41 protein-coding genes are annotated in these 40665 nt (G+C 68.3%); all 41 read left to right on the forward strand.

Going from position 1 to position 40665, the window contains the following annotated elements; all coding sequences use genetic code 11:
* A partial coding sequence (locus tag AC5P7A_RS20815; RefSeq protein ID WP_279923195.1) for a flagellin occupies positions 1-138 on the forward strand: 138 nt, incomplete at its 5' end.
* Positions 139-579: 441 nt separating this feature from the next.
* Positions 580-1995: a flagellar filament capping protein FliD gene (fliD, locus tag AC5P7A_RS20820; RefSeq protein WP_014647054.1), complete on the forward strand. Its 1416-nt coding sequence runs from the start codon at positions 580-582 to the stop codon at positions 1993-1995.
* A gap of 128 nt (positions 1996-2123) precedes the next feature.
* Positions 2124-2540 carry a flagellar export chaperone FliS gene (gene fliS / locus AC5P7A_RS20825; protein ID WP_005416447.1) on the forward strand — a complete coding sequence of 139 codons (417 nt, stop codon included), beginning with the start codon at positions 2124-2126 and terminating at the stop codon, positions 2538-2540.
* A complete protein-coding gene (locus AC5P7A_RS20830) occupies positions 2537-2830 on the forward strand; it encodes a hypothetical protein (RefSeq protein WP_495220565.1) in 294 nt (97 codons plus the stop codon). The genes fliS and AC5P7A_RS20830 overlap by 4 nt, the downstream gene beginning before the upstream one ends.
* Positions 2827-3405 carry a PilZ domain-containing protein gene (locus tag AC5P7A_RS20835; RefSeq protein ID WP_049466167.1) on the forward strand — a complete coding sequence of 193 codons (579 nt, stop codon included), beginning with the start codon at positions 2827-2829 and terminating at the stop codon, positions 3403-3405. The genes AC5P7A_RS20830 and AC5P7A_RS20835 overlap by 4 nt, the downstream gene beginning before the upstream one ends.
* A gap of 92 nt (positions 3406-3497) precedes the next feature.
* Complete coding sequence (locus tag AC5P7A_RS20840; RefSeq protein WP_032959406.1) at positions 3498-4130, forward strand: response regulator; 633 nt, start codon at positions 3498-3500, stop codon at positions 4128-4130.
* Between the two features lie 321 nt (positions 4131-4451).
* Positions 4452-5861, forward strand: coding sequence for an RNA polymerase factor sigma-54 (rpoN, locus tag AC5P7A_RS20845; protein WP_481452418.1), 1410 nt, complete (start codon positions 4452-4454; stop codon positions 5859-5861).
* 14 nt (positions 5862-5875) lie between these two features.
* Entirely contained in the window at positions 5876-6253 is a 378-nt protein-coding gene (locus AC5P7A_RS20850; RefSeq protein WP_005409556.1) for a response regulator, read from the forward strand.
* On the forward strand, positions 6250-7755 hold the full coding sequence (locus tag AC5P7A_RS20855; RefSeq protein WP_495220566.1) for a sigma-54 dependent transcriptional regulator: 1506 nt from the start codon (positions 6250-6252) through the stop codon (positions 7753-7755). Before AC5P7A_RS20850 ends, AC5P7A_RS20855 begins: the two co-directional genes overlap by 4 nt.
* 196 nt (positions 7756-7951) lie before the next feature.
* On the forward strand, positions 7952-8368 hold the full coding sequence (locus AC5P7A_RS20860; protein ID WP_495220567.1) for a hypothetical protein: 417 nt from the start codon (positions 7952-7954) through the stop codon (positions 8366-8368).
* A gap of 337 nt (positions 8369-8705) precedes the next feature.
* A complete protein-coding gene (gene fliE, locus AC5P7A_RS20865) occupies positions 8706-9071 on the forward strand; it encodes a flagellar hook-basal body complex protein FliE (protein ID WP_014037113.1) in 366 nt (121 codons plus the stop codon).
* 13 nt (positions 9072-9084) lie between these two features.
* Positions 9085-10731 carry a flagellar basal-body MS-ring/collar protein FliF gene (gene fliF / locus AC5P7A_RS20870; protein WP_014647047.1) on the forward strand — a complete coding sequence of 549 codons (1647 nt, stop codon included), beginning with the start codon at positions 9085-9087 and terminating at the stop codon, positions 10729-10731.
* A gap of 7 nt (positions 10732-10738) precedes the next feature.
* Complete coding sequence (fliG, locus tag AC5P7A_RS20875) at positions 10739-11725, forward strand: flagellar motor switch protein FliG (RefSeq protein WP_024958226.1); 987 nt, start codon at positions 10739-10741, stop codon at positions 11723-11725.
* On the forward strand, positions 11722-12363 hold the full coding sequence (locus tag AC5P7A_RS20880; protein WP_014647045.1) for a FliH/SctL family protein: 642 nt from the start codon (positions 11722-11724) through the stop codon (positions 12361-12363). Before fliG ends, AC5P7A_RS20880 begins: the two co-directional genes overlap by 4 nt.
* Positions 12360-13745: a FliI/YscN family ATPase gene (locus tag AC5P7A_RS20885; RefSeq protein WP_014647044.1), complete on the forward strand. Its 1386-nt coding sequence runs from the start codon at positions 12360-12362 to the stop codon at positions 13743-13745. Before AC5P7A_RS20880 ends, AC5P7A_RS20885 begins: the two co-directional genes overlap by 4 nt.
* Before the next feature lie 3 nt (positions 13746-13748).
* Positions 13749-14216 (forward strand): flagellar export protein FliJ, encoded by a 468-nt coding sequence (gene fliJ / locus AC5P7A_RS20890; RefSeq protein WP_049441916.1) that lies wholly within the window; start codon positions 13749-13751, stop codon positions 14214-14216.
* Positions 14216-15385, forward strand: a complete 1170-nt coding sequence (locus tag AC5P7A_RS20895) for a flagellar hook-length control protein FliK (RefSeq protein WP_126412101.1) — start codon at positions 14216-14218, stop codon at positions 15383-15385. The genes fliJ and AC5P7A_RS20895 overlap by 1 nt, the downstream gene beginning before the upstream one ends.
* A gap of 192 nt (positions 15386-15577) precedes the next feature.
* A complete protein-coding gene (locus AC5P7A_RS20900) occupies positions 15578-16093 on the forward strand; it encodes a flagellar basal body-associated FliL family protein (RefSeq protein WP_049441913.1) in 516 nt (171 codons plus the stop codon).
* A 10-nt stretch (positions 16094-16103) separates the two neighbouring features.
* Positions 16104-17108 (forward strand): flagellar motor switch protein FliM, encoded by a 1005-nt coding sequence (gene fliM, locus AC5P7A_RS20905; RefSeq protein WP_014647040.1) that lies wholly within the window; start codon positions 16104-16106, stop codon positions 17106-17108.
* Complete coding sequence (gene fliN / locus AC5P7A_RS20910) at positions 17105-17440, forward strand: flagellar motor switch protein FliN (protein ID WP_005409543.1); 336 nt, start codon at positions 17105-17107, stop codon at positions 17438-17440. The genes fliM and fliN overlap by 4 nt, the downstream gene beginning before the upstream one ends.
* On the forward strand, positions 17437-17856 hold the full coding sequence (gene fliO, locus AC5P7A_RS20915; protein ID WP_014037105.1) for a flagellar biosynthetic protein FliO: 420 nt from the start codon (positions 17437-17439) through the stop codon (positions 17854-17856). The genes fliN and fliO overlap by 4 nt, the downstream gene beginning before the upstream one ends.
* Position 17857: 1 nt before the next feature.
* Entirely contained in the window at positions 17858-18637 is a 780-nt protein-coding gene (fliP, locus tag AC5P7A_RS20920) for a flagellar type III secretion system pore protein FliP (protein WP_014647039.1), read from the forward strand.
* 66 nt (positions 18638-18703) lie between these two features.
* Complete coding sequence (locus tag AC5P7A_RS20925; protein WP_005413254.1) at positions 18704-18973, forward strand: flagellar biosynthetic protein FliQ; 270 nt, start codon at positions 18704-18706, stop codon at positions 18971-18973.
* Positions 18974-18986: 13 nt separating this feature from the next.
* Positions 18987-19778: a flagellar biosynthetic protein FliR gene (fliR, locus tag AC5P7A_RS20930; protein ID WP_046430450.1), complete on the forward strand. Its 792-nt coding sequence runs from the start codon at positions 18987-18989 to the stop codon at positions 19776-19778.
* Between the two features lie 275 nt (positions 19779-20053).
* The gene (locus AC5P7A_RS20935) at positions 20054-22186 is read left to right on the forward strand and encodes a putative bifunctional diguanylate cyclase/phosphodiesterase (protein WP_075076495.1); all 2133 of its coding nucleotides are present in this window, start codon (positions 20054-20056) and stop codon (positions 22184-22186) included.
* Between the two features lie 206 nt (positions 22187-22392).
* On the forward strand, positions 22393-23523 hold the full coding sequence (gene flhB / locus AC5P7A_RS20940) for a flagellar biosynthesis protein FlhB (protein WP_014037101.1): 1131 nt from the start codon (positions 22393-22395) through the stop codon (positions 23521-23523).
* A 44-nt stretch (positions 23524-23567) separates the two neighbouring features.
* Complete coding sequence (gene flhA / locus AC5P7A_RS20945; RefSeq protein WP_153643679.1) at positions 23568-25628, forward strand: flagellar biosynthesis protein FlhA; 2061 nt, start codon at positions 23568-23570, stop codon at positions 25626-25628.
* Between the two features lie 145 nt (positions 25629-25773).
* Positions 25774-27390, forward strand: a complete 1617-nt coding sequence (flhF, locus tag AC5P7A_RS20950) for a flagellar biosynthesis GTPase FlhF (RefSeq protein ID WP_346601573.1) — start codon at positions 25774-25776, stop codon at positions 27388-27390.
* The gene (locus AC5P7A_RS20955; protein ID WP_005416424.1) at positions 27377-28264 is read left to right on the forward strand and encodes a MinD/ParA family ATP-binding protein; all 888 of its coding nucleotides are present in this window, start codon (positions 27377-27379) and stop codon (positions 28262-28264) included. The genes flhF and AC5P7A_RS20955 overlap by 14 nt, the downstream gene beginning before the upstream one ends.
* Complete coding sequence (locus AC5P7A_RS20960; RefSeq protein ID WP_014647032.1) at positions 28261-29007, forward strand: RNA polymerase sigma factor FliA; 747 nt, start codon at positions 28261-28263, stop codon at positions 29005-29007. Before AC5P7A_RS20955 ends, AC5P7A_RS20960 begins: the two co-directional genes overlap by 4 nt.
* Positions 29008-29064: 57 nt before the next feature.
* Positions 29065-29457, forward strand: coding sequence for a chemotaxis response regulator CheY (cheY, locus tag AC5P7A_RS20965; protein WP_005413247.1), 393 nt, complete (start codon positions 29065-29067; stop codon positions 29455-29457).
* A complete protein-coding gene (locus AC5P7A_RS20970) occupies positions 29457-30062 on the forward strand; it encodes a protein phosphatase CheZ (RefSeq protein WP_049441909.1) in 606 nt (201 codons plus the stop codon). The genes cheY and AC5P7A_RS20970 overlap by 1 nt, the downstream gene beginning before the upstream one ends.
* Positions 30063-30064: 2 nt before the next feature.
* Positions 30065-31909 carry a chemotaxis protein CheA gene (locus AC5P7A_RS20975; RefSeq protein ID WP_069116912.1) on the forward strand — a complete coding sequence of 615 codons (1845 nt, stop codon included), beginning with the start codon at positions 30065-30067 and terminating at the stop codon, positions 31907-31909.
* Between the two features lie 90 nt (positions 31910-31999).
* Complete coding sequence (locus AC5P7A_RS20980) at positions 32000-32740, forward strand: flagellar motor protein (protein ID WP_005409527.1); 741 nt, start codon at positions 32000-32002, stop codon at positions 32738-32740.
* Position 32741: 1 nt separating this feature from the next.
* Positions 32742-33758 (forward strand): flagellar motor protein MotD, encoded by a 1017-nt coding sequence (motD, locus tag AC5P7A_RS20985; RefSeq protein WP_014647029.1) that lies wholly within the window; start codon positions 32742-32744, stop codon positions 33756-33758.
* 4 nt (positions 33759-33762) lie between these two features.
* Entirely contained in the window at positions 33763-34545 is a 783-nt protein-coding gene (locus AC5P7A_RS20990; RefSeq protein ID WP_014647028.1) for a ParA family protein, read from the forward strand.
* A complete protein-coding gene (locus tag AC5P7A_RS20995) occupies positions 34542-35807 on the forward strand; it encodes a chemotaxis protein CheW (RefSeq protein WP_495220568.1) in 1266 nt (421 codons plus the stop codon). Before AC5P7A_RS20990 ends, AC5P7A_RS20995 begins: the two co-directional genes overlap by 4 nt.
* Before the next feature lie 285 nt (positions 35808-36092).
* Positions 36093-36401, forward strand: a complete 309-nt coding sequence (locus AC5P7A_RS21000) for an STAS domain-containing protein (RefSeq protein ID WP_014647026.1) — start codon at positions 36093-36095, stop codon at positions 36399-36401.
* Positions 36398-36763 (forward strand): response regulator, encoded by a 366-nt coding sequence (locus AC5P7A_RS21005; RefSeq protein WP_005409521.1) that lies wholly within the window; start codon positions 36398-36400, stop codon positions 36761-36763. Before AC5P7A_RS21000 ends, AC5P7A_RS21005 begins: the two co-directional genes overlap by 4 nt.
* A gap of 45 nt (positions 36764-36808) precedes the next feature.
* Positions 36809-38797: a chemotaxis protein CheA gene (locus AC5P7A_RS21010; RefSeq protein WP_495220569.1), complete on the forward strand. Its 1989-nt coding sequence runs from the start codon at positions 36809-36811 to the stop codon at positions 38795-38797.
* A gap of 371 nt (positions 38798-39168) precedes the next feature.
* Positions 39169-40665 (forward strand): HAMP domain-containing methyl-accepting chemotaxis protein (locus AC5P7A_RS21015; RefSeq protein WP_495220570.1); only part of this gene is annotated, 1497 nt, incomplete at its 3' end.

Genomic DNA, 40665 nt, shown 5'->3' on the forward strand with positions numbered 1-40665 from the left:
CGCAGCCGCATCAAGGACACCGACTTCGCCAAGGAAACCGCCGAACTGACCCGCACCCAGATCCTGCAGCAGGCCGGTACGGCCATGCTGGCCCAGGCCAACCAGGTGCCGCAGGGCGTGCTCAGCCTGCTGCGCTGATCCACGGCAAGAAGGCGCCGCTACCGTCGGATCGAACCGACGGTAGCGGCAACCGGGAAGCCACGATGCACGAAGGCGCGGGCCATGCCCGGCCCGGGATCACTCCCGAACCGGCTTGGCATCGCCCGCTCCTGCGGACCTCTCTTTCAGCGCTGTACCTTTGACTGTACGTACCGGGCGGCTTCGTCTCCCCCCGATTGTCAGTAGCCTGATCCCTCCCCTGCATTGGGGGAGGGCTTTTTGCAGACTCCCGGCAGCCCGCGGTGAACCTACCCGCACCCTGCCCCAGCCCTCCTGCAACCCGCGTGCCAGAACCCGCGCCAGGCGATTGGCACGGCACGTGCATCGACGAAGTCCTCAAGACCCAGCGGCGCAGGCCGCTATTTTCGTTGACGACGGGCCACCGCACGACGGCCGGGCCCGGATACCAGGAGAAACGACGTGGCAGACTTTGGATACGGTGGCATTGGCTCGGGACTGGATATTTCCAGCATCGTCAACCAGCTGGTCGCAGCTGACCGCAAGCCCGCCGACAATGCGCTGAACCTGCAGCAGTCCAAGGCCAAGATGCAGTTGTCGTCGATCGGCACCATCACCTCTGCCTTCGACAAGCTGAAGACGGCGCTGACCGCACTGAAGGCCACCACGGCGTTCGACACGCGCACGGTGACCGCCAGCAAGGGCGGCGACAAGGGCACCGACGAGATCCTGACGGCGTCGGTCGCGCTGTATGACGTTGGCACCACCAAGGCTGCGGCCTCCAACGGCACGCACGTGGTCAATGTCACCTCGCTGGCGACAGCGCACAAACTGATCGCCGATACCTCGGTACCCAAGACCGACACGTTTGCTGCCGGAACCTTGACGCTGACCGTTGGCGTGGGCGACAAGGCCAAGACCATGAACGTGGAGGTGGAGGACGGCGACACGCTGACCACCATCCGCAACAAGATCGATGCGGCCGGCCGCAAGGAAGGCGTGCAGGCCACCCTGATCAGCTCCGGCGACAACCAGTACCTGTCGATCGCCCAGGAGAAGACCGGTGCCGCCAACGCGATCAAGCTCGAATACGCCGGCAGCGACGCCAAACTGGGCGGCCTGGTCAACAGCCTCAAGCAGAACACCGCCGCCGCCGACGCCGAGCTGACCATCGATGGTGTGAAGGTCGTCAGCGCCAGCAACACCGTGGCCGATGCGGTTCCGGGCCTGACCCTGAACCTGAAGATGCCGGGCACCAGCACGGTGACCATCAGCACGGACACTGCGGCAGCCACCAAGGTGATGCAGGAGTTCGTCACCGCCTACAACGCTGCACTGGCGGCGATCAACACCGAAACCAAGTACGACGCCAAGACCAAGGAAGCCTCCACGCTGACCGGCGATGCGCAGATGCGCGGTGCCACCAGCCAGCTGCGCTCGGTGATGTCGAGCGTGCTCAAGGACCTGGCCGGTGACAAGCTCGATGCCAAGGCGATCGGCCTGGATACCCGTGGCTATCCCAATGCCGACGGCACGCTGATCCTGGACACCACCAAGTTCGCCGCCGCACTGGCCAGCCAGCCGGAGAAGATGCGCCAGGCGATCACCGGTGATACCGGCGGTGCCGGCAAGCTGTACACGCTGGTCGACGGCTATGTCAGCACCACGGTCGGCAAGGAAGGCGCCTTCGTTGCCCGCACCAAGGGCCTGAACACCACGCTGGACAACATCGACAAGCGCCGCAAGGACCTCGACACGCGCATGAAGAGCGTGGAAGAACGCTACAAGAAGCAGTTCCTGGCGCTGGACAGCCTGATGGGCAAGCTGCAGCAGAGCAACACCGCGCTGCAGCAGCAGCTGGCCCAGTTGAACCGCTGACGGAACATGCACGGCACTCAAGTTTGCCGCGCAATGCACCGATAACGGACGCAACAGCAATCATCGCCGCGCCGTCGGCACCGGTCCCCGCGATCACCCGACGGCACCCCGCGCAAGGAGAATCACGAATGTACGGTTCCAGCCGTCAATATGCCGAGCAGTACCGCCAGGTGGGGGTGACCAGTGCGGTCGCCGATGCCGATCCACACAAGCTGGTGGCGATGCTGCTGGCCGGCGCGCTGGAGCGCGTGCGCCGCGCCCTGGCCAGCCTTGAACGCGGTGACCAGGCCGGCAAGGGCAAGGCGATCGGCGAAGTCTGCGCGATCGTCGGCCACCTCAACGGCTCGCTGGACCATGAGGCCGGTGGCGAGATCGCCGGAAATCTGTCTGCGCTGTACGACTACGTGCTGCAGCGCCTGACCGAGGCCAACCTGCACAACGATCGCGCCGCGCTGGATGAATCGCTGCAGCTGCTGGGCGAGATCGACAGCGCCTGGAACGCGATCCCGCACGAACAGCGCCGCCCCGCCGCGGTGGCACCATGAGCCTGCACGCGCTGCATGCGCAGCTGGATGCCTTCGAGAAGGCGCTGGGCGATGATGCGCTCGACCGGGCCGACAGCCTGCTCGACGGCCACGACAGCACCCTGCACGCCCTGCTCAGCCAGCCGCTGACCGCGGCCGACCACGCGTCGCTGAGCGCCCTGTTCGAGCGCCAGCAGAGCCTGCTGGGCCTGCTGCGCCAGCGCCGCGACGCCGTAGCCGCGCAGATGAACGATGGCCAGCGCTCCCTTCGCGCCGCGCATGCCTACCTGCAGGCAGAATCGCTGGCATGACCCAGTTGCCGACCACGTCGCTGCACCATCCGGCCGAAAGCGAGCTGTTCGACGAAACGCTCAGCTGCGAACTGGCGCTGCCGGCCGAGTTCCAGGCAGGCAGCGCAGCCGGCCGCACCAGCAGTGCCGAAGGCCTGCTGCGCAGCCTGGCACTGGTCGAGGACAGCCGCGTCGACGAGCACGACGAACGCAACGAAGCCAGCCTGCAGTTGCAGCGGCTGGAAGCCAAGCTGGACCTGGCGATGGTGCTGCTTGGCCGGCTGGTACGCCAGCAGGGCCAGGAACTGACGCTGCGCCCGGTGCGCTGGTCGCGGCGCGGCATCCGCCTGCAGCTGGGTCCGCGCAGCGGTGCCAGCCCTGGCCAGGCCGGGGTGGTGCGCCTGCAGCCCAGCGACTGGCTGCCCGACCACATCGACCTGCCGGTGGAGGTCGTCGCGGAAGCCGCCGACGGTAGCGGCGGGCACTTCCTGTGGCTGCGCTTCCAGCGCTTGGGCGATGGCCTGGAGATGGCGATGGAGCGGCACCTGTTCCGCCTGCACCGCCGCCAGGTGGCCGAGGCACGCCGCGCACGCTGAAACCCGTCCCCTTGGCGCTGCACGGCCGACCCTTGGCGCGCCCGTTCAGCTAAGTTAAGGTGGATGCCCCTACACGGATCTGCTGCGTGCCTGTGCGAGTTCTCATCGTCGACGATCACACCCTTGTCCGCGCCGGCCTGGCGCGGCTGCTGCAGGGGTTTGCCGACGTGCAGCTCGTCGCCGAGGCCAGCAACGCCGAACAGGCACTGCAGCTGTCCCTGCAGCACGCACCGGACGTGGTGCTGATGGACCTCTCGCTGCCGGGCCGCACCGGCCTGGAAGCGCTCAGCGACATCCGCCTGCGTGCCCCCGGTACCCGGGTGGTGATGATGACCATGCACGACGATGCCGCCCACGTGCGCGATGCGCTGGATCGTGGCGCGGTCGGGTTCGTGGTGAAGGACGCCGCACCGCAGGAACTGGAACTGGCACTGCGCGCCGCGCACGCCGGCCAGGTGTTCCTGAGCCCGCAGATCTCGGCCAAGATGCTGGCGCCGATGCTGGGCCGCGAGAAACCCACCGGCATCGCCGCGCTCTCACCGCGCCAGCGCGAGATCCTGCGCCGCATCGGCAAGGGCGAGAGCAACAAGGAAATCGCCGCCGATCTCGGCATCAGCGTCAAGACGGTGGAGACCCACCGCGCGCGGATGATGGAATCGCTGGGCTGCCGCCGCGCCAATGACCTGCTGCTGCTGGCCGCACGCCATCAGCACGAGCTCGAGTAGGCGCCGGTATCGGGGTCAGATCCCTTTCCCGTGGAAAGGGATCTGACCCCGCGACACCCTGCGTTGGCGACGACATCCCGTCACCCCGACATTCCCTGACAGGAATCCGTACCCCGACCGCCGCGCGCCCAGCGGCTTCGCCACGACAAATCAATGACTTGGCGGCGCATTTCGTCAATTTTCCGCGTCGGTGTAGGGAATTCCCCTACACCCCGTCGGGAGTTCCACGAAATGCATCAGGAACCCCCCGATTCCGCCCTCGCCGGATCAAAAGCAAGATGCGTTCCACAAGGCGCCGGGGAGCGGTGCCGGGGAACCACGATGAAGGCTGCACTCTCGACCCAGCTGGGCCAGCAACTCCACCTCACCCCGCAACTGCTGCAGTCGATCCGGCTGCTGCAGCTCGATGGCCTGCACCTGGAGCAGGAAATCCAGCGCCTGCTGGACTCCAACCCGCTGCTGGAGATCGAAGAGGCCGAGGCGCCCGCTGCCGACGCCACCGAAGCGAGTGCCACCACCCTCGATACCGCCGCCTTTGACGAACTGCCCGAGCCGTCGATGTGGGACGTGGCCGGCGCCAGTTGGCAGGACGGCGACGACGATCGCATGGCGCGCATCGCCGCTGGCGAGTCGACCGACCCGCAGCTGCGCGTGCTGCAGCGCCTGGCGCTGGACATGGACGACCATCAGCTGGCGGTGGCCGCGTTCTGGCTGGACCACTGCGATGAAGCCGGCTACCTGCAGGCGCCGCTGGCCCAGCTGCAGCTGCTGGCCAGCGCCCAGTTCGACATCGCTGCCGACGGCGTGGAAGCCATCCGCCAGCAGCTGCTGCATGGCGAGCCCGCCGGCATGGCCGCGCAGGACCTGCGCGAAGGCCTGCAGGCGCAGCTGCGCAGCCTGCATGGCGTGGTGCCGGCCCGCCACCTGGCCGCACGCATTCTCGATGGCGCGCTCGACGCGCTCGCGGCCCACGACTACCCCGCCCTCGCCCGCCAGCACGACGCCGAGATCGACGACGTGCGCGAGGCGGTGCGCCTGATCCTCTCGCTGCAGCCGCGCCCCGGCGACAGCCTGCTGCCCGAACGCAACGCCGTGGTGGTGCCGGACGTGGTCGCCTGGCACGCTGATGGGCAGTGGAAGGTCGCACTGAACCCGGCCACCAGCCGCCGCGTGTCGATCAACAGCCAGTACGAACAGGCCCTGGCCGAGACCAGCGACGCCGCCCCGGCACTGCGCGAAATGCTGCAGGAGGCGCGCTGGTTCAGCCGCGGCCTGTCGATGCGCTACGACACCCTGCTGCGCACCGCGCGGGTGATCGTCGAGCGCCAGGCCGCCTTCCTGGTCCGTGGCGAAGAGGCCATGGCGCCGTTGACCCTGAAGGAAGTGGCCGAGGAGATCGGCATGCACGAGTCCACCGTCTCGCGCATCACCACCGGCAAGTTCCTGCAGACCCCGCGCGGCACCTTCGAACTGAAGCACTTCTTCGCCGTGCGCCTGGAAGGCGCCAGCGTCTCCGGCCAGGCGGTGAAGGCCATGGTCCGCCGCCTGATCGACGCCGAACCGGCCGGCCGCCCGCTGGCCGATGAGGCCATTGCCGGCCTGCTGTCGCGCCAGGGGGTGAACATTGCGCGCCGAACCGTCGCAAAATACCGAGAACAACTGGATATCGCCCCGGCCCGCGAACGGCGCCGGCTCAGCGCCAGGCAACCCCAGCTGGCCCGGGTGGGCTGAAAAGGATGTTGGACATGAACAAGCTCACGGTCCTGCTGGTCGATGACCACGAGGGCTTCATCAACGCGGCGATGCGCCATTTCCGCAAGATCGACTGGCTGCAGATCGTCGGCAGCGCCGGCAACGGCCTGGAAGCGATCGAGCGCTCGGAAACGCTGCGCCCGCAGGTGGTGCTGATGGATCTGGCCATGCCGGAAATGGGGGGCCTGCAGGCCACCCGCCTGATCAAGTCGCAGGACGATGCGCCGTACATCGTGATCGCCAGCCACTTCGACGACGCCGAGCACCGCGAACACGCGCTGCGCGCCGGCGCCGACAACTTTGTCAGCAAGCTGTCCTACATCCAGGAAGTCATGCCGATCCTGGAAGGCCTCAGGGAGGAACAGTCGTGAGCGAATCGCGCATCCTGGTGCTGGACAACGACGCCGTGCGCGCAGAGCGCACCGTTGCCCTGCTGGAATTCATGGACTTCAACCCGCGCTGGGTGTCCGACGCAGCCGACTTCGACCTGGGCCGCCAGCGCCAGAACGACTGGATGGCGGTGATCGTCGGCAGCCTGGACGACAGCGCTGCCAGTACCGCGCTGTACCACTGGCTGGGCGGCAGCAGCCTGCCGCCGCCGGTGCTGCTGGCCGACGGTGATGCCGCTGCGTTTGCCCAGCAGCACGGCCTGCACGAAGCCAACATCTGGCCGCTGGAAACGCCGCTGCGCCATGCGCAGATGGAGGCCCTGCTGCGCCGTGCCAGCCTCAAGCGCCTGGACGCCGAGCACCAGGCCGGTGCCGCGCAGGACCAGGGCCCGACCGGCAACGGCCCGGCGGTCACCGCGCTGCGCACCATGATCGAACAGGTGGCCGCGTTCGATACCACCGTGCTGGTGCTGGGTGAATCCGGTACCGGCAAGGAAGTGGTGTCACGCGCGATCCACCAGCGCTCGCCGCGCCGCGATGGCCCGTTCGTGGCAATCAACTGCGGCGCCATTCCGGCCGACCTGCTGGAAAGCGAACTGTTCGGCCACGAAAAGGGTGCCTTCACTGGCGCACTGACCGCGCGCAAGGGCCGTTTCGAAATGGCCGAGGGCGGCACCCTGCTGCTCGACGAAATCGGCGACATGAGCCTGCCGATGCAGGTGAAGCTGCTGCGCGTGCTGCAGGAACGCAGCTTCGAGCGCGTCGGTGGCAACCAGACCATCCGCTGCAACGTGCGCGTGGTGGCCGCGACCCACCGCGACCTGGAGACCCGCATCGCCGAGGGCAAGTTCCGCGAGGATCTGTTCTACCGCCTCAACGTGTTCCCGATCGACGTGCCCGCGCTGCGCGAGCGCCGCGAGGACCTGCCGGCGCTGGTGGAAACCATCGCCGCGCAGCTGGCCCGCACCGGCCGTGGCGAAGTGCGCTTCACTCCCGAAGCGCTGCAGGCGCTGTCCAGCTACGAATGGCCGGGCAACGTGCGCGAGCTGACCAACCTGGTCGAGCGCCTGGCCGTGCTGCATCCGGGTGGTTCGGTGCGCGTGCAGGACCTGCCGGCCCGCTATCGTGGCGATGCCGCGCTGGCAGCGGTGGCCGCAGCGGTGCCGGCAGCTCCGGTTGCCAGCGAAGAACGCCTGGACCTGCGCAGCTTCTCGTTCCACACGCCCGGCAGCGGCAACCAGCCGGCGCTGGAGCACGGCATCGCCGTCAATCGCGCAGCCGCCCCGGCGGCACTGCCCGACGACGGTCTGGACCTGCGCAACCACATGGCCAACATCGAACTGGGGCTGATCAACGAAGCACTGGAACGCACCCAGGGCGTGGTCGCCCACGCCGCCCAGCTGCTTGGCCTGCGCCGCACCACCCTGGTGGAAAAGCTGCGCAAGTACGGCATCGAGCGCGAGCAGGCCGAACTGGCCGGCTGAAGCGCGCGACCCGCATGAAGGGGGCACGAACGCCTGGGCTTGCCCGGGCGTTGGTGTTTCTGGCGCCCGCGGTCGACCGGGGGTCAGATCCCTTTCCCCAGGAAAGGGATCTGACCCTACTGCATTTGCACGTTTTCCCAGAAACAACGCGGCCGCACTGCGGAGCATGGCAGGGACACCCCAAGGAGGTCCCACCATGCATCACCTGATCCTGCTCGCCGTCCTGCTCTCCCCGGCCCTGGCCACCGCGGCCAACTGCACCCTGCCCGCCGCGCTCGACCAACGCCAGTTCACCAACCTCAGCGACCCGTTGTACGCGCCGGACAACCCCAACGCCGGACGCATGGTGCAGCTCAGCTTTGCTGGCAGCCAGTACGTGCTGGACATCCTCGGCACCGACCTCCGCATCGGCGGCAGCTACCGCTACCAGCGCCTGGCCCCGCATATCGCGGAAATCCAGATGACCGAGGCCCACCCGGCCGGCCCCGCCCACTACACCCTGCTGCTGACCTGCCAGAGCGACCGCCAGGGCCGTTTCATCTACACCCAGCATGACGGCCCCATCGCACCGCGCCAGCGCCAGAATTCCGGCCGATGGACCCTGCAGCCATAGGCCAGAAAACCGACGCCGGTTAAATGGCGCCGCCAATGGGGTCAGAGCCCGTTGCGTTGCAACGGGATCCGACCCCGTGCCGACCAACGGTCGGCACCCACCATCAGCAGCTGGTTCCAACAGATCGCGGCCACCTGCCGCCGGACCCAGCCCGCCACCCCACGCATAGCCCGATTTTGACGTTGATGTTGACGTGGCGTCGGCGGGTGCAGGGCGCAGCCCTGCCACCACACACCCACCCCACACCCTCACTTCACTGAATCGAAAACCGGTTTCGGCACGGCACTTGCACTGGCTCCAGCAGACAACCCCATCCCTGTTTCTGGAACCGTTGCAGATGTCCCACTCCGTCACTTCGATCCTTTCGCAGATCCGCTCCTATCAGACCCAGATGGGACAGCCGGCGCTCAACCCGCTGGGCGAAACGCCGCGCAGCAATGCCCTGCCGGGCACGGTGCTGGATGCGCCGCAGGTGCAGCCGGCCAGCTTCACCGAAACCCTGCGTGGTGCGATTGCCGGCGTCAACGACGCGCAGCAGAAATCCGGCGCCCTCGCCAAGGCCTTCGAAATGGGCGACCCCAGCGCCGACCTGGCCAAGGTGATGGTCGCCTCGCAGCAGTCCCAGATCGCCTTCCGCGCCACCGTGGAAGTCCGCAACCGTCTCGTCCAGGCCTACCAGGACGTGATGAACATGCCGCTGTAAGGAACGTTGACGCATGGCACTGACGCTCTCCAAGGACAGCCTGAACGCCGAGAAGGCCGGGCAATGGTTCGACCGCCTGCAGAGTCTGCAGATCACCCGTCGGCTGGGCCTGATGGCGATGATCGCGGTGGCGGTGGCGGCAGGCCTGTCCGTGTTCTTCTGGTCACAGAAGCCGGGCATGGTCCCGCTGTACACCGGCCTGGACCAGAAGGCGACCGCTGAAGCGACCGACCTGCTGCGCGCCGCGCAGATTCCGTTCGCGCTCGACCCGGCCACCGGTGGCATCACCGTGCCGGAAAAGAACCTGCACGATGCCCGCCTGAAGCTCGCCGGCTCCGGCCTGACCGACAGCGGCAAGCTGGGCTTCGAGCTGATGGAACGCGACCCGGGCTTTGGTGTCAGCCAGTTCGTGGAAAGCGCGCGCTACCAGCACGCGCTGGAAACCGAGCTGTCGCGCACCATCAACACGCTGCGCCCGGTGCGCGATTCGCGCGTGCACCTGGCCATTCCCAAGCCCAGCGCGTTCACCCGCCAGCGTGACGTGGCCAGCGCCTCGGTCACCCTGGAACTGCGTGGCGGCCAGCAGCTGGAACGCAGCCAGGTCGATGCCATCGTGCACATGGTCGCCGCCAGCATTCCGGACCTCGCGCCGGAACGGGTGACCGTGGTCGACCAGAGCGGGCGCATGCTCAGCATCACCGACCCGAACAGCGAGGCGGCGGTCAACGCGGCCCAGTTCGAGCAGGTGCGCCGCCAGGAAACTTCGTTCAACCAGCGCATCCGCGAACTGCTGGAACCGATGACTGGCCCCGGCCGCGTCAACCCGGAAGTGAGCGTGGACATGGATTTCTCGGTGACCGAGGAAGCCCGCGAGCTCTACAACGGCGAGCCGCAGAAGCTGCGCAGCGAGCAGATGAGCGAGAACACCACCAGCACGCCGGGCCCGCAGGGCGTGCCGGGTGCGACCAGCAACAGCCCGCCGGGCCAGCAGGCCGCACCGGCCACCGCGCAGGCCCCGACCGAAAGCAGCAAGAACGCGACCCGCAACTACGAGCTGGACCGCACCCTGCAGCACACCCGCCAGCCGGCCGGCCGCATCAAGCGCGTCTCGGTGGCGGTGCTGGTGGACAACGTGCCGCGCGCCGGCGCCAACGGCAAGATGAGCCCGCAGCCGCTGTCGGCTGCCGAACTGACCCGCGTCGAAGCGCTGGTCAAGCAGGCCGTCGGCTTCAACGCCGAGCGTGGCGACACCGTGTCGGTGATGAATGCCCCGTTCGTGCGTGACACCACGCCGGTCGAAGGCCCGTCGTGGTGGGAGCTGCCGTGGGTGCACGATGCCGGCCGCATGCTGCTTGGCGCGGTGGTGGTGCTGGCGCTGCTGTTCGGCGTGCTGCGTCCGGCGCTGCGCGCGATCACCGGCCAGAGCAGGAAGAATGACGAACAGGCACTCGAGCCGCATACCGCGGACGTGCAGCTGGTCGATGACGATGGCATGCCGCTGCCGGCGCTGGGCGCTGACCGGGCCAGCCTGGGCGGGCCGGAAGCACTGGCCCTGCCGGTGGATTCATATGAGGAACGATTGCGGATGGCGCGTGAAGCCGTGAAGACCGACTCCAAGCGCGTGGCCCAGGTGGTCAAGGGTTGGGTGGCAAATGACTGAGGCCGCACTGACTGGCGTGCAGCGCGCCGCCGTACTGCTGCTTTCGCTGGGTGAGCTGGACGCGGCCGAAGTGCTGCGCCACATGGAACCCAAGGAGGTGCAGAAAATCGGCATCGCCATGGCCACCATGACCGACATCACCCGCGAGCAGGTGGAACGGGTGATGGACCAGTTCGGCCAGGAGCTGGGCTCGAAGACCTCACTCGGCGTTGGCTCGGACGACTACATCCGCAACATGCTGGTGCAGGCGCTGGGCAGCGAGAAGGCCGGCAACCTGATCGACCGCATCCTGCTCGGCCGCAACACCACCGGCCTGGACGCGCTGAAGTGGATGGACCCGCGTGCGGTGGCCGACCTGGTGCGCAACGAGCACCCGCAGATCATCGCCATCGTGATGGCGCACCTGGAAACCGACCAGGCCGCCGACGCGCTGAAGCTGCTGCCGGACCGTACCCGCGTGGACGTGCTGCTGCGCATCGCTACCCTCGACGGCATTCCGCCGAACGCGCTCAATGAACTCAACGAGATCATGGAGCGCCAGTTCGCCGGCAACCAGAACCTGAAGTCGTCGAACATCGGTGGCGTGCAGTGCGCGGCCAACATCCTGAACTTCATGGACAGCGGCCAGGACCAGGCGATCCTGGGCGAAATCGCCCGCATCGATGCGCCGTTGAGCAACCGCATCCAGGACCTGATGTTCGTGTTCGACGATCTGGTCGACCTGGACGACCGCGAGATGCAGCTGGTGCTGCGCGAGGTGAGCGGCGAGCGCCTGGGCCTGGCCCTGCGCGGCGCCGACATCAAGGTGCGCGACAAGATCACCCGCAACATGTCGCAGCGCGCGGCCGAGATCCTGCTGGAAGACATGGAAGCCCGCGGGCCGGTGCGCCTGTCCGACGTGGAAGGCGCGCAGCGCGAGATCCTGGCCATCGTCAAGCGCATGGCCGATGAAGGCACCGTCACCATCGGCGGCAGCGCGGAGGCCATGCTGTGAGCAACGTCGTGCGCTGGCTTGCCCCGGACCTGCTGGCCCAGCCCGAACCGGCGCTGGAGCAGGAGGACGCGTTCGAACTCACCGAGCCGGACCCGGAACACGAACCGGAGCCGCCGCTGCAGCTGCCGACCCTGGAGGAAATCCAGGCGATCCAGGACAGCGCGGAGAAGGAAGGATTCGATCAGGGCCATGCCGAAGGGTACGGCCAGGGCCAGGCGGAGGTGCGTCGCCTCGCCGCGCAGATCGAAGGCATCCTCGACAACTTCAGCCGGCCGCTGGTGCGGCTGGAGAACGAAGTGGTCGGCGCCCTTGGTGAACTGGCGGTGCGCATCGCCGGCGCGCTGGTCGGCCGCGCCTACGAGGCCGAGCCGGCACTGCTGGCGCAGCTGGTCGGCGAAGCGATTGACGCCGTGGGCGGCAGCACCCGCGAGGTGGAAGTGCGGCTGCACCCGGATGACATCGCCGCGCTTGCCCCGCTGCTGAACCTGTCGCCGGCGCAGCGCCTGGTACCGGATACCAGCCTCAGCCGTGGCGACCTGCGCGTGCACGCCGAAGCCGTACGCATCGACGGCACCCTGGAGGCCCGCCTGCGCGGTGCGCTGGATGCGGTGATCCGCCAGACCGGGGCGACGGCATGAGCGCCGCACCGCAAACGACGCCACCGCCGGCCGACTGGGCCGTGGCCCGCAACCTGCGCCTGGCCCGGCGCCTGGACGGCCTGCGCGTGGATACCGCGCATGGCCGTGGGCTGATCCGCGAGGGCGTGCTGCGCCGCGCGGTCGGGCTCACCCTGGAAGCGGTCGGCTGCGAGGCGCCGCTGGGCGCCAGCTGCAAGGTGGAAGTGGTCGATGGTGGCTGGGTCGATGCCGAAGTGGTCGGCTTTGCCGGTGAGCGCACCTACCTGATGCCCAGCGCCGAACTGCACGGCCTGCTGCCCAACGCCCGCGTGGTACCGTCGGCGCGGCGTGGCGGCGTGGAAGTGGGTGAAGGCCTGCTCGGCCGCGTCATCGACAGCGACGGCGTGCCGCTGGATGGCAAGGGCCCGATCCGCGCAGAAGGGCATGTCGGCATGGCCGGCGTGTCGATCAATCCGTTGGCGCGTGAACCGATCACCCAGCCGCTGGACGTGGGCGTGCGCGCGATCAACGCGCTGTTGCCGATCGGCCGCGGCCAGCGTGTCGGCCTGTTCGCCGGTTCCGGCGTCGGCAAGTCGACGCTGCTGGGCATGATGACCCGCTACACCGCTGCCGACGTGATCGTGGTCGGCCTGATTGGTGAACGAGGCCGCGAAGTACGCGATTTCGTCGAGACCACGCTGGGCGAGGAAGGCCTGCGCCGCGCCGTGGTGGTGGCCAGCCCCGCCGACCGGCCACCCTTGGCGCGCCTGCACGGTGCCTACCGTGCCACCGCCATCGCCGAGTGGTTCCGCGACCAGGGCCTGAACGTGCTGCTGCTGATGGACTCGCTGACCCGCTTCGCCCAGGCGCAGCGCGAGATCGGCTTGTCGGTCGGTGAACCACCGACCACCCGCGGTTACCCGCCCTCGGTGTTCGCCAAGCTGCCGGCGCTGGTCGAACGCGCTGGCAACGGCGCAAAGGGCCGCGGCTCGATCACCGCGTTCTACACCGTACTGACCGAAGGCGATGATCCGCAGGATCCGATCGCCGACGCCGCACGCGCGATCCTCGACGGCCACATCCTGCTCTCGCGCCGGGTGGCCGACAGCGGCCTGTACCCGGCCATCGACGTCGAATCGTCGGTCAGCCGCGTGGTCACGGAAATCGCCGACGAGCCGTGGCGCCTGCGCATCCGCAAGTTGAAGCGACTGGTCTCGGCCTACTCGGCCAACCGTGACCTGATCGCGATCGGTGCCTACCAGCGTGGTAACGACGCGGCCACCGACGAAGCCCTGGAACGCTGGCCGGAAATCATGGAGTTCCTCGGCCAGGACGTTGCCAAGGCCGCAGATCTCCCGCACAGCCAGGCGGCGCTGCAGCGCCTGGTGGAACAAGAGAGTTAAGCCATGAACCAGTCCAAGCGCATCGATCCCCTGCTCAAGCGGGCCCAGGAACACGAGGACGCGGTCGCCCGCGACCTGGCCGAACGCCAGCGCGTGCTCGACACCCATCTGTCGCGCCTGGACGAACTGCGCCGCTATGCCGAGGAGTACGCCAACGCCCAGATGGCAGCGACCAGCCCGGCACAGCTGCTGAACCGCCGCGCCTTCCTTGATCGCCTGGACAGTGCGGTCGAGCAGCAGCAGGCCACGGTCAACGGCAACCGCGAAAAAGTGGAGGCCGAGCGCGCGCGGCTGATCCTGGCCAGCCGTGACAAGGCGGTGCTGGAGCAGCTGGCCGCCAGCTACCGCGCGCAGGAAAAGGTGGTGACCGACCGCCGCGACCAGCGCGAGATGGACGACATTGGCGCGCGGCGCGCGCGCCTGGTGCAGGCCGAAGACCAGGACGGCTCCGAGCAGGGAGGCCGCCCGTGATGCCCGCCCCGCTCGCCAGCAGCGCCAACCCGGCCACGCCCGCCACCAGCAACAGTGCCGCACGCGCCGCGCGCAGCGAAGGCGCAAAGGACTTCAGCCAGCTGCTGCAGGGCGGTGCGCCCTCCGCGCCCGCGCCTGCCGGCAGCGCTACCACACCGACGCCGTCCACGCCCAGCCAGCCATCGACCGCCGACAGCAATGGCCAGGCACCGGGCGAACGCAGCGCGGACGCGGAAGCGGCAACTGCCGAAACGCCGCCGCTACCGCCCGTTGCCCTGCCCCCGGCTGGACCCGGCACCGACAAGGACAAGCCCGCCGCGACCGAGGACGCCCCGTGGCCACCGATCGGCCTGGCCGGCCTGGTGCTGGCGATGCCGACGCCTGCCGATCCGGCCGTCGCTCTGGCGGGCAGCGCTGCACCGTCACTGGCCAGCGACGGTACGGCGCTATCCACCACTGCCCCCGCCGCGACCCCGACACTGCCTGCAGCCGCGCCGGCAGCGGCAACCGCAGCCCCCGTGGCGGCCGACGGCAAACCGGCGGCGACCAGCGCGGAGGATGCCACCGCGCTGCCATTGCCGGCGATGATCCTGCCCGGCAAGCGCAGCGAGCGCGGCGAAGGCAGTGACGTGGCCGCCGTTGGCGACCGCGCAAATACACCGTTGCTGCACGCACCGGCAGCCGCCGCCGTGCAGGACCTGAAGGCGGCGCTCGCCACCGGCAACGCGATCTTCAATGGCGAACCCACGCCCAAGCCCGTGCTGGGTGACGATGGCTTCGACCAGGCCATCGGCGCACGCCTGGGCTGGCTGGCCGACCAGAAGATCGGCCATGCCCACATCCGCCTGAGCCCGGACGACATGGGGCCGGTCGACGTGCGCCTGCAGTTGAACGGCGACAAGGTGCATGCCAGCTTCAGCAGCCCGCACGTGGACGTGCGCCAGGCACTGGAAAGCAGCCTGCCGCGCCTGCGCGAGCTGCTGGGCGAACAGGGCTTCCAGCTGGCTCACGCCGATGTCGGCCACCACGCGTCTGGTGGTGACGGCAATGCGTCGGGACAACCCGGTGGCGGCGGCATGACCGGCGACGGAGAACCGACGCCGGGCGATGCCAGCGTGTCGTCCGCGCAGTTGATCCGCCAGCGCGGCTTGCTGGACGCCTACGCCTGACAGGTGTGCCAACCAAGGTTGGCACCCACCAGGGCAGGCGGTTGGCACCTCCCCGTATTGCGTTGGTGGGTGCTGAGCTTGCTCCGCACGGCCCTACCTGCACCCCGACGGAATTCCGTCGCACCCTGCGGGCCCGGCCTTCGGCACACCCCTTGCATATCCCGGTGAAGCAACCCTCAGGAGCTTCACCCCGTGGCCGCAGCCGCTGACAAAACCAAGAAGACCGCCGAGAAGGACAAGGCCGCCAAGCCGCGTAGTCCGATCCTGATCACCGCACTGGTGGCCGTACTGGCCGCCGCTGCCGCTGGTGGCGGCGTGTGGTTCTTCACCCAGTCCAAGCACGAAGAGAAGACCGCGCAGGCGCCCAAGAAGAGCGCGACCCCGGCCCCGGCACAGTACTTCGCGCTGGACCCGGCGTTCGTGGTCAACCTCAATGGCCCGGTCGACGGCCCGCGCTACCTGCAGCTGGAGGTCCAGCTGATGACCCGCGACCCGGCCGCGCTGGAAGCGATCAAGACCCATGCCCCGGCCATCCGCGCGCGCCTGCTGATGCTGTTCTCGCAGGTCAGCCCGGACCAGATCGCCGATGTCGCCGGCAAGCAGAAGCTGCAGGCCAGTTCGCTGGCCGAGGTGCAGAAGGTGCTCAAGGCCGAGACCGGCAGCAACGGCGCCGACGATCTGCTGTTCACCAGCTTCGTGACCCAGTAAGGCCCCCCCGATGAATGATCTGCTGTCCCAGGACGAGATCGATGCCCTGCTCCACGGCGTGGACAGCGGCGCGGTCGAGACCGATGCGGAACCCCCGTCAGGCGAAGCGCGCTCGTACGACTTCGCCAGCCAGGACCGCATCATCCGTGGTCGCATGCCGACCCTGGAAATGGTCCACGAGCGCTTCGCGCGCCTGTGGCGGATCGGCCTGTTCAATCTGATCCGGCGCTCGGCCGAGCTGTCGGTGCGCGGCATCGAACTGATCAAGTTCAACGACTACATGCACTCGCTGTATGTGCCGACCAACCTGAACCTGATCCGCTTCAAGCCGCTGCGCGGTACCGGCCTGATCGTGTTCGAGCCGACCCTGGTGTTCGCCATCGTCGACAACTTCTTCGGCGGCGACGGGCGCTACCCGACCCGCATCGAGGGCCGCGAATTCACGGCCACCGAAATGCGGGTGATCCACCTGCTGCTGAAGCAGACCTTCGCCGACCTGCGCGAAGCGTGGGCACCGGTGATGGACGTCGACTTCGAGTACATCAACTCGGAGATCAACCCGCATTTCGCCAACATCGTGACCCCGCGCGAGTACGTGGTGGTGTGCCGCCTGCACGTCGAGCTCGACGGCGGCGGCGGTGACATCCACGTCACCCTGCCCTACTCGATGCTGGAACCGATCCGCGAACTGCTCGACGCCGGCATCCAGAGCGACCGCAACGACCGCGACGAGAGCTGGGGCAAGACCCTGCGCGAGCAGCTCAACATCGCCGAAGTCACCCTGTCCAGCGTACTGGCCAGCAAGCGCATGACCCTGCGCGACCTGACCCAGTTGAAGGTCGGCGACATCCTGCCGATCGAGCTGAGCCCGCAGGTGCCGCTGTGCGTGGAGAACATCCCTGTGTTCACCGGCGAGTTCGGCATCGCCAACGGCATGAACGCCGTGAAGATCACCGCTACCCATCCGCCGGGCACCCGCCCGCGCGTACCCGTCATCCAGGAAGACCCGCAATGAACGATATCGACGCCCTCGAACCGACCCCGGCCCAGTTCAGCAGCCTGCAGGCCGACGAGGCCAACGGTCCGGACCTGAACCTGGACGTGATCCTCGATGTGCCGGTGACCCTGTCGCTGGAAGTCGGTCGTGCCCGCCTGCCGATCCGCAACCTGCTGCAGCTCAACCAGGGTTCAGTGGTGGAACTGGAGCGCGGTGCCGGCGAATCGCTGGACGTGTTCGTCAACGGCACCCTGATCGCCCACGGCGAAGTGGTGGTGATCAATGACCGCTTCGGCGTGCGCCTGACCGACGTGGTCAGCCCGAGCGAGCGGATCCGGAGACTGCGTTGAGCCTGCTGGCCTCCACCCTGCTGGCGGTCGGCAAGACCGCAGCGCCGATCGGCCCGCAGGTCGGCCAGCACGCGGCCGCCGCACCCAGCCTGTTCGGTGCGGTGCTGGCGCTGCTGGCGGTGCTGGCGCTGGTGATCGGCCTGGGCTGGCTGCTCAAGCGCATGCCCGGCAGCGGCTTCCGCCCGGCCGAAGGCATGAAGCTGGTGGCCAGCCTCAGCGTCGGCGCCAAGGAGCGCGTGGTGGTGGTGGAGGTCAACGGCCAGCAATTGCTGCTGGGCGTCACTGCCGGCGGCATCAACACCCTGCATACCCTGCCCGAACCGTTGCCGCCACCGGCGCCGGTGCGCGTGCCGGATTTCAAGAACCTGCCGAATTTCGCCCAGCTGCTGCAGCAGCGGCTGCGCAAGGACCCCTGACATGCGTGTCACCCGTACCCGTGTTGCCACCCTGATGCCGTGGCTGCTGTTGCTTGCCCTGTGCCTGTTGCCGGTGCTGGCGTTCGCCGCGCCCGGCGCCCCGGCCACCCCGCTGCCGGACGTCAACGTCGGCAAGATCGGCGGCCAGCCGGTCAGCCTGCCGCTGCAGACCCTGCTGCTGATGACCGCGATCACCCTGATCCCGTCGATGCTGCTGGTGCTGACCTCGTTCACCCGCATCATCATCGTGCTGGGCCTGCTGCGCCAGGCACTGGGTACCGGCCAGACGCCGTCCAACCAGGTACTGCTGGGCCTGGCCCTGTTCCTCACCGCGATGGTGATGATGCCGACCTGGGACAAGGCGTGGAGCACGGGCATGGCGCCCTATCTCAACGGCGACATCGACTTCCAGACCGCCTGGACATTGACCACGCAGCCGCTGCGCGGGTTCATGCTGGCGCAGATCCGCGAGACCGACCTGATGACCTTCGCCGGCATCGCCGGGCACGGCACCTACGCCAGCCCCGATGCGATCCCGTTCCCGGTGCTGGTCGCTTCGTTCGTCACCAGCGAACTGAAGACCGCTTTCGAGATCGGCTTCCTGATCTTCATTCCGTTCGTGATCATCGATCTGGTCGTCGCCAGCGTGCTGATGTCCATGGGCATGATGATGCTGTCGCCGATGCTGGTGTCGGCGCCGTTCAAGATCCTGCTGTTCGTGCTGGTGGATGGCTGGGTGCTGACCGTGGGCACGCTGGCGGCCAGCTTCAATCCCGCGTGACGCGATCCGGCGCGATTGAAAGACAGTCGAGCATGGCTCGACTCTATATAAGAAGGTGGAACCCGAATGTCTCCCGAACTTGCCTTGACCGAACTGCGTGGCGGCCTGATCACCGTGCTGTGGGTGGCCGGCCCGCTGCTGCTCACCGTACTGGTGGTGGGTGTGGTGGTCGGTGTCGTGCAGGCTGCAACGCAGCTCAATGAACCGACCATCGCCTTCGTCGCCAAGGCGGCGGCGCTGACCGCAGTGCTGTTCGCGCTGGGCAGCCTGCTGATCGGCCACCTGGTTGAATTCACCACGCTGCTGTTCCAGCGCATTCCGCACCTGATCGGCTAGGACACGCGCTTCGATGGATGCCGCGACACAGATGGCGGCCGACGGCCTGCAGGCCTTCGGCATGATCGGCACCGTGCTGTGGACCATGCTGCGCATCGGCGCGGTAGCCATGGCCATGCCCATGGTCGGCACGCGTGCGGTGCCGTCGCGGGTGCGCGTGGTACTGGCCGGCACCCTGGCCATTGCACTGGCGCCGCTGCTGCCACCGGTACCGGACTGGACCGGCTTCGACGCGGCTACGGTGCTGACCATCGCGCGCGAACTGGCCATCGGCGTTTCCATCGGTTTCATGCTGCGGCTGGTATTCGAAGCCGGTGCGATGGCCGGCGAACTGATCGCGCAGGGCACCGGCCTGGCCTTCGCGCAGATGAGCGACCCGCTGCGCGGTGGCACTTCAGGTGTGATCGGCCAGTGGTTCTACCTGCTGTTCGGCCTGCTGTTCTTCACCGCCAACGGCCACCTGGCGTTGATCTCTTTGCTGGTCGACAGCTACCGCGCACTGCCGATCGGTGCTCCACTGCCCGATCCGCACGCCTTCTTCAGCATCGCCCCGACCTTCCTGCTGACCGTGCTGCGCGGCGCGCTGAGCCTGGCCATTCCGCTCACCGTAGCGATGCTGGCGGTGAACCTGGCCTTCGGCGTGCTGGCGCGTGCCGCCCCTGCGCTGAATCCGATCCAGCTGGGCCTGCCGGTCTCGCTGCTGCTGGGCCTGTTCCTGCTGGCCCTGCTGGCCGGGGAAATGGGTCCGCCGGTACAGCGCCTGTTCGACGCCGCCTTCCAGGCTGCGGACGCGGTCACACACTGACCCGATCATCACGTTCTACTGCTTGCCATGCATTTGTTTCTGTAGAGCCGAGCCCATGCTCGGCTGCCGCTCCTGCCGAAGGCAGCCGAGCATGGGCTCGGCTCTACAGAGGCGCAATTTCACGTATTGCCGCTTGAAGTCCCCCCCGGTCTGCGCGTTAGAGTGAATGCGCGGCAACCGGGGGGATGCCGCACATGGCCGGCGTCGTGCGTCGGCCTGCCTCATGCATGCCCCACCGTGGTTTCCGTCGACAGGCAGGTCCGGGAGACTGACGAATGCTGGTAGGCACGTACAACCCGTGGCTGGTGGCGATCTCGCTGCTGGTCGCCGTGATGGCTTCATACACCGCGCTGGCGATGGCCGGGCGCACGGTGACCGCACCGGGCAGGGGCGCGGCCTGGTGGTGGCGGCTGGGCGGCGGCTTCGCCATGGGCCTGGGCATCTGGTCGATGCATTTCATCGGCATGCTGGCTTTCGACCTGCCCATTCCATTGGGCTACGACCTTCCCATCACCCTGCTCTCGCTTGCGCTTGCCATCGCCTCATCGGTGTTCGCGCTGTGGCTGGTCTCGCTGCGCACCCTGCCCCACCCGCGATTGGCGGTCGGCGCCCTGCTGATGGGCACCGGCATCGCCGGCATGCATTACGTTGGCATGGCTGCAATGCGCATGCAGCCGGGAATCGACTACGACCCGGGCTGGCTGCTGTTCTCGCTGATGGTGGCGGTGGCTGCCTCCTGGACCGCGCTGTACGTGGCGTTCCGGCTGCGCGCCCAGCGCACCCGCATCGGTGATCGACTGGCGGCGGCGGGCCTGCTCGGCCTGGCCATCGTCGGCATGCATTACACCGGCATGGCCGCTGCGCGCTTCCCGGAAGGCAGCGTCTGCGGCGCGGCGGTCGGCGATGGCCTGCAGAACGAGTGGCTGGCGATGCTGGTGGTAGTGCTGACCGTGGCGATCCTGGCCGTGGTGCTGGTGGTCTCATGGCTGGACCAGCGCGTGGAAGCGCAACTGCTGCGGCTGCGCAATTCGATGCTGAGCACCTCGTTGACCGACGCGCAGCAGGAACTGACCCAGGCCGCGCTGCACGATCCTCTCACCCGCCTGCCCAACCGCCTGCTGCTGCAGCGGCGCATCGTGCAGGCACTGGCCGAGGCCGAACAGGGCGGCAACCGCTTCGCGGTGATGTTCATGGACCTGGACGGCTTCAAGCAGGTCAATGATGCCTATGGCCATCAGGCCGGTGATGCGCTGCTGGTGGCGGTGGCCGAACGCACCCGCCAGCTGCTGCGCCCGCACGATATGCTGGCACGGCTGGGCGGCGACGAGTTCGTGCTGGTGGTGCGCATCGAGCACGACGAGGACCTGCCGACCCTGGCCCGGCGCATCCTGCAGGCGGTGGGCAGCGGCCCGTTGCTGCCGGACAACGAACTGCAGGTGACCGCCAGCATCGGCGTGGCGATCTGCCCGGACCACGCCGCCAGCGAGCGCCAGTTGATGGCCTTCGCCGACGCGGCGATGTACCAGGCCAAGGAGTCCGGTCGCAACGCCTTCGTGCTGTTCGCCGACTGGATGAACGACAGTGCCGAGCAGCAGTTCCGGCTGCTGGCCGACCTGCGCCGCGCCATCGGCAGCGAGCAGCTGTTCCTGCACTATCAGCCGAAGATCCGCGTGGCCACGCAGAAGGTGGCCGGCGCCGAAGCGCTGATCCGCTGGCGCCATCCGGAACACGGCCTGATTCCCCCCGACCGCTTCATCCGCCTGGCCGAGCGCAGCGGTGCGATCAACGAGATCGGGCGCTGGGCGCTGGACCAGGCCTGCCAGCAGCTGCGGCGCTGGCACGACACCGGGCATGAAAGCTGGTCGATGTCGGTGAACCTGTCGCCGGTGCAGTTCAGTTCGCCGCACCTGCTGCAGGATGTGCGCGAGGTGATCGAGCGCCATGGCATTGCCCCGCGCCACCTGGTGCTGGAGATCACCGAAAGCACCGTCATGCGCGATACCGATACCAGTCTTCGCCTGCTGCAGGCGCTGTCGGCGCTGGGCGTGGGCATCTCCATCGATGATTTCGGAACCGGCTATTCCAGCCTGCTGTACCTGAAGCGGCTGCCGGCCACCGAGATCAAGATCGACCATGCGTTCGTGCGCGACCTGGAACACAGTGCCGAAGACGTTGTGATCGTCTCGGCGATCGTGGCGCTGGGCCATGCGCTGGACATGGACATCGTCGCCGAGGGCGTGGAGACCGCCGCGCAGCGCGCCTACCTGGAACGCCTGGGCTGCGACTTCCTGCAGGGATACCTGCTGGGCCGCCCGGTGGATGCGGCGCGCTTCATGCAGCTGCACGACCTGCCCCGGCCGCGGGTGGAACTGGCACAGAGCCCGCCGCCGCAATACCCGCCCGGCTGACACCGGGCCACGCGCGCCCGCCATCACGGAACGATTCCTGCGGCACTCTCCTGTAGAGCCGAGCTCATGCCCGGCTGTGCTTCGCGCCTGGCCCCAACCGTAGCCGAGCGTGGGCTCGGCTCTACAGAACGGGCCGTCGGTAGATCCACGCCAGGCGTGGAACGGTTCTTGCACGCACCCCGGCACCCCCTGCCGCAGTGCCTGTGATGTCCGAGAACGAATCCGCCGGCGAAAAGACCGAACAACCCACCGAAAAACGCCTGCGCGATGCCCGTGAACAGGGCAACCTGCCGCGCTCGCGCGAACTCGGCACCGCCGCCGTGTTCGGCGCCGGCGTGCTGGCGGTGATGGCCATGAGCGGCTCGATCGGCCGTGGCGCCACGGCCTGGATGAAGCACGCGCTCAGCCCCGAACAGAGCCTGCGGCAGAACCCGAAGGAACTGTTCGGCCACTTCGGCGACCTGCTGCTGCAGTTCATGCTGGTGATCGCACCGCTGGTGCTGGTCTGCCTGCTGGCCAGCTTCGTCGCCCCGCTGGTGATGGGCGGCCTGCGCTGGTCGCAGAAGGCGTTGCTGCCCGACATCAACCGCATGAACCCGATGAGCGGGCTCAAGCGCCTGTATGGCCCGGAGGCGATTGCCGAATTCACCAAATCGCTGCTGCGCGTGGCCTTCGTCGGCGTCGCCGCCGGGCTGGTGGTCTGGACCGGCTTCGACACCCTGCGCGGGCTGATCCACCACCCGCTGGAAACCGCCATCACCGATGGCCTGGGCTTCACCCTGCGCCTGCTGCTGGCCACCGCCGGCGCGATGCTGGTGCTGGCCGCCATCGATGCGCCGTACCAGCGCTGGAACTGGATGCGCAAGCTGAAGATGACCCGCGAGGAACTGCGCCGGGAAATGAAGGAAAGCGAGGGCAGCCCCGAGGTGAAGGGCCGCATCCGCCAGCTGCAGCAGCAGATGGCCAACCGCCGGATGATGGAGGCGGTGCCCACTGCCGACGTGGTGGTGGTCAACCCCACCCACTACGCGGTGGCCCTGAAGTACGAGGGCGGCGCCATGAACGCCCCCACCGTGGTCGCGCTGGGCGTGGACGAAACCGCCCTGCGCATCCGTGAAGTGGCCGACGGCAACAAGGTGGCGATCGTCTCCGCCCCGCCTTTGGCACGCGCCTTGTATCGGGAAGGCCAACTCGGAAAGGAAATCCCCGTGAGACTGTATTCGGCCGTCGCCCAGGTCCTGTCCTACGTCTACCAGCTGCGCGCCTGGCGCACTGGCCCGATGCCGGACGCCCCGCACATCCAGGTGGATGAATTCGGCAAGGGAGGCCGCCCGTGAGCGCCCAGCCCTCCGCCGGTTTCAACACCCGCCGCGCCCTGGAAATGATCCGCCAGGGCCTTGGCGCGCCGCTGATCGTGCTGGCCCTGCTGGCCATGGTCGTGGTGCCGCTGGCCGCGCCGGTGCTCGATGCGCTGTTCACCTTCAACATCGCCATCTCGCTGATGGTGCTGCTGGCGGTGGTCTACGTGAAGCGCCCGCTGGACTTCACCATCTTCCCGATCGTGCTGCTGATCACCACCATGCTGCGGCTGGCGCTGAACGTGGCCTCCACCCGCGTGATCCTGCTGAACGGCCAGAACGGCCATGATGCCGCGGGCAAGGTCATCGCCGCCTTCGGTGAATTCGTGATCGGCGGCAACTATGCGGTCGGCATCGTGGTGTTCGCGATCCTGACCATCATCAATTTCGTGGTCATTACCAAGGGTGCGGGCCGCGTTTCGGAAGTGACCGCGCGCTTCATCCTGGACGCGATGCCCGGCAAGCAGATGGCGATCGACGCCGACCTCAACGCCGGTTTGCTGACGCGTGAAGAAGCCAAGCTGCGCCGCGAGGAAGTGCGTGAGGAAGCCGACTTCTACGGTGCGATGGACGGCGCCAGCAAGTTCATCCGCGGCGACGCCATCGCCGGCATCCTGATCCTGTTCATCAACATGCTCGGTGGCCTGGCGGTGGGCGTGCTGCAGCATGGCATGCCGTTCGGCGAGGCCGCTGCGACCTATACCCTGCTGTCGATCGGTGACGGCCTGGTGGCGCAGCTGCCGGCCCTGCTGGTCTCCAGCGCGGTGGCGATGCTGGTCACCCGCGCCTCGCGCTCGCAGGACATGGCCCAGGCCATGACCGGACAGGTGTTCGGCCAGTACCGCGCGCTGGCGATCACCGCCGGCATCATCGGCGTGGTCGGCCTGGTGCCGGGCATGCCCAACGTCGCTTTCCTGACGCTGGCCGCGATCCTCGGCTTCATCGCCTGGAAGCTGTACCGCAAGGGCAAGGCGCCGGCTGCCGATGCGGCAGGCGGTGGCACCGATGCCGCCGCACTCAACGCACTCGGCCGCCCGGCCGCACCGGCACCGACTGCCGAACTGAGCTGGGACGAACTGCGCCCGGTCGATCCGCTGGGCCTGGAGGTCGGCTACCGGCTGATCCCGCTGGTGGACAGCAACCAGGGCGGCGAACTGATGGCGCGCATCAAGGGCGTGCGCCGCAAGCTGACCCAGGATGTCGGCTTCCTGATCCCGTCGGTGCACATCCGCGACAACCTGGAACTGCCGGCCAACGGCTACCGCGTGCTGGTGCACGGCGTGCCGGTGGCCACCGCCGAGATCCACCCCGACCGCGAGCTGGCGCTGGACCCGGGCAGCGCGCTCGGCGCGCTGGAAGGCATCGCCGGCAAGGACCCCGCATTCGGCCTGGACGCCACCTGGATCCAGCCGCACCAGCGCGCCCAGGCCGAAACGCTGGGCTACACCGTGGTCGATCCGGCCACCGTGGTCGCCACCCATCTGTCGCACCTGATCCGTGAGCACGCGCCGGAACTGCTCGGCCACGAAGAAGTGCAGCACCTGCTGGCCAACCTGGCCAAGAGCGCGCCCAAGCTCGTCGAAGATCTGACGCCGAAGGCGTTGCCGCTGTCGGCGGTGGTGCGCGTGCTGCAGAACCTGCTGGTCGAGCGCATTCCGATCCGCCAGCTGCGCAAGATCGCCGAGGCACTGGTCGAACATGCGCCCAGCAGCCAGGACCCGGCCGTGCTGACCGCCGCTGTTCGCACCGCACTGGGCCGCTTCATCGTGCAGGAGATCGCTGGAATGTCGGCGGAGCTGCCGGTATTCACCCTCAACCCGCAATTGGAACGTGTCTTGCAGGAGTCCACGCAGGGCAACGGCGCCGCGCTGGAACCCGGACTCGCTGAGCGACTGCACCAGAGCCTGGCCGAATGTGTCAGCAAGCAGGAAGCCCGCAACGAGCCCGCGGTCGTGCTGGTACCTGGCCCGGTGCGCGCCGCGCTGGCCCGCCTGGTCCGCCACAGCGTTCCGTCGCTGTCGGTCCTGGCCTACAGCGAGGTGCCGGAGGACAAGCGCCTGAAGCTGGTCGGAACGATCAGCTGACGCCGCCCTGCGATGCGCCAGAAAACAGACACCACTTTCGAACCAACGCAACAGACAGATACCAAGGGGAACCCGCACCGTGCAGACCACCGACCACCCGAGTTCTCCGACCGCCACCCCGCCGTCTTCGCCCCGTGACCACAGCATGAAAATCAAACGATTCGTCGCCGCCGACATGCGCTCGGCCATGAACCTGGTGCGCAAGGAACATGGTCCTGACGCCGTGATCCTGTCCAACCGCCGGATCGAGGAAGGCATCGAGATCGTCGCCGCCGCCAACTACGACGAGAGCGCCGTGCAGCGTGCACTGGAAGCCTCGCGCCGTGACGTCGCACCGCCGCCGGCACCCAAGCCGCGCACCGCCGCCGACGCGGTGATCGCCGCCGTCACCCGCCGCCGCAGCAGCACCCCGGCGCCGGAACCGGTCGCGGCCACCACCTCGGCAGTGGCCGCCCTCGCCCGCGCCGCCGTCGGTGCCACCGGCCGCACCCTGGACAGCGCCGACGAGATCGTGCCGACCCGGGGCAGCACCGGCTTCGCCGCCACCCTGGCCCGCGCCGCCGTCAACGAACCGGCACCGCCGGACCAGACCTTCGCGCCGTTCGCCGAGGCCATCGTTGCACCGGCCGCCACCGTGCCGGCCAACCGCGCGCGCTTCCAGATCGACCCGCCGCACGAGGCGCATCACGAAAGCGTGGCCCCGGCCGTGCAGCCGCCGCCGCTGCCGACCGCTGCCGTGATCGACGCGCAGCCCGGGATCGCCGCCAGCGAACCGGCAGCGGTCGAAGCCGCCGTCGAAGCCAGCCCGGCCCCCATGCTGGCCCCGGCACCGACGCTGACCGTGGTTGCCCAGGACGACGCCGAGATCCGCCAGCTGCGCCAGGAAGTGGCCGGCATGCGCCAGGTGATCGAGCGCGAGATGAACCGCTTCACCGACGAGCGCCTGCGTGGCAGCCCGGTGCGCGCCACCGCGCTGGACCTGATGGACGAGTACGGTTTCGACGCCGGGCTGGCCCGCGACGTGGCCATGCAGATCCCGCTGGAAACCGAAGCCCATCGTGGCCGCGGCCTGATGCTGGGGCTGATCTCGCGCAAGCTGCCGATCGCCCCGGTCGACCCGCTGGAGGAAGGCGGCGTGATCGCGCTGGTCGGCCCGACCGGCGCCGGCAAGACCACCACCATCGCCAAGCTGGCCTCGCGCTTCGCCGAGAAGCACGCCCCGCGTGACGTCGCCCTGGTCACCACCGACACCACCCGCATCGGCGCCCGTGAACAGCTGTATGGCTACGGCCGCCAGCTCGGCATCGCCGTGCACGAGGCCAACAGCGGCACCGACCTGGACCAGCTGCTGGAACGCTTGAAGGACTACAAGCTGGTGCTGATCGATACCGCCGGCCTGGGCCCGCGCGACCGTGCCCTGGCCGCCCAGCTGCAGTGGCTGCGCGCCGCGCGCCAGGTGCGCACCCTGCTGGTGCTGCCGGCCAACACCAGCTTCGGCGACATGGACGAGGTGGTGCGCCGCTTCGGTGCGGCCAACCTGCAGGGCCTGGTGCTGAGCAAGCTGGACGAGACCGGCCGCTTCGGCAACGCCCTGTCGGTGGCCGTGGACCACGCCCTGCCGATCACCTGGGTGACCGATGGCCAGGACGTCCCGGAGGACCTGCACCGGGCCAGTGCAGCCAATCTTGTACTTCGCCTTGAAGATTTGCGCCGAGCGGCCGATATGCCCTGCAACCCGGAGTTGAACCATGCCGTCGCGTGAGTACGCCAAGCTGACCAAGACCTTCCCGCTGTCGGCCACCCGCAGCGAGCCGCTCGGCCCTGTGCGCACCATCGCCGTGACCGGCGGCAAGGGCGGCGTGGGCAAGACGAATGTGTCCGCCAACCTGGCGGTGGCGCTGGCCGGCATGGGCAAGCGCACGCTGCTGCTGGACGCCGACCTCGGCCTGGCCAACATCGACGTGATCCTGGGCTTGAACCCCACCTTTACGCTGGCCGACCTGGTGGCCGGCCGCTGCTCGCTGGACGACGTCATCGTCGAAGGCCCGAACGGCGTGCTGGTGGTCCCGGCCGCTTCCGGCCGCCGGCACATGGCCGAGCTTGCCCCGGCCGAGCATGTCGGCCTGGTCAACGTGTTCTCCGAACTGGAACGCGAGCTGGACATCATGGTGGTCGATACCGCCGCCGGCATCACCGACGGCGTGCTGACCTTCTGCCAGGCCGCGCAGGACACCGTGGTGGTGGTCTGTGACGAACCGGCCTCGATCACCGACGCCTACGCACTGATCAAGGTGCTGTCGCGCGAGCGCGGCGTGGACCGCATCCAGGTGGTGGCCAACATGGTGCGCGACCCGAACGAGGGCCGCGTGCTGTACGAGAAGCTGACCCGCGTCTGCGAGAAGTTCCTCGCCGATGTCTCGCTGAACTACCTGGGCTGCGTGCCGCAGGATGACTGGCTGCGCCTGTCGGTGCAGCGCCAGCAGCCGGTGGTGAAGGCCTATCCATCCAGCCCGTCGGCGCTGGCGATCACCGAGATCGCACGCCGCACCGCGCGTTGGCAGGCACCGACCGAACCGCGCGGTGGCGTCGAGTTCTTCCTCGAACGCATCCTCAAGCAGCGTGGGGTGGCCGCATGAAAGGCGCAGCCCACCAGTACAGGGAAGTCCAGCGCTCGGCGGCCAACGAGGTCATCGCCCAGCATTCGGACCTGGTGCGACGCATCGCCCACCACCTGGCCGCGCGCCTGCCGGCCAGCGTCGAAGTCGATGATCTGATCCAGGCCGGCATGATGGGCCTGATCGAAGCCTCGCGCAGCTACGACGCCGACCAGGGCGCCTCGTTCGAGACCTATGCATCGATCCGCATCCGCGGCTCGATGATCGACGAGATCCGCCGTGGCGACTGGGTGCCGCGCTCGGTGCACCGCCGTGCCCGTGATGCCGCCGCCACCATCCGCCGCCTGGAACAGAGCACGGGCCGTGCCGCCAGCGCCACCGAAGTGGCCGCCGCGATGGAGATGCCGCTGCCCGAGTACCTGAGGCTGATGGAAGACGCCGCACGTGGCCAGGTGCTGAGCCTGGAGTCGCGCATCGAAGACCAGGGCGAACTGGATACCGTCGCCCAGGGCGGCCCGACCCCGCAGCAGGTGCTGGAGCGCGGCGAGTTCGGTCGCGAGCTGGGCAAGGCCATCGGCCACCTGCCCGAGCGCGAACAGCTGGTGCTCTCGCTGTACTACGAGCAGGAGCTGAACCTGAAGGAGATCGGCGCGGTGCTCGGCGTGAGCGAGTCGCGGGTCTGCCAGATCCATGGCCAGGCCGTGCTGCGCCTGCGCGGCCGCCTGAAGATTTTCGAGGCCGTCGACGCCGGCCTGGAAGAATGAACATCCCCGAGGCGACTGCCCCCGGTCGCCCGGAATGAACAACAAAGGAACTCTGCTTTGAACAAGAACATGCGCATCCTCATCGTCGACGACTTCTCGACCATGCGTCGAATCGTCAAGAACCTGCTGGGCGATCTGGGCTTCACCAACACCGCCGAAGCCGAGGACGGGCATGCCGCGCTGTCGCTGCTGCAGAGCCAGCCCTTCGATTTCGTCGTCACCGACTGGAACATGCCGGTGATGACCGGCATCGAACTGCTCAAGGCGATCCGTGCCGACGCCAAGCTGAAGACCCTGCCGGTGCTGATGGTCACCGCCGAAGCCAAGCGCGAGCAGATCATCGAAGCGGCCCAGAACGGCGTGAACGGCTACATCATCAAGCCGTTCACCGCGCAGACGCTGGAAGAGAAGCTGGGCAAGATCTTCGAACGCCTGGCGGCCAGCGCCTGATGGATACCACGGTCGACAAGAACGCCCTCGCCCTGCGACTGCAGGAAGCCCTGGATGCCCTGGAGTCCGGTGACGAAGCCGCCTGGCGGCAACGCATCGACGGACTGGTCGCGCTGCGCACGCAGCCGATGATGAGCGGCCTCTCGCGGCTGGCCCGCGAGCTGGGGCAGGCCCTGGGCGAACTGCCGACCGTGCCCAGCGAGGCCGGCGAACTGGACGATGCGTGCGCACGTCTGGACCACGTGGTGGCGATGACCGAACAGGCTACCCACCGCACCCTGGACCTGGCCGAGGAATGCCGCAGCCTGACCGAGCAGCTGCGCGCCGAAGGCCTGCAGCCAGGCCAGGACGTGCAGCTCGAGCGCATCCGCCACAACCTGACCGAGATCGCCCTGACCCAGAGCTACCAGGACCTGACCGGGCAGATCATCCGTCGCGTGGTCGGCATCGTCCGCCGCGTGCATGAAGGCTTCGGCGCGCTCGGCCTGCCGCCGGAACAGCATCGCACCGACCCGGAACTGGCCGGGCCGGCACTGAAGGGACTGGACCGCCACGCGGTCTCGCAGAACGACGCCGACGACCTGTTGTCGGATCTGGGGCTGTAAGCATGAGCGCGGTATCCGACGACATCACTGCCGATTTCATCATCGAGGCACAGGAAATCCTGGATCGCCTCGGCGAACAGCTGGTGTCGCTGGAGCAGGCACCGCAGGACACCGAACAGCTCAACGCGGTGTTCCGGGGCTACCACACGCTCAAGGGCGGCGCGGGTTTCCTCGGTGTCACCGCCATGGTCGAGCTGTGCCACGCCGCTGAAGAAGCGCTGGGCGCTGCACGTGCCGGCCAGGCCGTGCTGCAGGCCCATCACTTCGACGCCGCCCAGCAATCGCTGGACTACCTGCAGTCGATGCTCGATGCCGTGTCTTCCGGCACCGAGCCGGGCTATGCACCGCCGGACCTGATCGCCCAGTTCGACGTGCATGGCGGTGCAGCAGCGCCTGCCGCCGCTGCCGCCGCACCGGCGGCCGGTGCCGGCGACCTGATCACCGATGACGAGTTCGAGGCGCTGCTCGACCAGCTGCACGGTGGCAACGCACCGACTGCGGTGGCGCCGGCAAAGAAGGCCGACGACGGCCTGATCAGCGAAGATGAGTTCGAAGCCCTGCTCGACCAGCTGCACGGTGGCGCCGCACCCGGCGCCAGGCCCGCGGCTGCGGTGGCGCCGGCACCGATCGCCGCCCCGCGCCCGGCCGCCGCACCGGCACCGGTGGCCAAGCCGGCCGCCAAGCCGCTGGCCGAAGCCGAACACACCGTGCGCGTGGACACCAAGCGCCTGGATGCGATCGTCAACCTGATCGGCGAACTGGTGCTGTCGCGCAACCGGCTCAAGACCCTGCGTGCGCGCCTGCGCGACGAGGAGCTGGACCGCGCCGTGTCCACCCTGGACATCGCCACCGCGCGCCTGCAGTCGGCGGTGATGCGCACCCGCATGCAGCCGGTGGGCAAGGTATTCTCGCGCTTCCCCAAGGTCGCCCGCGACGTCGCCCGCTCGCTGAAGAAGGAAGTGGACCTGGAGCTGATCGGCGCCGAGACCGAGCTCGACCGCAACCTGGTCGAAGCGCTGGCCGACCCGCTGGTGCACCTGGTCCGCAACGCCATCGACCATGGCGTGGAAATGCCCGACCTGCGCGAAGCGCAGGGCAAGCCGCGGATGGGCCATGTGCGGTTGTCGGCGCAGCAGGAAGGTGACTACGTCAGCATCGAGGTGCAGGACGATGGCGCCGGCATCGATCCGGAAAAGCTGCGCGCGAAGGCACGCGAGAAGGGCCTGATCGATCCGGAAGCCGCCGCCCGCCTGAGCAGCGAGGAGTGCCTGCACCTGGTGTTCCTGCCCGGCTTCTCGACCAAGCAGCAGGTCACGGATATTTCCGGGCGCGGCGTCGGCATGGACGTGGTGCAGTCGCGCATCCGCGAACTCAGCGGGCAGATCCAGATCCAGTCGGAGCTGGGCCGCGGCAGCCGCTTCCTGATCCGCGTGCCGCTGACCCTGGCGATCCTGCCGACCCTGCTGGTGCAGGCCGGCGAGGACGTCTATGCGCTGCCGCTGGCGCGCGTGATGGAGGTACTGCACGCGCCGCGCACCTCGCTGGGCTGGTTCGATGGCCGTGCCGTGCTCGACCGCCGTTCGCACACGCTGCCGCTGGTCGATCTGCGGCAGTGGCTGGATGTGACGCCGGCCGCATCGACCCTGCTGACCATCGTGGTGCTGCAGGCCGGCGAAGCGCGCTTCGGCCTGGTTGTGGACCAAGTCCGTGGGCGCGAGGAAGTGGTCATCAAGCCACTGCCGAAGGCCCTGCGCGGCCTGCGTGGTTACGCCGGTGCAACCTTGATCGGCGATGGTCGCATGGCGCTGATCCTGGATGTGGATGGCCTGCGCAGCCCGCACGACTGACCCGCTTGCTGAACCCGTAAAACCGTGAAGTCGCACCAGTAGCCCGTACCGGTGTCTCAAGTCCCATTCATACAAGCCGATACCGGATCCATGGATAGACTCAGCCTCATTGGACTCTTTCTCGCCCTGGCCTCGCTGGTCGGTGGCAGCATCCTCAAGGGCGCCGGCCTGGCGTCGTTGTGGTCGCCTGCGGCGTTCGTGATCGTCATCGTCGGCACCGTTGCCGCGATCCTGCTGCACACCTCGCCGGCGGTGTTCAAGCATGCGTTCAAGATCGTGCGCTGGGTCGTGCGCCCGCCGCACAGCGATCGCCGCGAACTGATCCAGCAGATCGTCGAGTGGAGCAACATCGCCCGCCGCCAGGGCCTGCTCGGCCTGGAATCGCAGGTGGAAGCGCAGCAGGACCCGTTCCTGCGCAAGGGCCTGCAGCTGCTGGTGGACGGTGTCGAGCCCGAATCGATGCGGCACATGCTGGAAATCGAACTGGGCAGCCAGGAACACCAGGACCAGGCCGGCGCCAAGGTGTTCGAAGCGATGGGCATCTACGCACCGACGCTCGGCATCATCGGCGCCGTGCTGGGCCTGATCGCGGTGATGAAGAACCTGGCCGACCCGAGCAAGCTCGGCCACGGCATCGCTGCGGCGTTCACCGCCACGATCTACGGCATCGCCTCGGCCAACCTGCTGTTCCTGCCGATCGCCGCCAAGCTCAAGAGCGTGATCTCGCACAACACGCGCGACCGCGAAATGGTCATCGAAGGCCTGATCTCGATCGCCCAGGGCGAGAACCCGCGCAACATCGAAACCAACCTCTCCGGCTTCCTGCACTGACATGGCCCGCCGCAAGCACCACGAAGAGCACGCCAACCACGAAGCATGGGCGATCCCCTATGCCGACCTGATGACGCTGCTGCTCGCCTTCTTCGTGGTCATGTACGCGATCTCGTCGGTGAACGAGGGCAAGTACCGGATCATGGCCGACGCGCTCACCGATGCCTTCGGTGGCGCGCCGCGCACGATCAATCCGGTGCAGGTGGGCAACAAGCAGGTGCAGGGTGGCGGCTGGGACAGCCCGTCGGTGATCAAGTCCGGCACCAAGATCGGACCGTCCGCGCCGGCGCCCTCGCACGACCCGACGCTGCTGCCGTCGATGGCCTCGCAGATGCGCATGCCGGTGTCGGTGCACAACCAGGAGCAGATCGCCCGTGCCGAGCGCCAGCTCAACACGATTGCCGACCGCCTCACCGCCGCCCTGGCGCCGCTGATCGACCGCGGCATGATCAGCGTGCGCCGCACGGAACTGTGGATCGAGGTCGAGATCAACAGCGACATCCTGTTCCCCACCGGCTCGGCCGCACTGGACGTACATGCGCGGCAGACCCTGGCCAGCCTGGCCGAGGTGCTGCGCGACGTGCCCAACAGCGTGCGCGTGGAAGGCCACACCGACAACGTGCCGATCGCTACCGCCACCTTCCCGTCGAACTGGGAGCTGTCGGCCGGGCGCGCCGCCAGCGTGGTGCATCTGTTCGCCGACCAGGGTGTGCAGCCGTCGCGGCTGGCGATGGTCGGCTATGGCCAGTTCCGCCCGCGCGAAGAGAACGACAGCGCACAGGGCCGCAACCGCAACCGCCGGGTGATGGTCATCATCCTGGCCGACACCTCGCATTCGGTGGACCCGCTCGGCCAGCGCCTGAACGCAGCCACCGGCGCCACCGGCAGCACCGTCACCGAACAGGCCGCCGCAACGCCGGCCAGCGCCCCCACCTCCCCCATCGCACCGGTGACGTTGCCACCGGTGCCGGCTGGCAGCCGCGTCGGCGCCGCCGTTCCCCCGGCAATGAAGGAGTAATCCGATGCGCATCTGGGCAGTCGCCAACCAGAAGGGCGGAGTCGGCAAGACCACCACCACCCTCGCCCTCGGCCGCGGCCTGGCCGCGCTCGGCCATCGCGTGCTGCTGATCGACCTCGATCCGCATGCTTCGCTCAGCCGCGCCTTCGGCGTGCCGGTGGACCCGCCGCCGGCCGGCGTGCTGGAGCTGTTCGGCGCACCGCCGGCGGACCTGTCCGGCCTGTGCCATGCCAGCAACATCCAGGGCCTGGACTACGTCTGCGCGCAGTCCGCGCTGGCCACGCTGGAACGCCGTAGCGCCAACCAACCCGGCCTCGGCCTGGCCCTGCAGAACGCGCTGGCGCGCCACCAGGGCCAGCACGACTACATCCTGCTGGACTGCGCACCGACGCTCGGCCTGCTGATGATCAACGCACTGGCTGCCGCCGATCGCCTGATCATTCCGACCCAGGCCGAGCCGCTGGCGCTGCACGGCCTGGATGGCATGGTCCGCACCGGCGAGATGGTCGAGCGTTCGCGCCGCCGGCCGCTGCCGATCTCGATCCTGCCAACCCTGTTCGACCGCCGCACCCGCGCCGGCAACGAGTCGCTGCGCACCATGCAGGACCGCCATGGCAGCCGCGTCTGGGAAGACGCGATTCCGATCGACACCCGCATCAGCAACGCCGCCGGGCTGACCCTGCCGAGCGTCGGCGAAGACTACCCGGGGCGTGGCCTGGCTGCCTACCGGCGCGCCTTGAACTGGATCCTCGGCGAGGATGCCCGCGCCCTGGAGCAGGCCGCATGAACAGCACCGGCATCCTCGACGACTACCTGGACGAACTGCTGGGCGAGGCGATCGCCCCGGCCGCCGCTCCCCTCCCCGCGCCAATCAGCACCGCCCCGGCCACGGCCACCGAAGCCGCCGCCGAACGCGAACCCACCTGGGATGACCTGCCGGCCGAGGTGATCTACGAAACCGAAACCGAGAGCGTTGCCGCTGCCCCTGCCGTGGACAATGCCGCACTGGAAGCCGCTTTCGATGCCGCGTCCGCGCCCGTCAGCGTGATCGATGCCGAACGCGAACCCACGTGTGACGACCTGCCCGCTGAAGTGATCAACGAAACGGATGCCGTCGTCGCGGCCCCGGCCGAGGATGAGGCTGCACTGGAGGCCGCCTTCGAGGCCGCCGCCGCGCCGGCCAGCGCCGGGTCCACCGAACGCGAGCCGACCTGGGATGACCTGCCCGACGAGGTCATCCACGAAACCGCGCCGGCACCCGCTGCGGCCGCTGCGAACACCGGCCCGGAACCGACCTGGGACGATCTGCCGGACGAAGTGATCTACGAGACCGACCCGGCGGACAGCCATCGTCTCGCCCACACCGACAGCCCCGGCCTGCAGGCCGCCTTCGAGGCGGCCGCTGGTGGCGAAGACGTGCCTGCGCCGCCGCCCGCCGTGGTCGCAGCGCCGGTGCCCCCCCCGGCGGCACGCCCTGCACCGGCCCCGGCCGCACGCGCCGCCACGCCGCCGCCGCGCGTCGCCGTCGATGCACCCGCAGGCAACCGCCCCGGCACCTGGCAGGAGCTGCAGGCGCAGGCCCACCAACCGGCCCGCAGCCCGCATCCGCAGAACCGTCGTGCCGGTGAACGCACCTCGCGCTGGCTGCGCCTGCGCTGCGGCACCCAGGCCTATGCGCTGGAACTGCTGAAGGTCCAGGAGGTCGTGCTGCCGGTGCCGCTGCTGCCGTTGCGCGGCACCGCTGCCGCCATGCTGGGCATCATGAACCTGCGCGGCCAGGTGGTCCCGGTGATGGACCTGGGCCTGCACCTGGGCGCGGCTGCCGCCGAGGACGACGCCCAGACCCGCATCGTGGTGCTGGAAGAAGACGGCGAGACCATCGGCCTGCGCGTGTCGGCGGTGGAAGATGTCGCCAACCTCACCGATTCGCAGATCGAACCTCCCGATACCGCACGCATCTGCCAGATTTCCAACGACCTGTTCCGCGGCGTGGCCCGGGTCAGCCAGCGCCCGATGATCCTGCTCGACGCCACACGGCTGTTGAGCTGACCCCCAAAAAGGGGACGGAGGGGATTAAGTCGCAAGTGGCTCGGCGCTTGGCGCCGAAGCGGTGCCTGTCGGGGACGCAAGGAGTTGATCGGTTGGATCAACACCTTGCGTCCCCACTGCGCGGTCGCCGTTGCCGAGGGGGCTGCGGCAGAGCCAGGTCGCTTGCGACTTAATCCCCTCCGTCCCCTTTTCAACAGCGACCGCATCGACGCACCGCGTCGATTCTTCTAAAGAACCCCACCGGGGTGCCGTTATGGATCACGGAACCGTTTGTCCGGAGCAACGATGAGCACTGTCGAACTGGGTGGGGATCTCGGCATCGAGAGCACTACCGAGCTCAAGAACCGCCTTGCCCCCCTGGTGGAGCAGGCAGGCGAGCTGACCCTGGATGCCAGCCAGGTCGCCCGCATCCACACGGCCGCCGTGCAGGTGCTGTGTGCGTTCGTGCAGGCCCGCCGCGAGGCAGGCCTGGGCACCGGCTTCCACGGTTGCACTGCAACCTTCCGTGACGCCGCGCGCCTGCTGGGCGTCACCCAGGCCCTCGGCCTGGACGTAACCCATGACAACCTGAAATCTGTGGAGAACGCTGCATGAGCGCACGTATCTTGGTGGTGGACGATTCGGCGTCGATGCGCCAGATGGTGTCCTTCGCCCTCACCTCGGCCGGTTTTGCCGTCGAAGAAGCTGAAGACGGCGCGGTCGCGCTCGGTCGCGCCAAGGGCCAGCGCTTCAATGCGGTGGTTACCGACGTCAACATGCCGAACATGGATGGCATCGCGCTGATCCGCGAACTGCGCCAGCTGCCGGACTACAAGTTCACCCCGCTGCTGATGCTGACCACCGAATCTGCCGCCGACAAGAAGTCCGAAGGCAAGGCCGCTGGCGCCACGGGTTGGCTGGTCAAGCCGTTCAATCCCGAACAGCTGGTCGCCACCGTGCAGAAAGTGCTGGGCTGATCGCCCGGCACCGCTCCCCCTCTTCGCTTCCGGACCACCACTGCCATGAGCATGGACCTGCAACGCTTCCACGCCACCTTCTTCGAGGAGAGCCGCGAAGGCCTCGACGCGATGGAGGCTGGCCTGCTGGCCCTGGAATCGGGGCAGCAGGACGCGGAGATCATCAATTCGGTGTTCCGCGCTGCCCATTCGATCAAGGGCGGCGCCGGCACCTTCGGCTTCGACGCGATCGCCGGCCTGACCCACGTGCTGGAAACGCTGCTCGATGAGCTGCGCGCCGGCAAGCGGGCACTGGAAGGCCACGCCGTCGACGCCATGCTGTCTTCGGTGGACGTGCTGCGCGCCCTGCTGCGCGAAGCCGAACATGGCCAGGCTGCCGATCCGGCTGCCGTCGCTGCGGTGAAGGCACGCCTGGAAGCGGTTCTGTCCGGCCAGGCCGCAGCGAGCGCCCCGGCGGCCGCCGCAGCCAAGGTGGACGATACGCCGGAAGCCTGGCAGATCGGCTTCACCCCGGCGCCGTCGCTGTTCATGAGCGGCAACGACCCGCTGCGCATCATCCGCGAACTGGAACACCTCGGTTCGCTGCAGGTCGCCGCGCGCATGGACCGCCTGCCGGGCTTCGCCCAGCTCGATCCGCTCGAAGCACACCTGGCGTGGGACCTGGGTCTGGTCGGCAAGGTGCCGCGCAGCAAGATCGAAGACACCTTCGCGTGGGTACTGGACGACTGCGAGCTGGACATCCGTCCGGCCGCACCGCCGAGCCTGGCCACCCAGGCGCCGGCCGCGGCTGCTCCCGCTCCGGCGGCAGCGTCGCCGTCGGCACCCGCCGCGCCTGCCGCCAGCGGTGGCGCCAGCCAGGAAGCGGAAACCTCCATCCGCGTCAGCGTCGACAAGGTCGACGCGCTGATCAACCTGGTCGGCGAACTGGTCATCACCCAGGCCATGCTCAAGCAGGTCTCGCATGCGCTGGACCCGGTCCACGCCGAGAGCCTGTTCGCTGGCCTGGACCAGCTTGAACGCAACACCCGCGACCTGCAGGAAGCGGTGATCGGCGTGCGCATGCTGCCGGTCGATGCGGTGTTCCGTCGCTTCCCGCGCCTGGTCCGCGACCTGTCCAGCCGCCTCGGCAAGCAGGTGCGGCTGCGCACCGTCGGCGAAGGTACCGAGCTGGACAAGGGCCTGATCGAGAAGATCGCCGATCCGCTGGTGCACCTGGTGCGCAACTCGATCGATCACGGCCTGGAAATGCCCGACGTGCGCCGCGGTGCAGGCAAGGACGAAACCGGCACGATCACCCTGGCGGCCTCGCACCAGGGCGGCCACATTGTCATCGAAGTCAGCGACGACGGTCGCGGCCTGGACCGCGCCAAGATCCTGGCCAAGGCCACCGAGCGCGGCCTGGCGGTGCCGGACAACCCGACCGATTCGCAGGTCTGGGACCTGATCTTCCAGCCCGGCTTCTCCACGGCCAATGCAGTCACTGACCTGTCCGGTCGTGGCGTCGGCATGGACGTGGTCCGCCGCAACATCCAGGCGTTGGGGGGCGAGGTGCAGATTGAAAGCAGCCTCGGCGCTGGCACCCGCACGCTGATCCGCCTGCCGCTCACCCTGGCCATCCTCGATGGCATGACCGTGGCGGTAGCCGGTGAGACCCTGATCCTGCCGTTGGCCTATGTGCTTGAGGCGTTGCAGCCGCAAGCCGAGGACATCCGCAGCATGGCCGGCGAAGGCCGCGTGCTGCGCGTGCGCGGTGAATACCTGCCGATCCTGTCGCTGAGCGAGTACTACGGCTACGGCAACCGTGCACCCGGCAGCGAATCGCTGGTGGTGGTGGTCGAAGGCGATGGCCAGAAGATCGCCCTGGAAGTGGACGAACTGGTCGGCCAGCAGCAGGTGGTGGTGAAGAACATCGAGAACAACTACCGCCGCATCGGCGGGGTGTCCGGTGCGACCATTCTCGGCGACGGCCGCGTCGCATTGATCGTCGACATCGGCGGGCTGGTGCGTTCACTGCGGATGCCGCAGGCCGCCTGATCCACACTGCATGCGTGTACTGGACCGCCGCCCTTCGGGGCGGCGGTTTTTGTTTGCGCGCTCCCCGGCGGTGGGGTCAGATCCCTTTCCTGCGGAAAGGGATCTGACCCCACCTCTTCCGTGAACTCCGTCGGCGCCGTGCTTTCGCATGCAACTACGCCATGCAAGCGAAAGCCCCGCCGCTGCGCCACTTCCGCGCCGTCATCCCTACGCCACCGAATGTGACATGCGTCCATAAAGTCCATCCGGACTGCGCCGCTATTTCGCTTTGACGGCCGTCACCGAACCCCACCGGGCACCACCGTTCGCTCTGCAACCACCCCCAAACCGGCGCACAGACGCCGGCACTCTGCCCACCTGGAGCACCCTGCATGAAGTGGTTCCAAGATCTGCCCATCGCCCGCAAGCTGGCCGTGGGGTTCACCCTTACCACCCTGATGACCCTGGTCCTCGGCGCGTTCGCCCTGCTGCGACTGAGCGAAGCCAACGCGCAGCTGCGCGAGATGGCCGGCAACGACATCCCCTCGGTCCAGCACCTGGGCGAGGCGCGCTCGCAGCTCGGTGAGTTCCGCACCTACGAACTGGCCCAGCTGAGCATGCTCGACCAGCCGGAGAAGGTCGCCGACTACAACAAGCGCATGGACGACACCGCCAAGGCCGTACATGACGAACTGGCGGCGTACGCGGCGCTGCCGGCGCTGGACAAGGAGCGCGAACTTTATCGCGCCGCCAGCACCCAGCTGGATCGCTACTTCGCCGCCAACAAGGCGATGCGCGACGCCGTGGCCGCCGGTGATGGCGCGCAGGCCCAGCAGATCTCCGATGAGCAGTCACGCCCGGCGCGCCGCGACCTGTTCGCTGCGATGAAGGCACTGGGCACCCACATCGCCGGGCAGATGGACGGCAAGATCGCCGACGCCAACGCCACCCATCGCACCAGCATGATCGCCATCATCGGCTGCATCGTGCTGCTGTCGCTGGTGGCCGCCGCGCTGGCCATCGTCATCTCGCGTGCAGTGACCGGCCCGCTGGGCAAGGCCGTGCATGCCATCCAGGCGGTTGCCCGCGGCGACCTCAGCGTCAGCACCCAGGCCACCAGCAAGGACGAAGCCGGCAGGATGCTGGCCGCCACGACCGAGATGACCGCAATGCTCCGCCGCTTCAGCGAGCAGACCCAGCTGATGGCACAGATGCACGCGGGACCGGACATCAGCCATCGCATTCCGGAAGATTTCCCGGGTGTCTATGGCCAGCTGGCCGGCGGCATCAATACGGTGATCTTCGAGCACCTGGATGCGATCCGCGATGCCATTGACGTGCTCAACCAGTACGCCATCGGCAATCTCACCCCGGATGCACGCCGCCTGCCCGGCAGCCGCGCGATCCTGCACGAATCGATGGACGCGGCCAAGGCCAGCCTGCTGGCGATCAATTCGCAGATCCAGCAGCTGGCCGCGGCGGCCGCTGCCGGTGACTTCAGCCAGCGCGGCGACGCACAGCGTTTCCAGCATGACTTCAAGCTGATGATCGAGCATCTCAACACCATGATGCAGGTGGCCGACGGCAACCTCGGCCAGCTCTCGCAGCTGCTGCAGTCGATCGCCGCCGGCGACCTGACCGCGCGCATGGAAGGCCAGTTCAATGGCGTGTTCGCGCGCATGCGGGATGATGCCAACACCACCGTTGCACAGCTGACCCAGATCGTCGGCCAGATCCAGGCCAGCGCCTCCAGCATCACCCTGGCCGCCGGCGAGATCGCCTCCGGCAACAGCGACCTGTCGCGCCGCACCGAGCAGCAGGCCGCCAACCTGGAAGAAACCGCCGCCTCGATGGAGGAACTGACCTCCACCGTGCGCCAGAACGCCGAG

The sequence above is a fragment of the Stenotrophomonas sp. YJH_SMC_65 genome, from assembly GCF_059369475.1.

Excerpts from the sequence above, each read along its gene's own strand:
- fliM (WP_014647040.1), top strand. The coding sequence starts at position 16,104 with ATGAATGATCTGCTGTCCCAGGACGAGATCGATGCCCTGCTCCACGGC.
- fliS (WP_005416447.1), top strand. The coding sequence starts at position 2,124 with ATGTACGGTTCCAGCCGTCAATATGCCGAGCAGTACCGCCAGGTGGGG.
- flhF (WP_346601573.1), top strand. The coding sequence starts at position 25,774 with ATGAAAATCAAACGATTCGTCGCCGCCGACATGCGCTCGGCCATGAAC.
- AC5P7A_RS20960 (WP_014647032.1), top strand. The coding sequence starts at position 28,261 with ATGAAAGGCGCAGCCCACCAGTACAGGGAAGTCCAGCGCTCGGCGGCC.
- fliF (WP_014647047.1), top strand. The coding sequence starts at position 9,085 with ATGGCACTGACGCTCTCCAAGGACAGCCTGAACGCCGAGAAGGCCGGG.
- fliP (WP_014647039.1), top strand. The coding sequence starts at position 17,858 with ATGCGTGTCACCCGTACCCGTGTTGCCACCCTGATGCCGTGGCTGCTG.
- motD (WP_014647029.1), top strand. The coding sequence starts at position 32,742 with ATGGCCCGCCGCAAGCACCACGAAGAGCACGCCAACCACGAAGCATGG.
- AC5P7A_RS20975 (WP_069116912.1), top strand. The coding sequence starts at position 30,065 with ATGAGCGCGGTATCCGACGACATCACTGCCGATTTCATCATCGAGGCA.
- AC5P7A_RS21000 (WP_014647026.1), top strand. The coding sequence starts at position 36,093 with ATGAGCACTGTCGAACTGGGTGGGGATCTCGGCATCGAGAGCACTACC.
- AC5P7A_RS21010 (WP_495220569.1), top strand. The coding sequence starts at position 36,809 with ATGAGCATGGACCTGCAACGCTTCCACGCCACCTTCTTCGAGGAGAGC.
- AC5P7A_RS20955 (WP_005416424.1), top strand. The coding sequence starts at position 27,377 with ATGCCGTCGCGTGAGTACGCCAAGCTGACCAAGACCTTCCCGCTGTCG.
- AC5P7A_RS20860 (WP_495220567.1), top strand. The coding sequence starts at position 7,952 with ATGCATCACCTGATCCTGCTCGCCGTCCTGCTCTCCCCGGCCCTGGCC.
- rpoN (WP_481452418.1), top strand. The coding sequence starts at position 4,452 with ATGAAGGCTGCACTCTCGACCCAGCTGGGCCAGCAACTCCACCTCACC.
- AC5P7A_RS20970 (WP_049441909.1), top strand. The coding sequence starts at position 29,457 with ATGGATACCACGGTCGACAAGAACGCCCTCGCCCTGCGACTGCAGGAA.
- AC5P7A_RS20935 (WP_075076495.1), top strand. The coding sequence starts at position 20,054 with ATGCTGGTAGGCACGTACAACCCGTGGCTGGTGGCGATCTCGCTGCTG.
- AC5P7A_RS20995 (WP_495220568.1), top strand. The coding sequence starts at position 34,542 with ATGAACAGCACCGGCATCCTCGACGACTACCTGGACGAACTGCTGGGC.
- AC5P7A_RS20980 (WP_005409527.1), top strand. The coding sequence starts at position 32,000 with ATGGATAGACTCAGCCTCATTGGACTCTTTCTCGCCCTGGCCTCGCTG.
- AC5P7A_RS21005 (WP_005409521.1), top strand. The coding sequence starts at position 36,398 with ATGAGCGCACGTATCTTGGTGGTGGACGATTCGGCGTCGATGCGCCAG.
- AC5P7A_RS20835 (WP_049466167.1), top strand. The coding sequence starts at position 2,827 with ATGACCCAGTTGCCGACCACGTCGCTGCACCATCCGGCCGAAAGCGAG.
- fliN (WP_005409543.1), top strand. The coding sequence starts at position 17,105 with ATGAACGATATCGACGCCCTCGAACCGACCCCGGCCCAGTTCAGCAGC.
- fliE (WP_014037113.1), top strand. The coding sequence starts at position 8,706 with ATGTCCCACTCCGTCACTTCGATCCTTTCGCAGATCCGCTCCTATCAG.
- flhA (WP_153643679.1), top strand. The coding sequence starts at position 23,568 with ATGATCCGCCAGGGCCTTGGCGCGCCGCTGATCGTGCTGGCCCTGCTG.
- fliJ (WP_049441916.1), top strand. The coding sequence starts at position 13,749 with ATGAACCAGTCCAAGCGCATCGATCCCCTGCTCAAGCGGGCCCAGGAA.
- fliR (WP_046430450.1), top strand. The coding sequence starts at position 18,987 with ATGGATGCCGCGACACAGATGGCGGCCGACGGCCTGCAGGCCTTCGGC.
- flhB (WP_014037101.1), top strand. The coding sequence starts at position 22,393 with ATGTCCGAGAACGAATCCGCCGGCGAAAAGACCGAACAACCCACCGAA.
- AC5P7A_RS20830 (WP_495220565.1), top strand. The coding sequence starts at position 2,537 with ATGAGCCTGCACGCGCTGCATGCGCAGCTGGATGCCTTCGAGAAGGCG.
- AC5P7A_RS20885 (WP_014647044.1), top strand. The coding sequence starts at position 12,360 with ATGAGCGCCGCACCGCAAACGACGCCACCGCCGGCCGACTGGGCCGTG.
- AC5P7A_RS20925 (WP_005413254.1), top strand. The coding sequence starts at position 18,704 with ATGTCTCCCGAACTTGCCTTGACCGAACTGCGTGGCGGCCTGATCACC.
- AC5P7A_RS20990 (WP_014647028.1), top strand. The coding sequence starts at position 33,763 with ATGCGCATCTGGGCAGTCGCCAACCAGAAGGGCGGAGTCGGCAAGACC.
- AC5P7A_RS20850 (WP_005409556.1), top strand. The coding sequence starts at position 5,876 with ATGAACAAGCTCACGGTCCTGCTGGTCGATGACCACGAGGGCTTCATC.
- AC5P7A_RS20895 (WP_126412101.1), top strand. The coding sequence starts at position 14,216 with ATGCCCGCCCCGCTCGCCAGCAGCGCCAACCCGGCCACGCCCGCCACC.